Genomic DNA, 42110 nt, shown 5'->3' with positions numbered 1-42110 from the left:
GCCAACAGCGGCGCCACCTGGACCAACGACATCAGCCACGGCGACCTGGTCCGCACCAGCGCCGACCAGACCAAGACCATCGACCCCTGCAACCTCCAGTTGCTCTACCAAGGCCGCGACCCCCGCTCCAACGGTGTGGAGTACGGCCTGCTGCCGTACCGACCGGGCGTGCTGACACTGCAACGCTGACCGGACCCGGAGCCCCCGCACCCAGTGCGGGGGCTCCGGCCGTAACGCCGCCGGAAGCGGCGGGTAAGGAGCTGTCATGTCTGTCCCCGAACGACTCCCGGGGCACCCCACGCGCAGGCGCGGCCGGTGGTCGCGGTTGGCCGCGGTGATGGCCGCGGTCGTGCTCGGCGGCGTGATGGTCGTCTTCGGCTCGGCGACCAGCTCGGCGGCGACCGTCGACACGAACGCGTGGTACGTGCTGGTCAACCGCAACAGCGGCAAGGCACTCGACGTCTACAACCTCGCCACGAACGACGGCGCCCGCATCACGCAGTGGACCCGTGGTGACGGGGCCAACCAGCAGTGGCAGTTCGTCGACTCCGGCGGTGGCTACTACCGGCTCAAGTCCAAGCACTCCGGCAAGGTGCTCGACGTCTCCAACCGCTCCACCGCCGACGGCGCGGCCATCGTGCAGTGGGCCGACAACAACGGCACCAACCAGCAGTTCCGCCTCGCCGACTCCGACGGCGGACACGTCCGCCTGATCAACCGCAACAGCAACAAGGCCGTCGAGGTCCAGAACGCCGCCACCAACGACGGCGCGAACATCGTCCAGTACAACGACTGGGGCGGCGCCAACCAGCAGTGGCAGCTGGTCCGCGTCGACGGCGGCGGCCCCACCACCACGACGACGACGCCGCAGCCGGGCGGGCAGTACACGAACCCCGTGGTGTGGCAGGACTTCGCCGACGTCGAGGTCATCCGGGTCGGGGACGCGTACTACATGACCGCGTCGACCATGCACTACTCGCCCGGTGCGCCGATCCTGCGCTCGTACGACCTGGTCAATTGGGAGTTCGCCGGTCACTCCGTGCCATCCCTGGACTTCGGCACGAAGTACGACCTGACCAACGGGCAGCGCGCCTACGTCAACGGCATCTGGGCGTCGACGCTGCAGTACCGCGCCAGCAACCGGACCTACTACTGGGCCGGGTGCATCGACTTCAACGACACCTACATCTACACCGCCGCCAGTGTCGAAGGGCCGTGGAACCGGCACGCCCAGATCGACAACTGCTACTACGACGCCGGCATGCTCATCGACGACAACGACACCATGTACGTCGCCTACGGCAACGGCACCATCAGCGTCGCCCAGCTGTCCGCCGACGGGCGCAGCCAGGTCCGCGCGCAGCAGGTCTTCCAGACGCCCTCGAACATCGGGACGCTGGAGGGCGCGAGGTTCTACAAGCGCAACGGCAGCTACTACATCTGGCTGACCCGACCCGCCAACGGCCAGTACGTGCTCAAGGCGAGCAACCCGTTCGGCCCGTACACCGTCCGGCAAGTCCTGCTCGACCTGCCGGGCCCGATCCCCGGCGGCGGCGTGCCCCACCAGGGCGGCCTGGTCCAGACCCCGAACGGGTCCTGGTACTACATGTCGTTCGTGGACGCCTACCCCGGCGGTCGCGTGCCCGCCCTCGCCCCGATCACCTGGACCGCGGACGGCTGGCCGACCCTCCAGACGGTCAACGGCCGGTGGGGCGTGAACTACCCGTCACCGCTGCCGACCCGGCCGGTCAAGCCCCTCATCGGGACCGACACCTTCACCGGCACCGCGCTGGGCCCGCAGTGGGAGTGGAACCACGATCCCGACACCACCAAGTACTCGGTGAACAACGGGCTCACGTTGCAGACGGCCACGGTCACCAACGACCTGTACGCCGCCCGCAACACCCTGACCCACCGCATCCAGGGACCGACGTCCACGGCCACGATCGAGCTGGACTACAGCACGATGCGCGACGGTGACAGGTCCGGGTTGGCGATGCTGCGCCAGTCCTCGGCCTGGATCGGCGTCAAGCGCGACAACGGCCAGACCCGCGTGTCCATGACGAACGGCCTGGCCATGGACGGCAGCTGGCGCACCACCAACACGGGCAGCGAAGCCGCGGGCGCCGCGGTCAGCGGCGGCCGGATCTGGCTGCGGATCAACGCCGACATCCAACCCGGGTCCAATCGCGTCGCCAGGTTCTCCTACAGCACCGACGGCGTGAACTTCACCCCGCTGGGGCCGGCGTTCACGCTGAACAACGCCTGGCAGTTCTTCATGGGCTACCGCTTCGGCATCTTCAACCACGCCACCCAGTCCCTCGGCGGCGCGGTGACGGTCCGGAAGTTCGACCTGACCACTCCCTGACCCCGACGAGCGGCACCCGGCCCGGCCTCACCGGCCGAGCCGGGTGGCACACAGCGGCGGCCCGCCCGGAGTACCGGACGGGCCGCCGCTGTCGTTCGCTCAGATGAAGCGCCAGAGGTGGTCGTTGGTGCCGTTGTCGTCCCAGATGACGACCTGGGCGCCGCGTGCGGTGGAGGCGCCGTTGACGCCGAGGACGCGCCCGCCGTTGCCGCACTGGATGCGGAAGTAGCCGCCGGTGCCGTAGCGCAGCCGCCACTTGTGGTCGTTGGTGCCGTTGTCGGCCCATTGGAGCACGCGGGCGCCGTTGGCGTTGGCGGCGTTCTCGACGCCGAGCACCTTGCCGCTGTTGGAGTTGCGCAGCCGGAAGTACCCGTCGGGGTCGACGACGGCGGTCCAGAGGTGGTCGGCGGTGCCGTTGTCGTCCCACTGCACGACCAGGCCGCCGTCGGCGGTCGACATGTCCTGCACGCCCAGCACCAGGCCGCTGGCGAGGTTCTGGACGCGGCGGGCGCCGACGGGCACGAACCGCCAGCGGTTGTCGGCGGTCCCGTTGTCCGGGTCCTGCACGGCCTGGGCGCCCGCCGCGGTGGAGCCGTTGAGGATGCCGAGCAGCTTGCCGCTGTTGCCGTTGCGGATCCGGTGGGTGCCGTCGCCGTTGTCGAGGACGGTCCACTTGTGGTCGGCGGAGCCGGTGTTGCTCCACTGCAGGACGCGGGCGTTGTCCGCGGTGGACATGTTCTCCACGCCGAGGACCTTGCCGCTGTTGCGGTTGCGCACCCGCACGGCGCTGCCGTCGGCGACCAGCTCCCAGTTGTGGTCGGCCGTCCCGGTGTTGTTCCACTGCACGGCGAGGCCGCCGTCGGCGGTCGACATGTCCTGCACGCCCAGCACCAGGCCGCTGGCCGCGTTGACCAGCCGGTAACCGGCGTCCGAGCCGCCACCGCCGCCGCTGGTGCTCCAGTAGACGGTGTAGTTGTGGCCGTGCGCGTCGTAGAACGGCCCGAGGTTGACGGTCGCGCCGTCGGCTCGCGCGGTGAACGCCAAGCCCGACGTGCCGGTGCGGGTGATCGACGTGGTGTCCAGGGCGGGCAGCCTGCTCAGCGCGGTGTTGCCGTAGTTGCCCGACAGCACGACCGGTCCGAAGGTGACCGCGGCGACGGCGGGGTTGTCGCTGGCGGGCTGCACCACGACCCGCATCGGCAGCCGCACGGTCACCACGTCGCCGGAAGCCCACGACCGGGTCAGGGCGGCGTAGGAGCCGGGGGTGGTGGCGATGTCCTGCGCCACGCCGTTGACGCTGACCGTCGCGCCGGTCGTCCAGGCCGGGATGCGCAGGCGCATCGTCCACGACCCGCTCACGCTGCCGGTGACGGTCAGCGTGGTGGTGTCCGACGCCGGGTAGGCCGTGGTCTGCGTGACGGTGATCCCCCGCTGCGCCCAGGTCAGCACCGACGGCGTGTACAGGTTCACCGTCAGCGTGGTGCCGTTGTGGAAGTAGATGGAGCTCGCGAGGGACGTGTTGACCTCCAGCGCGGTCCCCTGGCAGCACCAGAACGTCGTGTAGTCGGTGCTCCAGTTGCCGCCACCCCACGCGGGTCCGGTGTTGCCGCGCCGGTGGCCGGGGTTGAGGCCGGTGAAGTAGCAGATGTGGCCGTGCGGGTCGGCGGTGTTCTGCTGGCCGATGAGGTGGTTGAGCAGGGCGCGTTCGTAGAAGTCGAAGTAGGAGGCGCGGTTCGGGTCGAGCAGCCACAGCTCGCGGGTGAGCTTGAGCATGTTGTAGGTGTTGCACGCCTCGGCCGTGTCGGTGTTGAGGTAGGCGGCGATGGCGTTGGGCGCGCGGAAGTGCTCGGCCTGGCTGTTGCCGCCGATCACGTAGGTGTGCGCGCCAACCGTGATGTTCCACGCGTTGGACGCGATGTCGCGGTAGCGGGTCGTCCCCGTGGCCTTGTACTCACGGGCGGCGCCGATCCACTTCGGCACCTGCGTGTTGGCGTGCAGCCCGCTGAGCCGGTCCTGGTTGGCCGCCAACGGGTCGAACACGGCGGCGTGGTCGAACCGCTGCGCCGCGGTCAGCCACCGGCTGTCCCCCGTCTGCTGGTACAGGTCGGTCAGCACGGCGTTCATGCCGCCGAACTCGGTGCCCAGGACGCGCTGCATCTGGCTGTAGGACAGCCGACCGGTGCGCCAGTCCACCCACCCGGCGAACCGCAGCAGCACGTCGCGCGCCTGGGTGTTGCCGATGTGCCGCCACACGTCCAGCAGACCCGCCAACGTCTTGTGCAGCGAGTAGTACGACACCGACTTGGGCGAGCCCGCCTCCATCGCGTCGAAGTCCGACTCCGGGAACCCGGACAGGTAACCGGTGTTGAACCCGGCCGCCGCGTTGTTGGCCTGGCACTTGGCCAACTCGGCGACCATGTGGTTCGCCCGGTCCCGGCACGTGGTGTCGCCCAGCACCGCCCACGCCTGCGCCCACGCGCTGAGGAAGTGGCCCTGGCTGTGGGTGCGGAACGGGAAGTTCGGCGCCTCCCAGCCGCCCAGGGCCGCCGCGCCGTTGGTCGACAGCCGGTGGTTGGCGCGGAAGTTGTAGAGCAACCGGTCGACGTTAGCGAACTTCAGGTACGTCAGCGTCCGGCTCTGGTTCTCCATCCAGCGGCCGGGGCTCAGGCGCACCTCGCCGAGGTCGAACGGATGGGCGGCCACGCCGAGGTCGGACCGGACCGGCGGCACCGTCGCCGCGACCGCGGACCCCGGGGTCAGGCCGGGCACGGTCGTCGCGACGGCCGCGACGCCGACGGCTTGCAGCAGCGTGCGGCGGCTCATGGGTGACGACATGGGCTCTCCTGTGTTGGTTGGGGAAGGCCGGTGACGTCCCGCGGGGGCCGGCACGCGCGGTGGAGCGGGTGGGCCCGAGTGGCGCCGGGATGTCGCCGCACAGCGGTGCGGCCGGCAGGACCTGTCGGCGAGGGGAGATCGGGACGACGTGGCGGAACCGCGGCGACGGGAGACGACGCGACCGCGGAGGTCAGCGAGTCAGGACGTCCGGCTGCGGCAACGATCGGCGTCGTTCAAGGATGTGCGCGGTGTGCCGTGTTCGTCGCATCGGAATCCTCAACGTCGTCGTTGACGGGCGGTCGTGCCGGCGGATGCGTGACCGACTCGGGCCCGGCGGCCCGGCTGTCAGCACAGTAGCCACCGCCGGAGCCGGGCGTCAACGACGCGGCCCCGCTAAAATGTTCACGCTCACTTTTAGCGGGCCCGCGTCGCGTTCAAGTCCTCGACCCGGCCGAAGTGCTGAGCTACAGAGGTGATCTCCCCGTCTGTCGGGCCCGCTGACCGGCGAGCCGGATCAACCGCGAGCTGCTACGTGTGAGCGTGAACATCACGATCCTGGAGCCGACCGCGACCGGAGCGCCGCTCGTCAGAAGCCCCAGAGCCGCCACGTCTGGTTCAGCGGGCTCGACTGGCCGGCAGGTTTGCAGGTCCACTGGTGGACCGTCGCCCGCACGGCGGCGGAGACCCCGTTGACGTCGACGCACTTGCCGCTGTGCCGCGCCACGAGCTGGTAGTCGTGGGGGTCGTTGCCGGAGTAGGTGACCTTCCGCAGCGCGAACTGCTGGTTCTGCGCCCCCGGTGCGCAGGTCCACTGCTGCACGGCGGCGCCGTCGGCCGAGGACGAGCCGTTCACGGCGAGGCACTTGCCGGTCTGCTGGTTGACGACGGTGTAGGTGTTGGCGACGTCGGCCACCGGCCGGAAGTCCCACGACTGCTGGTCACCGCCCTCGCAGGGGAACTGCTGCTGCCGGTTGCCGTCGGCGGTGCCCAGGTCCGCGTTGTCCAGGCACTGCTGCGAGTGCTGGGCGACGGCCACGGTCGGGACTCCCCTGACCGACGGCGGTAGGAGCGTGATGGTGAAGGTGTCGTCGACAGCGGTGTGCGGCAGGTTCACCGTGGCACCGTTGCCGGACAGCGTCACCACGGAGTTCTGGACGGTGATCGGCCCCTGGACCGCGCCGCCGCCGTTGTGCGGGATGCGCTGGACGACCGCCCGCACCTGGTTGTTCTGCACGATGCCGCTGGTGGTGTCCAGGCGCCGGAGCTGGACCGCGACGTTGCCCGTGGTGCCGCCACCGCCGACCAGGATCTTCGCCACGCCGTCGGTCTTCGTGGCGAACGCGTCGTAGGCCGGGCTGGGCGTGACGGACACGACCTGCCCGGTCTGGGAGCCGTAGAAGCGGTAGACCCACCACTCGCCCTTGGGCAGGTGCTGTCCGGCCGAGTTGCGGACGAGCAGGTTGCCGAGGTCGTTGTGCAGGTTCCCGGCGCTCGCCCAGTTGGCGCGCAGGCCGTCGGCTCCGGCCCGCTCCAGGCGTGCGATGTACCAGGCGCCGTCACCGGGGTTCTGCTCGTTGCTCGCGCCGTACTCGTTGATCTGGTACGGGCGCGGGTGCGGGATGCCGCGCGAGTCCAGCGAGCTGTTCGCCGCCGCCACGTTGGCCACCGGGTCGCTGGGCAGCGAGTGCCAGCTGAAGATGTCGGGGACGACGTTGTTGGCCCGGACGAAGTCGAGGTACTGGGTCCAGTACCCACCCGACGTGGACGGGACGCCCGCGAGGCTGGGGCCGACGATCAGCTGCTCGGGGAACGCGGCGCGGACGCGTTGGTAGGTGCGCCGCCACAGTTCGAAGTACTGGGACTGGGGACGGTTCCAGAACAGGTTGAGGTTGGGCTCGTTCCACAGGTCCCACTGGACCGGCACGCCCGTGGCCCGCACGTCGGCGATCAGGCGGGTGAGGAAGTTGTCGTAGTCGGTCCAGTTGCCGTTGTCGCCCGGGAAGCGCGAGATCGGGTAGCCGTCCGCGCCCCACAGGTCGTGCGGCAGCAGGATGAACTCGCCACCCAGCGACCGGGTGCGCAGCAGCTGGGCACGGGTGGCGTTCCACCGGCGGTCGTACTTGCCCGCCACCCAGCCGCCGGGCCCGTCGAGCTGGGCGCCACCGGCGCGCATGTAGCGGAACTTCACGTCGCGGAAGAAGTGGTCCGCCGGTCCCGACGCGTTCTCGGTCATGCCGTAGATCCACCCGGAGGCCCGGTAGGTCGGCGAACCGCCGGCGACGGAGAAGTCGACGGAGATGGACTCGTCCCCGGCCATGGCCGCCGGACCGGGTGCGACGAGGGATGTGACGACGGAGGCGGCGATCACGAGGACGGCGGTGACGCCGCGACCTCGCCGCCTTGCGAGTGTGGTGGCCACGCTTGACTCCTTTGTCAGGGGATGGACACGGAGAGAAGTCGAACCGGTTCGACTAGTCCTGCACCGTACGCGTCAGCTCTCATGCGCGACAAGGGTCGAACCGGTTCGGTTGAGGCTTCGACTGTGGCCGAAGTCGAGCCGCCAGGAGGGAGGACTACCGCCGCGGTTCGGCCGGTCGGGCTTCGGCGTCCGCGGCGAGCAGCAGGTACGCGCTCGCGGTCCACGTGTAGGCGCGGTCGCGCAGGCCGTGCCCGGTGAGCGCGTCGAAGTTCTCGGCGAAGCCGCTCTTCTCGCACACCGCGCGGAACCGGGCGCTGACCTGGTCGGCGAGTTCCACGGCACCTCCTCGGCGCAGGCCGTCCTCGATGAGGACCGTCGACGGGGCCCACACCGGGCCGCGCCAGTAGCCGTCGGCCTCGTACCAGGGCGAGTCCGGCAGTTCGGTGGCCAGCCCCACCGGGGTCAGGTGCCGCGCCACGCCCTCGGTGAGCTTCGCGTGCACGTCGGGGGGCAAGTCGGCGCCCAGGACGACGGGCATGAGGTCGAGCAGGCTCGCGGTGGTGCGCGACGTGCCGCCGACCGCGCGGCTGGTGAACGCCGTGCCGTCCCACAACCGCGTCAGCATCGCGCTCAGCATCGTGTCCGCTTCCCGCGCCCAGCGCACCGCGGCGGCCGGGTCGCCGACCTCCCCCGCCAGCCTGGCCAGCTCGCGCATCTGCACCACGAGGAACGCCGCCAGGTCGGCGGACTGCACGAGCCGCCGGTCGCCGAAGACGGTGGAGTTGTCCCAGCCGCTGTCGTTGCCGTGCTCGTAGTGCGGGAACGGCTCGCCCGGCGCCCGGCGGTGGTCGAGCCAGAACGTCGTCCACGCCTCCAGCTGCCGGTACAGGCGCGGCAGTTCGGCGGTCGGGATGCCGTCGGGCAGCTTCGACCGCAACCTGCCCACCGCCCACCCGTGGATCGGCGGCTTGACGAAGTTGTGCAGCACCTCGGCGTGCGTCACCGAGTCGGGCAGCGCGCCTTCCTCGGTCTGGTGGTCGAACACCACCTGGAACTGGTCCCACCCCAGGTCGGGAACCCCGGGCGCGAGCGCGAGGGCGTTGAAGCAGTGGTCCCAGCTCCAGACCTTGTCCATCCAGTTCTTCGACATCAGCACCGCCGGCCTGCCGAGGAAGCCGGACGGGCTCACGGTGGCCGACCACAGCACGTAGCACGCCAGTTCGGCGGCGGGGGCGCGGTCGCCGCGCCACGGCGCGACCTGGTCGGCGAACCGCTCGAACGACCGCCGTGAGGCCGCCACCACGTCGGCGAAGGTCGCGTCGGTGGAGAACCGCTCGCGGGCGGTCGTGATCTCCTCCACCACCAGTTCCCACCCGCCGCCGTCCCCGCCGACGACGACCGCCCGCTCCGCCGTGCCGAGCTCCGCGCCGCCGTGCACGTCCTCGTGCCCCGCCAACACGGTCACCCGGTAGCGGTGGCCGGTCTCGTAGGAGGTGAAGACGTACGACGAGGTGACGGGGTCGCGGAAGAAGTAGGTCCCGGTGAAGGGCGTCAAGGTGGCGTCCGCCGCGGCGAGGCGCAGGCCGAGGCCGTTGCCCGACACCCTCATCGCGGACGGCGACTCGAACGCCGCCGCGACCTCGCCGCGACCCGCGGTCCAGGTGAGCACGACCGGGTTCGCCGTGACCTCGGCGGTCACGCGGGCGTCGGCCAGCACGGGTGTCAGGGACAGCACCGCGTGCATCCCGTTGCGGTGGGACACGAGGTGCACGTCCTCGGCGTAGTCGGCGAGCCCCACGACCGCGGACAGGTCGAACCACGCGCCAGGATGGCTGAACGGGATCTCCCGCACCGAGAAGTCGTCCACGAAGGTCCCTTCGGTCAGTCCTTGACCGCGCCCGAGGTGATGCCGGCGGCGACGAAGCGCTGGGCCAGCACGAGCAGCGCGGTGGCGGGCACGGAGGCGACCACGGCGGTCGCCATGATCGCGTTCCACTCCTGGTTGTTGTTGCCGATGTAGCGGTAGATCCCGAGCGTCAGCGGTTGCATCGATCCCCCGCCGTCCAACGTCGCGGCGAACACGAAGTCCGACCACGCCCACAGGAACGCGAACAACGCGGCGGTGACCACCCCGTTGCGACTGGCGGGCAGCACCACGGACCAGAACACGCGCCACGCGCCCGCGCCGTCGATCCGAGCCGCCTGCACCACCTCGTCGGGCACGGAGGCCATGAACGAGGTCAGGATCAGCACGGCGAACGGCACGGCGATGGTGGAGTCGGCGAAGACCAGGCCCCACAGGGTGTTGGTGACGCCTAGCTGCACGTAGATGCCGTAGAGCCCCAACGCCATGATGGTGCCGGGGATCATCTGGGCGACCAGCAGCACGAAGGTGAGCGGTGCCCGCCCGCGCGGGCGCAGCTTCGCCAGCGAGTACGCCGCGGGCGCGGCCAGCGCCAGCGTGAGCGCCGCGGTCCCGAGCGCGACCAGCAGGCTCGTCCCGAAGTAGGGCAGCTGCTCGTCCAGCACCCGGGCGTACCCGTCGAACGTCGGGTTGCCCGGGAAGAGGTCCGGCGGTGACTTGCGCATCTCCCCCGGCGGGGTCAGGGAGACGTTGACCATCCAGTAGACCGGGAAGAGCATCACGGCGGTGAGCAGCAGGCCCACCGCGGTCCGCCACCAGGACCGGGTCATGACGCGTCCTGGTGGCGCTGGACGCGCGCGTACGCCAAGCCCGCGACCACGGCGAGCAGGATCAGCAGGTTGCCCACCGCCGCGCTGGGCCCGAAGCGCGGCAGCATGCTGCCGAACCCGAGCTCGTAGGACCAGGTGGCCAGGGTGGTGGACGACCCGCTCGGGCCGCCGCGCGTCATGATCCAGATGATGTCGAACACCTTCAGCGTGTAGACCAGGCCGAGCAGGAGCGTCACGGCGGAGACCGGCCGCAGCATCGGGAACGTGACGTGCCGGAACGTCTGCCAGGAGCCCGCGCCGTCCAGCGCGGACGCCTCGTGCACCTCGACCGGGATGTTCTGCAACCCGCTGTGGAGCACGACGAGGTTGAACGGGATGCCGATCCAGACGTTGGCGACGATCACCGCCGCCAGCGACCAGTCCGGCGAGGTCAGCCAGTGCACGCCGTCGACGCCGAACCAGGACAGGGCCGCGTTCACCACACCGGCTTCGCTGTCGAACATCCACGCCCACGTCGACGCCGACACGATCAGCGGCAGCAGCCACGGCACCAGGAACAGCGCCCGCAGCGTCGCCGACAGCCGGAAGTGGCGGGTGAAGAACACCGCCAGCGCCAACCCGGCGGCGTACTGGAACACCAGCGACGTCACCGTGAAGAGGACCGTGTTGAGCAGCGCGGTGCGGAAGACCGGATCGGCGAACACGTCCGCGTAGTTGGCCAGACCGATCACCTGCGCGCCGCCGTGCACGAACGTGCGGACGGTGTAGTCGCGGACGCTCAGGTCGAGGGTCGTCAGCAACGGGTAGCCGTAGCACAGCAGCAGGTAGGCTACGAGCGGGACGAGGAACGCCCAGCCGACGAGGTTGCGGCGGACCACGGCGCTACTTCGCCGACGCCGCGGCGCTCTGGGCGTCCTTGAGCGCGTCCGCGGCCGGCTTCGACCCGGTCAGCACCGCCTGCACCGCGGTCCACAGCGGCTGCGAGATCCGCGGGTAGCGGGTGCCGAGGCCGTCTCCGGTGCGCCCCTTCGCGGCCTGCACGGCGTCGACCCACACCTGGAGCTCCGGCCGGGCGGCGACCTGCTGCTCCCGCACCGATCCGATGGCGGAGACGTAGGTCAGCGCGGTGTCGGTGGCCAGCACGGTGGCCGGGCTGACCAGGCAGTCGGCGATCTTCGCCGCGGTCGCCTCGCGGTCCGCGGAGCCCTGCACGGGCACCGTGACGAACTCGCCGCCCGTCGGCGCGGGCGCGACGCCGCCGTCCCGGGACGGGATCGGGATGACGCCGTACTCGAAGCCCAGCTTCGCGGCGTTGCCGAGCTGCCAGGTGCCGTTCTCGGCGAACGCGTACTCACCGGTGGCGAACTCCTGCCAACTCGTGGTCTGCGTGTTGCCGACGACCGAGTTCGGCGCGTACCGCTGGTCCAACCAGGACTTCCACAGCTCCACCGCCGCCACGGCCTGCGTCGAGGACAGGTCCGTCAGCTGCGCGCCCGCGCCCCAGAACCACGGCAGGAACTGGAAGGAGCCCTCCTCGGTGCCGATGGCGGAGAACGTGATGCCCTTCTTGCCCGCACCCACGACCTTGGCCAGCGCCGCGTCCAGCGACGCCCAGTCCGTGAGCGACGCCGGGTCGACGCCGACCTGCGCCAGCACCGCCTTGTTGTAGTACAGCGCCAGGGTGTTCGCCCCGATGGGCACCCCGTAGGTCTTCCCGCCCGCCTCCCCCGCGGCCACCAGGTTGGGCGATGCCTTGGACGCGTCCAGGCCGGTGTCCTGGTTCGCCTTCAGCACGCCGCCCTCGGCGAGCGTGGAGACCACCGGGTTGTCGACGACCAGCACGTTCGGCGCGGTGCCCTGCTGCGCGGCGAGGAGCACCTTGTTGGTCAGGTCGGAGGTGTCGTACGCCTGGCGCTCGACCTCCACGCCGGCCTCCGCGCCGCACTTCTCGATCACCTGCACCCACTCCGAGCTCCCGTCGAACTGCGGGTACGGGTCCCACACCGCGAAGGGGCCGGCGCCGCTGCCGGTGTTCGGGCTGGACGAGCACGCGGTCAGGGCCAGTCCCGCGGCGACCAGGGCGATGGCGGCGCGTCGGCTGGGCGAAGTGCGCTTCATGGGGTCGGTCCCTTCCTGGCGGCAACGCTGACACCTCGTCGAACCGGTTCGACCTTGGGAGGCTGCGCCAACGTATAGGCGGCAAGGAGCGCACGCAAGACCCCCATGGCATATCATCGAACGCCTGTCGAACCGGTTGGACGGAGAGCGCATGAACATCGGTGAGATCGCCAGGCGTGCGGGCGTTTCGCGCAGCACGGTGTCCTACGCGCTCAGCGGGAAGCGGCCTGTGTCGGCGGCGACCGCGCAGCGCATCAACGGCGTGATCGCCGAGCTGGGCTACCGGCCCAACGCCAGCGCGCGGGCGTTGGCCGAAGGTCGGACCCGGACGTTGGGCCTGGTGATACCGCCCGCGAGCAGGCGGCTGACCGACGTGCAGCTGGGGTTCGTCGCGAGCGTCGTCGAGGTGGCGGCCTCGCACGACCTCGACGTGCTGCTGTCGCCCAGCGGCGGCGACCACGACCGGTCGTTCGAGCGCATCGTCACCGGCCGCCGGGTGGACGGCGTGATCCTGATGGAGATCCTCCTCGACGACCCGCGCGTGGCGCGCCTGGAGCAGGAGGCGCTGCCGTTCGTGACCATCGGGCACGTCGAGCACCCGGGCGCGTCGTGGTGGGTCGACGTCGACTACGCGGAGCTGATCAGGCGCTGCGTGCACCACCTCGCCGATCTCGGGCACCGGGACGTCGTGCTGATCAACCGGTCCGACGAGCTGGTGGCCGCCGGCTACGGCCCGGCGCTGCGCTCGTCGGCCGGTTTCCTCGCCGCCGCCGAGGAACGCGGGCTGACCGCGCACACGGTCTGCTGCGCCGACGAGCCGGCCGCGGGCTCGGCGTGCTTCGAGGACATCCGCCGGCGGTGGCCGGAGGTGACGGCGGCGGTGACGATCAACGAGGCGGCGCTCCCCGGTCTCCAACGGGCCCTGCGCCGCGCGGACCTGGACGTGCCGGGCGACTTCTCGATCACCGGCGTCATCGCCGGCCGCCTGGCGGAGGCCTTCCACCCACCGCTGACCGCCGCCGACGTGCCCGCGGGCGACATGGCTCGGCTCGCCGTGGGCCTGCTGGTGGAGCAGATCGCGGACCCCGCCGCGACACCGCGCAACGCGCTGCTCCAACCGGCCATCGCGTTGCGGTCGAGCACGGGCGCACGCCACCGCTGAGCACCCCCGCCGCGCCCGACGACGCGGTCGGCCGGCTCGACCGGACGACGGCGCACCCCGGGGCGGACCGCTTCGGCGGGTCCACCCCGGGTCGGCCGTCACCGCACCCCGTTCACCCGCCGGTGGAGAAGGCGGCGTCGAAGGAGGCCGACGGCGCGTCGAACGCGTTGCGGCGCACGAACTCCAGGGCTTCCGGCGCACCGACCAGGCGATCCATCCCGGCGTCCTCCCACTCGACGCTGATCGGGCCGTCGTAGCCGATGGTGTTGAGCATCCGGAACGACCGCTCCCACGGCACGTCGCCGCGCCCGGTGGAGACGAAGTCCCAGCCGCGCCGCGGGTCGGCCCACGGCAGGTGCGAGCCGAGCCGACCGTTGCGCCCGTCGCCGACCTGACGCCGGGCGTCCTTGCAGTCGACGTGGTAGATCCGGTCGCGGAAGTCCCACAGGAAGCTCACCGGGTCGAGGTCCTGCCACACGAAGTGCGACGGGTCCCAGTTCAGGCCGAACGCGGGCCGGCGCCCGATCGCCTCCAGCGTGCGCACCGTCGTCCAGTAGTCGTAGGCGATCTCGGACGGGTGCACCTCGTGCGCGAACCGGACGCCCACCTCGTCGAACACGTCCAGGATGGGGTTCCAGCGGTCGGCGAAGTCCTGGTAGCCCGCGTCGATCATCGACGGCGGCACGGGCGGGAACATCGCGACGGTCTTCCAGATCGATGAGCCGGTGAAGCCGACGACGGTCGACGCGCCGAGCTTCGCGGCGGCCCTCGCGGTCGCCTTCATCTCCTCGGCCGCGCGTTGCCGCACGCCCTCGGGGTCGCCGTCACCCCAGATGCGGGGCGACAGGATGCCCTTGTGGCGCTCGTCGATCGGGTCGTCGCACACCGCCTGACCGGTGAGGTGGTTGGAGATCGTCCACACCTTGAGGCCGTGCTCGGCCAGGATCGCCAGCCGGTCGGCGACGTAGTCGTCGTCCTCCGCCGCGCGCCACGGGTCGAGGTGGTCGCCCCAGCAGGCGATCTCCAGGCCGTCGTAGCCCCACCCGGCGGCCAGCCGGGCGACCTCCTCGAACGGCAGGTCGGCCCACTGGCCGGTGAACAACGTGATCGGACGCGCCATCTCTCGTTCTCCTCTCACACGTCCCGCCAGGTGCGGGACGCCGCGCTCGCCTCGACGGCGGCCAGGACGCGCTGCAGCTGGAGCCCGTCGGCGAACGACGGGGCGGGATCGGTCCCGGCGGCCACGGCGCGGACGAAGTCGACGGCCTGGTGGGTGAACGCGTGCTCGTAGCCCAAGCCGTGGCCGGCGGGCCACCAAGCGTCGACGTAGGGGTGTTGAGGCTCGGTGACGACGATGCGGCGGAAGCCCGCGGTGGCGGCGTCCTCCGTGCCGTCGAAGAAGTGCAGGACGTTCATGTCCTCGAAGTCGAACGCCAGGCTGCCGGCGGAGCCGTTGATCTCGATGCGGATGGCGTTCTTGCGGCCGTTGGCGAAGCGGGTGGCCTCGAACGAGCCGAGCGCGCCGCCGGTGAACCGGGCCAGGAACAGCGCGGCGTCGTCCACGGTGACCGGCCCGGTCCCGGCCGACGAGGCGGTGCCCGACAGGCCGGAGTGCTCCGCCGCCAAGGGACGTTCGGACACGAACGTCTCCAGCGTCCCGGACACCTCCCGGATGGTGTCGCCGAGGATGAACTGGGTGGCGTCGACGATGTGCGCGCCGATGTCGCCCAGTGCGCCGGAGCCGGCCTTGTCCTTCTGCAGCCGCCACGACAGCGGCGCGGCCGGGTCGACGATCCAGTCCTGGAGGTACTGGGCGCGCACGTGGTGCACACGTCCCAGCCGCCCTTGTGCCACGAGGTCGCGGGCGAGGGAGAGCGCGGGCACGCGCCGGTAGGTGAACCCGACCATGGCGCGCACGCCCGCCTCGGCGGCACGGGCCGCCGCACCCGCCATCGCCTCGGCTTCGGCGACGGTGTTGGCGAGCGGCTTCTCGCACAGCACGTGCTTGCCCGCCTCCAGTGCGGCGACGGCGATCTCGGCGTGCGTGTCGCCGGGCGTGCAGATGTCCACCACCTGCACGTCGTCCCGGTCCAGCACGGCCCGCCAGTCGGTCGCGGCCTCCGCCCAGCCCAACCGGGCGGCGGCGGTCTCGGCGCGGGCCCGGTCCCGGCCGCACACCACGGCCATGACCGGGCGCAGCGGCAGGTCGAAGAAGCGGGGCGCGACGCGCCACGCCTGGGAGTGCGCGGCTCCCATGAAGGCGTGGCCGATCATCGCGATACCCAACGTCGCTGTCGTCACAGCGGTGATCTCCTAGGACTCGAAGGCGGTGGGCAGGTAGCGGTCGACGTTGTCCTTGGTGACGACCGGCGCGAACAGCTCGACCTGGCGCGGCACCTCCACCTCGACCAGGTCGCCGAGGCTCTTGCCCTGCACGGCGAGCCGCGCCAGCCGGATGCCGTCCGCGCCCTGAGTGGAGGGGTATACCACGGTCGCCTTGTGCAGGCCGTTGCCGGCCTTGATCTCACGCATGACGTTGGCCGAGCCCGCGCCGCCGACCATGAAGAACTCGCTGCGGCCGGAGTTCTTGACAGCCGCCGTGACGCCGACGCCCTGGTCGTCGTCGTGGTTCCACAGGGCGTCGATGCGCGGTGCGGCCTGGAGGAGGTTCGCCGCGGCCCGTTCGCCGCTCTCCACGGTGAACTCGGCCGCGACGCGGTTGTCCACCTTCAACCCGCAGTCGCGCAGCGCGTCGGCGAAGCCCTTGCTCCGGTCCTGCGTCAGGGGCAGTGAGTCGATGCCGGCGATCTCGGCCACGACGGCGCCGGACTTGCCCTTCAGCTCCTGGCAGATGTAGGTGCCCGCGGACACGCCCATGCCGTAGTTGTCGCCGAGCACGGTCGAGCGCGCCGCGAACGGGCTGCCGAACTCGCGGTCGACGTTGATCACGGTGATGCCGGCCTTCATCGCCTTGAGCGCCACCGGCGTCAGCGCCGCGCCGTCGAACGGCAGCAGCACGATCGCGTCCACCTTGTCGTTGATGAACGTCTCGACCTGGCTGATCTGGAGGTTGACGTCGTTGGTGCCCTCCACCACCTTCAGCTCGACGTCGGAGTACTTCTCCGCCTCCGCCTTGGCGGCGTTGGTGATCGCGGCCATCCAGCCGTGGTCGGCGGCGGGCGCGGAGAAGCCGATGACGACCTTCTCGCCGGGCTCGTCGTTGGCGACCCGGGGGCCGCCCTGGTTGCCGCTGCCGGTGGCGGGCTCGGGCGTGTTGCCCGTGCAGGCGGTGAGGGCGAGGCCGACCGAGAGCGCGGCGATGAGACGGGTTGTTGCCTTGCGTGACATGGGATTGCTCCTCGAGGTGGCGGCGGGTGTCGGGGTCAGGTGCCGCTGCGGCGGGCCAACCGCTGCTGGAGCAGGACGGCGACCACGATGATCGCGCCCTTGGCGACGGCCTGGGCGGAGATGGAGAGGTTGTTGAGGGTGAACACGTTCGACAGCGTCGTGAAGATCAGGACGCCGAACACGGTGCCCGCGATCGTGCCGCGACCGCCGGACAACAGGGTGCCGCCGATCACCACCGCCGCGATGGCGTCGAGCTCGTACAGCCCGCCGTGGGTGGAGCTGCCGGTGGTGGTGCGGGCGACGAGCATGACCGCGGCGATCCCGCAGCACACGCCGAGCAGCGTGTACAGCAGCACGGTGTGCCGCCGCACGTCGATGCCGGCCAGCCGGGCGGCCTCGGGGTTGCCGCCGACGGCGAAGGTCCGCCGCCCGAACGTGGTGCGGTTGAGCACCACCCACCCCACGACCGCCACCAGCGCGAAGATCACCACCAGCACCGGCACGCCGAGCACCGACGCGTCGAAGAACGCGGAGAAGCCCGGCACGTCCACGATCTGGGTCTTGCGGTTGGAGATGATCTCGGCGAGACCGCGGGCGGCGGCGAACATCGCCAGCGTCGCGATGAACGCCACGATCCGCCCGTAGGCGATGAGCAGGCCGTTGACCACGCCACAACCGGCGCCCACGGCGAGCGCGGCGAACACGACGACCAGCCAGTGGGTGTCGTTGGCCATGGCCTGCGTGGCCAGCGTCGTGGCCCAGACCGAGGACAGCGCGACGATCGCGCCGACGGACAGGTCGATGCCGCCGCCGGTGATCACGAACGTCATGCCGACGCTGACCACCCCGATCACCGACGCCAGGCGCAGGATGGTGAGCACGTTGTCGACGTCGGCGAACCGGTCGCCCGCGGTGGCCACGCCGACCACGCACAGCAGCACCAGGGCGACGACGAGTCCGGTGTTGCGGCCGGCGGCGGACCCGAGCAGCGCGGTGACGCCGCCCTTCGTGCGTTCCGCGGCCGGCGGCCTGACCGCGGTGGTGTTCCCGTTCATGCGCACACCTCGCCGGCGCTCGGCGTGGCTGGGGCGCAAAGCTCTGTGTCGAACGATTCGCTGGCGAGCTCGCTCATGCGGCGGTTCCTTCCATGACCAGGTCGAGGACCCGGGATTCGTCGATCTCGGCGGCCGGCCCCTCGTGGACCACCCGGCCTTCGCGCACGACCAGCACCCGGTCGGCGAGGCCGAGGACCTCCTCCACCTCGCTGGACACGACGACCACCGCCACGCCGCGGCCGGCCAGGTCGCGGATCAGCTCGTAGATCTCGCTGCGCGCCCCGACGTCCACGCCCCGGGTCGGCTCGTCGAGCAGCAGCACGCGGCACTCGCGCAGCAGCCACCGCGCCAGCACGACCTTCTGCTGGTTGCCGCCCGACAGGGTGCGCACCGCCCGGTCCACGCCCGGCGGGCGGACGTCCAGCGCCGTGGTCAACTCCTGCGAGCGCGCACGCTCCGCGCCGTTGTCGAGGAAGCCGAAACGGGCGAACGCCGACAACGTGGACACCGTGATGTTGCGGTACACCGCTTGGTCGAGCAGCAGCCCCTGGCTCTTGCGCTCCTCCGGGCACAGCCCGACACCCGCGCGCACGGCCGCGCCGACGCTCCCCGGCCGCAGCCGCCGGCCGTCCACCTCGACGGTGCCCGCCGTCGGTTTGCGCGCGCCGTAGACGGCTTCCAGGACCTCCGACCGACCCGACCCGACGAGACCGGCGAGCCCGACCACCTCGCCCGCGCGGACGGTGAGATCCACACCGGCGAACCGCTCCCCCGCGGCCAGTCCACGCACCACGAGCACCTCCGGCGCGGCCGGGTCGACCGGTTCGCGCGGCGGGAAGGCGTACTCCACGTCACGTCCGGTCATGAGCCTGATCAGGTCGGCCGTGCGGGTCTCCCGGGCGGGCAGGCCGGTGGCGACGGTGCGGCCGTCCTTGAGCACGGTGACCCGGTCGCCGATCTCGCGGATCTCCTCCATCCGGTGCGAGATGTAGACGATCGCCACACCTTGCGCGGTCAGCTCCCGGATGACCCCGAACAGCGTCCGCACCTCGTCCTGGTCGAGCACCGCCGACGGCTCGTCCATGATGAGCAACTGCCCGTCGCGGGACAGGGCGCGCGCCATGCTCACGATCTGCTGGTTCGCCGCGGACAGCCGGCCGACGTCGCGGTCCGGTGGGATGTCCGGGTGGCCGAGCCGCTCCAGCAGGGCGCGGGTGCGGCGGCGGGCCTCGGCGCGGCGGGTGAAGCCGGCCGTCGACAGCTCGTGGCCGAGGAAGACGTTGTCGGCCACGGACAGCCCGGCCACCAGGTCCAGTTCCTGGTAGATGGCGGCCACGCCGCTGCGCATCGCGGCGGTCGGGTTGTCGAACGACACGACCTCGTCCCGCCACCGGATCTCGCCCTCGTCCGGGCGGTGCGCGCCGGCCAGCACCTTGATCAGCGTCGACTTGCCGGCGCCGTTCTGGCCGAGCAGGCAGTGCACCTCGCCGGCGCGCACGTCGAAGTCGACCCCGCCCAGGGCCGTCACGCCGGGGAAGCGCTTCACCACACCCCGGACGGACAGCAGCGGGGGCGTCGTGGTCGTCATACGGTTTCCTCCTGTGCCAAGGGCTTGTCGACCGGCTCGACGAGCACGGGGTCCCGGAAGACGCGGTCGAGGACCTGCGACGCACCGCCGCGCACCGAGCCGGAGAAGCCCAGCGGCGAGAACGCCACCCGCGTGCCGCCGACGTCCCGGGCGAAGACGTGGCCGCGCAGCTCTTCGCGCAGGGAACCGGCTATCCACGGCCGCAGGGCGGCGAAGTAGCCGCCGAGGACCAGCACGTGCGGGTTGAAGACGTTGACCAGGATGCTCGCGCCGATGGTGAGCCACCGGTCGATGTCGGCGATCGCGGCGAGCACCCGCGGGTCGCCCGCCGCGGCCCGGTCGCCGATCTCGGCGAGCCTGCGTTCCAGGTCCGGCAGCGGGTCGTGCTCCGGCTCGTGGCCGGGTTCGTGGCCCGGTTCGCGCTCCGGAACGGCGGCGAGCAGGGCGTTGAGGCCGACGGCGGCTTCCCAGCAGCCCCTTCGGCCGCACGCGCACGGCGGCCCGTCCGCGCGGACCCTCATGTGCCCGACCTCGCCCGCGAACCCGTGCGCGCCGCGCAGCAGTCGCCCGCCCACCACGACGCCGCCTCCGACGCCGGCCGCGCCGGTGACCAGGATGAGGTCGCCGTCGCGGTCGAGGCCCTGCGCCTCCACCTCGGCCAGCGCCGCGAGGTTGGCCTCGTTGTCCAGCAGCACGGGGTACGGCGGCTCGCCGAGCAACCTGCTGATCTCGGCGACCACCGGCACGTTGGTCCACCCGAGGTTGGGCGCGGCGCGAACGACCCCGGTGTCGGCCTCGACCAGGCCGGGCACGGCGATGGCGACGCCGACCGGGCGAACCGCGACGCCGACCAGCGCGGCGGCCAGCAGCCGCCCCAGCCGGGCCAGCACCAGCGCCGGTTCCATCGCGGCGGTGTCCAGCGCGATCCGCTGCCGCGCCACGACCTGACCGCGCAGGTTGAGCACCAGCACCGACAGGTAGCCGACGTTGACCTCGGCCCCGACTGCGACGACGTGCTCACCGTCGAGCCGGATGATCTGGCCGGGCCGCCCGACGGTGGCCCGCTCGGTCTCCCCCTCGCCCACCAGGCCGCGTTCGACGAGCTCGGCGACCAGGCTGGACACGGTGGCCTTGTTCAGCCCCGTCTCCCCGGCGAGCCGGGCCCGCGACCGCGGCCCGTGGTCGCGCAGGTGCGACAGCACGACGGAGAGGTTGTGCCGGCGGACCGTGACCTGGTCCGCGGTCGATCCGCCCGCGCGCAGGCGGGTCGGCCTGTCCTTCATGGCGCTCCTCGGAGTCGACCGGGTGGGAGTGGGCGGGGAGAAGTCGGTCGGGCCGGCTCGCCGGCGGGGTCGTCGGGCAGCCCCACCGGCGAGCCGTCGATCGGTCGGGCAGCTCCACCGGCGAGATCAGTCGGCAGACCCCTCAGCGGCGTTGGTCGGCGGGCCCGCCGGTGGGTCCGTCGAGCGGACCCCACCGGCGGGATCGGTCGGGCGGGGCCCTGCCGGTGGTCCCCGCCCGGCCCGCTAGATGGGCAGCCGACCGTCGTCGCCGCGACCCGGTCGGGGCGTGTACCGGCCGGTGGCCTCGACGTTGCCCGCCACGTCGATCGACCGGTACTCCAGGTACTCCTTCCCGCCCGGCCTGATCTTGATCTCGCCGCCCTGGTGGACCTGCCACGCGCCGCCGGAGATCCGGTACTCGGTGCGGGCCACGCCGGAGGTGGCGTCGGAGGCGGTGAGCCGGACCCTGGACGCGGACGAGCCGCGCTTGGCCTTCGTCACCGGCGGCGCGGTGTCCACCTTCACGTCGAGCGCCCGCTCGGCGGAGGTGTTGCCCGCCGCGTCGGTCGCCCGCACCGCGATCCGGTGCTTGCCGTCGCCCACGGGCACGGCGCCGGTGTAGGGCCGCCACGGGCCCCCGTCGAGCCGGTGCTCCAGCACGGCGCCGCCGGACGTGTCGTCGGTGGCGGTCGCCGACACCAACGCCCGCTGCGTCCACCAGCCCTCGGGCCCGGGCGCGTTGTCCGCCTGCACGGTGACCCGCGGCGCGGTGCGGTCGATCCTGACGGTCGCGGACTCCTCCTCCGAGACGTTGCCCGCGGCGTCGGACGCGCGGAACGCGACCACCCGCTCACCGTCGTCCGCGAACGACAGGGCTGCCGTGTACTCAGCCCAGTCACCCTCGCCCACCCGGTACTCCACGCGCACCGGCCCGTTGCCGTCGTCGGTCGCGGAGGCGGTGACGGTCACCGGACCCGTCCACCACCCGCCCGTGCCCGGCGACGCCGGGTCGGTGACGACCGACAGCACCGGAGCCGTCCGGTCGGTGATCACCCGGAAGTGGCCGAACCTGGCCGGCTTCGACGCGGTCTGACCGCCGCCGAGGGCGAACAGGCCGATCCGCGCCCCGGCCAGGTTCTCGTTGACCACCGGTTCCAGCGACGTCCACTCCTGCCCGTCCGCGCTGTAGGAACCGGTGTAGGTGGACCCGGACTTGGCCAGCCGCAGGCGCCACACACCCCCGGTGAGCCCGCCGACGCCGGGCTGCGGTTGCCCCACCACGTCGCCGCTCTCGGTCCGCAGCTCCACGCCGCGCTGGACGGGCGTGCCCGCCTCGTTGGTGGCGATGTGGTCGAACTTCACGTAGTTCGCGTCGTCGGCGTAGGCGATCAGCCCGGCCTGCTGGTAGCGCTCGTCGAACGCCGACGCGTCCACCTCCGTCTCGATCACCCAGTCGCCCTCCGGCGCGTGCTGGAGGATGAAGTTGGCCGGGTCGTCGGCCGAGCCGCCGTAGATGTCGCCGTCGCTCGTGTCGATGCGCAGGCTGCCGTCGGACACGCCGTAGCGCGTCGGGTCGGGTCGGACCACGGCGTTCCAGCGGCACCCGTCGAGCGCCGAGCCCGCGAAGTCGTCGTCCGGCGCCACCGACGCGGTCTCGTCGGGGGTGAGGGTGAACCAGTCGAACTCGGCGTCCACCACCGGGCGGTCACCGCCGCCACCGACGAGCGAGAGCAGGCCGACCTTCGGGTTCACGATCCCCGCCAGCGCCTTGGTCTGCGGCATGTCGGTGAACGCCTGCCCGTCCGCGCTGTAGGACGCGGTCAGGTTCTGCCCGTCGCTGGTGAACCGCACCCACACCGTGTCGGGGAACGCGGCACCCAGCGCCGCGGTGTTCGACTCGCCGACCTCGTTGGGCTGCCCGGCCTCCTCGCGGATGAACTGGAAGATCCGGCTCGCCGCGTCGTCGGTGTCCGACCGGGCCTGGAGCACCATCTTGGCGTAGTTGTCGTCGTCGCCGTAGATCACCAGGCCGGCCTGCTGGTAGGCGCGCCGCACGGGCACGCGCACCTTGGCCGTGGTCTGGAACGGTCCCGACGGCAGGTCCTGGAGCACGATGTTGGGCGTGGTGTTGGTGGTGCCGTAGATGTCGGAGTTGGCGGTCGGGACGACCAGGTGGCCGTCGCGCACCGCGAGGTCCTGGTTCTCCCGCACCACGGTGGTCCACCGGCTCCGGTCGAGCCCGGCGCCGGTGAAGTCGTCGGAACGGCCGGAGAAGCAGGTGACGTCGGGCGCGCGGACGGTGATCGGGATGGTCTTCGTCCCGCTCGCGCCCCGCGCGTCGGTCGCGGTGACCTTGGCGTTGAACCTGCCCGCGGCGGTGTAGGTGTGGCTGACCGACGCGCCCGTGGCGGTGCCGCCGTCGCCGAACACCCAGGTGTAGGTGATCGGGGTGTCGCCGTCCGGGTCGGTGGCCGACGCGGTGAAGTCGACCTCCAGGGGCGCGGTGCCCGACGTCGTGGTGGCCGTGGCCTCGACCGCGGGCCGCTGGTTGTGCGTCACGCCGCGACCGGCGAACTCCAGCCAGTTCACGTTGGCCAGGTAGCTGGTCGTCGTGCTGCCCTGCGGCCTGCGGGTGACGAAGTACAGCTCGGACCCGGCAGGCACGTCGTCCGCGAGGTCAGCGGTGACGGTGGTCCAGTTCTGCCAGCCGCCCGTGGCGGCGAAGGTCGCCGTGCCCGCGAGCGGGCCGTCCGGCGCGCCGACGCGGACCTCCATCCGGCCGCCCTCGGAACCCGACGCCACGCGGAACCGCACCTGGTCGATGCCCTCCAACGTGGCCGGGCGCAGCGAGAACCAGTCGCCATCGGTGATGAAACCGATGTTCTGGCCGCCGCCGGTGTCGGTGGTGGTCTCCCTCTCCACGCCCGCCGCGTCGTCGCCGACGCCGTCCGCCGTGCGGCCGGTGGCGGTGTGGAACTCGGCTTCCTTGTGCTTGGGCTGGAGCACCAGGATCGACTCGCCGGTCAGCGGGGACGCGCCGTCGCCGCCCTTGTCGGTGTACTTCGCGGTGAGGACGCCGAAGATGTCCGCGCCCACGTGGCCCTCGTCGCCGGACATCAGCGCCAGGCCCTCGCAGCCGCGGTACTGCTCGTAGCCGTGGGAGTGCTCGTCGTGGCCCAGGGCGGGCTGCACGATGACGTTCTGGCAGTCGACCTCGCCGTCCTCGGCGTCGGTGACCGTGACGCGGTAGGAGACCTGGTCGCCGAAGTCGATGAAGCCGCCGTCGGCCGGCGCGGTCAACGTGACCACGGGAGGCGTGTTGCCGACGACGATCCGCACGTTGGCGACCGCGGACCTGCCGCCCTGGTCGGTGACGGTGAGCCGAGCGGTGTAGTCGCCGTTCGCGGTGTAGGTGTGGCCCGGCGCGGCGTCGGTGCTGTCGGTGTCGCCGTCGCCGTCGAAGTCCCACGCGAACGTCAGCGGGTCGCCGTCGGGGTCGCGCGACCCGGCCGAGTCGAACCGCACGGTCAGCGGCGCGTGCCCGGAGGTCTTGTCGGCCTTCGCGACCGCGACCGGAGCCCGGTCGCCGCGCACGTAGTCGATGCGGTAGACGCCGCTGTCGGCGTTGTTGCCGCCGAACCCGGAGCCCCACTCGATCACGTACAGCGCGCCGTCCGGGCCGAACTGCATGGCGTGCACCCGGTTGAACGCCATGCCGGGCAACATCCTGCTGATGTCGAACACGCCGGTGCCGTCGGCGGTCAGCTGGAGCGAGAACAGCCTGCCGTCGTTCCAGTCACCCCACATCGCCTTGCCGTCCCAGTAAGCGGGCCACTTGCGCTCGGAGGCGAGTTCCGCGTCGTACCGGTAGGTGCCGCCCGCCATGGGCGCGCCGCTGCCGCCGATCTCGGGGTTGCCGGTGCTGGTCTTGCCCTGCCAGATCTTCGTGCCGATCGCGGCGGGCAGCTGGGTGATCCCGGTGTTGTTGGGCGAGTTGTTCACCGGTGCGGCGCAGTCGAACTGCTCGCCGGACGCGCCGGTGGCGAAGTCGTAGTCGACGTACGGGGTGTTGTCCCCGACGCAGTACGGCCAGCCGTAGAACCCGGGCCGGTCCACGACGTTCCACTCGACGCGGCCGTCCGGGCCCCGCCGGGGGTCGCTCTGGCCGCCGTCGGGACCGTAGTCGGCGACCTGGAGCTTGTTGGTCAGCGGGTCCAGGCCGATGCGGAACGGGTTGCGGAAGCCCATGGCGTAGATCTCGGGCCGGGTCTTGGCCGTGCCGGCCGGGAACATGTTGCCCGCCGGCACGGTGTAGGTGCCGTCGGCCTGCGGGGTGATGCGCAGGATCTTGCCGTTGAGGTTGCCGCTGTTGGCCGAGGAGCGCTGGGAGTCCCAGGCCGAGCGGCCGGCTCGCTCGTCGAGCGGCGCGAAGCCGTCGGAGGCGAACGGGTTGGTGTTGTCGCCCGTGGTGATGAAGAGGTTGCCGTCGTTGTCGAACTCCAGCGCTCCGCCCGCGTGGCAGCACTGCTCGCGCTGGGTCGTGACGGTCAGCAGGACCTTCTCGCTGCCGGGTGCGATCGCGTCGCCTTCCAGCGTGAACCGGGAGACCCGGTCGACGGCCTCGGCGCCGGCGGGCGAGTAGTACAGGTAGAGGTGGCCGTTGGTGGCGAAGTCGGGGTCCAGGGCGATGCCGAGGAGGCCGAACTCCTGTCCGGTGTAGACGTTCAGCGTGCCCGCGGTGACGACCGCGCCGTCACGCCGGACGACGCGCACCGCGCCGTTGCGGTCGATGTAGAACACGCGGCCGTCGTCGGCGATCGCGAGTTCCATCGGGTTGGCGGTGGTGTCGTCGAGGGTGACCTTCTCGAAGGCGTTGGTCCGGGTGGCCGAGCAGTCGGCCTCCACCACGCCCGCCGCGGTTTGGATGCCCTTGAGCAGGTGGTCCAGGAACGCCGGTTCGGCGTAGGACTCGTCACCGTGGCCCAGGCCCGTGTACCAGGAGCGCCCGCCGTCGTAGTCCTGGCACCAGGCGATCGGGTGGCTGGACCCCATCGTGCCGCCGCTGTAGGTGGTCTCGTCCAGCTCGGCCAGCACGTGCACGTCGGCGGACGGGTCGGCGCGGAAGTTGTACCACTCGTCGAAGCGCCGCCAGGACTGCGGCAGGCCGGCCGTGGACGGGTGCGCCGGGTCGGTGACCTTGACGGTCGCCTCCTGCGGCGCGGGGTGGCCGGAGAAGTAGGCGCCCACGAGGTCGCCGTACCAGGCCCAGTCGTACTCGGTGTCGGAAGCGGCGTGCACGCCCGCGTACCCGCCGCCGGCCTGGATGTAGCGCTCGAAGGCGGCCTGCTGGGTGGCGTCGAGGACGTCGCCGGTGGTGGAGAGGAAGACCACGACCTCGTACTCGGCGAGGTTGGCGTCGGTGAACGCGGCGGCGTCGACGGTGGCGTCCACGGTGAAGCCGTGCTCGACGCCGAGTCGGCGGATCGCGGCGACGCCCGCTTCGATCGACGGGTGGTGGAAACCGGCGGTCTTGGCGAAGACGAGGGCCTTGAACGTCTCGTCGCCGTGGCCCGGGTGCGCCTGGGCCGGTGAGGCCAAGGAGACCAGCGACCCGAGCAACGCCGCCACGACCGCGACCGTCGACCACCGTCTCCTGCCGCGTCTGGACGAGCTCACCATTGAGGCCTCCAACCCGATCGACACGCCGAACGGCGGATCACAGGATTTGTCTGTCGGGTAAACAAACTAATGACGTTTTCCGGGGGGTCAAGGTCACCGACGTGTCCACAACTCGCCAATCCCCCGACCTGCCCGGAAACCGCGACTAGCGCATTCGGCGGCTTTACTCCGCCACCTCGCCGCTGGACACTGCGCGCGGCGCACGCGCCCGCAGCCCGCGCGGAATCCCGTGCGGAGGAAGGGATTGAGCCGAAAGAGGGAGCGCCGTCGTGCGACGCGGCCGACCGGCAACGTCCTGAGTGGACGGCTGAGCACCTTCGACCGCCACGGTCGCGGCGGGGCGACCGGCGGGCTCCACCGGCGTCGACCCCGGAGTCCCGACCCGCCGGACGGATGAGTATGACTCATCGGGGATGGCGGAGCAACCTCGGCCGGGTGGTCGCCGGTTCCGCGCCACGTCGACCGAGCCCGCCGGACCCGGACGAGTTTCAAGTCGCGCGACTCTTCGCCTTGACTAGAAGGCATGTGACCGCTGTCATGTGTACTGGAGGCCGTCGCGTGGCCGACCGACTCCAGGCGCAGGACGGGTGCGGGCCGTCCGCTCGCCGAAGCCAAGAGTACGACCCATGTCGACCAGATCCGCCTCGGACGTCACCGGCGGGTGCCACGACGCAGTGGAGCAGTCCATGACAGCCGATCACCCCGACCACCGTGTGAGGTGCATCCGACATGTGCCGATCGACGACCTCGTCCGCCCGGGAATCCGACGCTCACGGGTCCACTCGCCATGACCACGTTTGAGCCGGTGGAACTGACCGTGTCGGCGGACGTGGACGAGGTGGACCTCGAACCCACGGCGGGCACGCGACAACTGCTGATGCTCATGCGCACCGGGGCCATCGACGAGGCCATCGCGCGGGAGCTGGGGGTCAGCCCCCGCACCGTGCACCGCCGGATCACGCGCCTGCAGAACCTGCTGGGCGTGCGTTCGCGCTTCCAGCTGGGCGTGATCGCGTGCGAACGCGGTTGGGTGTGACGTCGGCCTGACCGTCCACTGGGGACTGATCTGGGAAACCGCCGCGGCCCGGCGATCCGGTCGGACACCTGTCCGGGCGATTGTGCCGGCCACCACCGGCGGCGTACGGTCCGATTCGTTGATCGAACCGGTTCGGTATCTAGTCCGCTCGAGCGTTCCGATGCCGTCCGCGAGCCTCGGAGGACACGGCGGCGCGTCGGGCGGGGACGAGGAGCGAGCATGGCTCGGGTGCTGATCCTGACGGCGGACGCCGCCGAGGAACTCGACTCGATGTACCCGGTCTTCCGCCTGCGCGAGGGTGGGCACGAGGCGGTCGTGGCCGCCCCCACCACGCGCGCGGTGAAACTGGTGGTCCACGACTTCGAGCCCGGATGGGACGCCTACACCGAGAAGCCCGGCCACCTGCTGCCGGTGGACCTGGCGTTCGGCGACGTCGACCCCGAGGAGTACGACGGGTTGGTGATCCCGGGCGGGCGGGCGCCGGAGTACATCCGGACGAGCCCCGACGTGGCCCGCGTCGTCCGCCACTTCTTCGACCGCGGGCTTCCCGTCGGCACGATCTGCCACGGTCCGCAGGTGCCCGCCGCGCTGGGTCTCCTGCGCGGTCGCACCACCGCCGCCTTCCCACCCCTGAGGGCGGACATGGAGCAGGCCGGCGCGACGTTCGTGGACGAGCCCGACGTCGTCGACGGAGCGATGGTGTCCTGCCGCGGCTGGCCGGACCTCCCCCTCTGGTCACGCGCTTTCATGAGCGTGCTGGAGAAGTCGCAGGTTCCCGCCTGACCGCACACCGCGGCCCCTGGCCGGTCCTCCGTCCGTCGCCGGATGGAGGACCGGCCAGGGGCCGTTCTCGTGATCGGCCGACGTGCCCGGACGGGCCGGGCAGCCGGGGCCGGGTCAGGCGCGCAGGCTCCACTGCTGGTTGGCGCCACTGCCGCAGGACCAGAGAATGATCTTGGTGCCGTTCGCGGTGGCGGCGCCGTTGGCGTCCAGGCACAGCCCGGACTGCACCCCGGTGATGGTGCCGTTGGCGTTGACGTTCCACTGCTGGTTGGTCTGCCCGTTGCAGTCCCAGATCACCACGGTGGTGCCGTTGGCGGTGCCCTGGTTGTTGGCGTCCAGGCACTTCGTCCCGGACACCTGCAGCTGCTTGCCCGCGGTGTGGGTGAAGCGCTGGTTGGCGCCGCCGTGGCAGTCCCACAGCTGGGCCTGGGTGCCGTTGGTCGTGGTCGTGCCGGGGATGTCGAGGCACCGACCGGACTGGGCGCCGACGATCGTCACGCCCTGCTGACCGCCGCCCTGCCGTCGGGCGAGCGACTTCGACTCCGCCGACCGGGTGCCCTGCGCGTCCACGACGTAGAGCCGGTAGTCACCGGACGTGGCCGGCACGTCGATGGTCGTCGCGGTGCCGCTCGCCCTGGTCATCGTCGGGCCGACGGCGAAGGTGGTCGTGCCCGGCGGCGCCAGCCAGACGGTCTTCGCCTGGTCGCCGGCGCTGCGGATCGGGATCGAGGCCGTGCCGGCGCCCACGTACGTGCTGTCCGGCAGGACGTAATCCGGCAGGGAGAGGAGGCTCGGCGGGATGATGTCCCGGTACGCGTCCTCCAGGCCGGAGCTCACGGCGATGCTGTGCGCCGGCGCGGGCCACACGTAGTCCGACGACACGATGATGTCCTGGATGGTGCTGTTCGGCAGGTTCTTGTTGGAGACCTTGTTGATCGGCCCGTAGGTCTGGGTGATGCTCAGGTCGTGCTTGCGGCCGAAGTCGTCGGAGTTGACCATCCACGTGACGTTCTTGTCCACGCTCAGGACGTTGTCGCGGAAGGTGATGTAGGCCGAACCCTCGTCCGGGTGAAGCCCGTACTTGTGCCCGGAGGGGACGCCCTGGAGGTAGTTGTTGGTGATCGTGGTGTTCGGCTGGCTGCCCAGCGTGTAGATGGGAGCCGTGTCGTTGAGGCGCTGGACCGTGTCGATGATGTGGTTGTGGCTGATGGTGTTGTTCCGCGCGGTGGTCGTGGGGCGGTTGGGTGCGATGGAGCCCGATGAGCCGTCGAAGTTCCACCAGCCCCAGCCCATCGTGATGCCGTTCCACGGTGCCTTTTCGATCCGGTTGCGCTGCACGGTCAGGGTGTCGACGAAGAACGCCGAGATCGGGCTGTGCCCGTTGAACAGCACCGCGCTGTCGTACAGGTAGTTGTTCTTGATCTCGATGTTCTTCGGGAGTCCTTCGACCTGCGGGGTGTACTTCTCGCGGTTGGACGACGTGTGGTCGCCGATGTAGACGTGCTGCGGGTGGCCCACGTTGATGGCGGACCCACCGACGTCGTTGGTGAAGTTCCCGATCAACTGCGTGTTCTGCACGTCGTTGACGAGGGTGATGGCATCGACACCGGTGTGCTGCACCCGGTTGCGGAGCAACTGGATGCCGTCGGCGTTCTCCAGCTGGATGGCGCCCGGCGCGGTGTCGACGTTGCGGTAGTAGTAGACGTGGAAGTTGCCCTTGACGTACGCGGTGTTGCCCAGGTTGCCCTGCTGGGACTGCTTGAACGCCGAACCGGCCACGGTGAACAGGTTCCAGTCGGAGTGCTGCACGGTGATGCCGGAGAAGGTGATGTTGCGGGCGTGGTTGGTCGTCGACGTGCCGGCGACCCGGAGCAGGGTGGCCACGTTGTTCGGCGCGTAGACCGTCGCCGTCGCCATGTTGTCGGCGGCGGCCTTGTAGTAGTAGACGGTCTGGGCGGCCCGGTCGAAGTAGAACTCGCCCGGCGTGTCCAGGAACTCGTAGGCGTTCATGAGCTTGTGGCTGCCGCCGACCTGGAAGTTGCCGTTGAACGCCCCCTGGGCGATGGCCCCGCCCGGTTGCTGGAACAGCGCGACCCGGCCGGAGCCGTCGCTGCTCGTGGTGACCTGGCGGACGCCCACGATGGCGGTCTGCCAGGTGGTCGCCGTCTCGATCTCGAGGTCGTCGGGGTTGCGGGAGATGGCGGGCAGGTCGGCCATGCCGTACTTGGCGCCGTCGCACTGCGAGCCCGATTCCCACGCCCACGGGGCCTGCCCGGCGGTGACGTTGTAGGTGCCGTAGCACCCCTGGGAGTTGATCGTCTTGGTGGCCATCACGGCGCGCTTGTCGTTGACGTAGAGCGACCGCAGCTTGTTGGCGCGGTTGAGCGGGGCCTTCCAGATGTTGCCGCCGTGCTGCGTCCACCCGGTCACCTGGACGCCACCGCTGAGCACGGGCTTCTCGTTCTGGTACGCGGCGTACACGACCCGGTACCCGTTCGTGCCCGAGTCGGCCGGCGTGAACTCGATGGTGTTGCTCACCTGGTAGTTGCCACCGCGGAGGTACACGTAGATGTCGCCGGACATGTTCGCGCTCATCGTGCGGACGACGTCCCGCGCGCGCTGCACCGTCTTGAACGGCGCCGTGATCGTCCCGGCGTTGGCGTCGTTGCCGTCAGGCGCGACGTAGTACGTCGCCTGGGTGGCGGCCGAGGCCTCGAAGTGATCCGCGAAGGTCGGGAACAGCGCCGCGGACACGAACACCGCGATCGCTACCAACGATCTCGCGGCGGTCTTGGCTGATGTCACCTTCTTGCCCTTTCGCTTGGTCCGATCAGACCTGTCGGCCGCGCACGCGCACGATGCGCACTGCCGATCCCGGCCCGACCGGCCGACGACTGGTGTCCACTGTGGACTGAGGGATCCACCCGAGCCCGCAAACCCGCGACGACCACGTGCGCTGAGGATCAGGGCAACGGCAGGCTAGCAAGACATCCCATCCCTTCGGAAGGGCTTCGCCACGCGGAGCTTCGCGGCCGGATGCCGGATCAGCGGCTTGACCAGGCAGACCCCGGACCCCTTGCGCCGTTCGGTCGCACGTTCTGGACAGGCACCCTCCTCCGGTTCTATAAATCCATCCCATGTCGGTCCGCCGCTCGAGAAGGCGGACATGCCGCCGACACGCCACGAGGGGTGGCGCGCCCGTCCGTCCGACGGCCGGGCGCCCGCCCTGCCCGTCACCGGACGAAGGAGCGTGCGTGATGGACGGCCCAGTGGACCGGAGGGCCTTCCTCGCCCTCACCACGTTGGCGACCGGAGCTGTCGTCCTCCCGGGCGGCCTGTCAGGCGCACCGGCGGACGCCGCCGTGCCCCCTCAGGTCACGTTGCCCGAGCGCGGCATCTACGACACCCGGCACGCGACGTCCTGGACCGACGGCTTCGTCACCGGGAACGGCGAGTACGGCGCGCTGCTCCACGGCGCGCCCGCCGCCGAGAAGGTGATCTTCAACTACCACCGGCTCGTGCTGCCGAACGGCACCCGCTCCCTCACCCCGCCGGTGACCGCCGGACGGCTGGAAGCCGCGCGCGACAAGGCCCTCGCCGGCGACTACGCCGGCGCGAACCGGGACTTCGCGGCCGGGTGGTCGCTGCGGTGGACGCAGACCTACCACCCGGCCTACGAACTGCGGATCTCCACCCCCGGCGCGACGACGGTCGCCGACTACGCCCGCGTCACCGACTTCCGCACCGGGGAGGTCACCTCCACCTGGACCGACGGCCACGGCACCTGGACCCGCCGCCTGTTCGCCTCCCGGGCCGACCGCGTGATCGTCCACGAACTGCTGCCCGCGACCGGTCGGACGGTGGACACCACGCTCACCGTCCACACCGCGCTGGACGGGCTGCCCACCAGCCTCCGCTACACCACCCTGGCCACGGTCAGCGGCGGCTCGGGCTACCTGAACCTGCGCGGCACGTACCCGGCCGGGCAGGGCGCGTTCGGCTACGAGGGCGTCACCCGGGTCATCCCGGCCGGCGGCGCCGTCAGCGCGAGCGGGTCGGCCATCGTGGTGGCCGGCGCGACCCGACTGCTGCTGCTCACCAAGCTGGACCGGTACGAGTCCTCGACCGCGTGGGACTCCCGCCCGCTGCACGCCCAACTGGCGGCGCTCGGCCCCGACTACGCGGCGCTGCGCTCCCGGCACACGGCCATCCACACCGCGATGTACGACCGCTCGCGACTGGACCTGACCGTGGCCGACGCCGACCGGCGGCTGTCCACGACGGAGCTGATCGCCCGCCAGAACGCCAACAGGAGCGTCATCGACCTCGCGTTGCTGGAACGGCTCTACGACTCGGGCCGGTACTTCTTCATCAGCTCCAGCGGCATCCTGCCGCCGCGGCTGACCGGCATCTGGACCGGCACGTGGTCCGGCGCCTGGGCCGACGACTTCACCACCGACGCCAACGTCAACCTCCAGGTCGCCGGCGGCAACATCCTCGACACCACCGAGGCCATGCGGGGGTACTTCGACCTGGTCCTCGGCCAACTCGGCCACTGGCGCACCAACGCGCGCAACCTCTACGGAGCCCGCGGCTTCCTCGCACCGTCCCGCACCGACGGCGAGTACGGGCACATGCTGCACTTCGACCCGGGCTTCCCCGGCCAGACCTGGACCGGCGGCGCCGACTGGCTGCTCTACCCGCTGATCGAGTACTACGAGGTCACCGGTGACCACGCGTTCCTGCGCGACGAGCTCGGTCCCGCGCTGATGGAGCTGGCGCTGTTCTACGAGGATTTCCTGACCCGGGCGGACTCGAACGGCAAGGTCGTGTTCGTGCCGTCGTTCTCGATGGAGAACAGCCCCGGCAACACCGGCGTCCTGCTGTCGGTCAACGCGACCGGCGACGTCATGGCGGGCAGGCACGCCCTGCAGGCCGCGATCGCCGCGGCCGACGCGCTCGGTGTCGAGCAGGGCCCCGGCCAGGGCGTCGCGCGCTGGACGGCGCTGCTGGCCAGGATCCCCGCCTACCGGGTCAACGGCGACGGCGCGCTCGCCGAGTGGTCGTGGCCGACCCTGACCGACCGGTACGACCACCGGCACGTCCACCACCTCTACGGCGCGTGGCCGCTGCACGAGATCAACCCCGAGGAGAAGCCCGAGCTGATCCGCCCGGCGCTGCGCGCGTTGGAACTGCGCGGCGACCAGAACATCTCCGCCCACGGCAGCCTGCACCGGGCCCTGGCGGGCGCGCGGCTCAAGGACGGCGGCAAGGTCTACGACAACCTGCGCAAGATCCTCGGCAACAACATGGTCTTCACGTCGCTGATGACCTCGCACAACCCCGACCTGGACATCTACAACGCGGACGCCGCCAACGCGATCCCCGGCGTGCTGGCCGAAGCGCTGGTCTACTCCCGCCCCGGGGTGCTCGAGATCCTCCCCGCGCTGCCCGCGCAACTGGCCAAGGGCACGATCACCGGCGTGCGGGCCCGCGGCCGGATCCACGTCCACACCTTCGGCTGGGACCTCGCCGCCCGCACGGCCACGTTGTCGATCACCTCGGCCGTCGACCAGGACGTGACGCTGATCAGCCGGCCGGGGATGGCGTCGGTGACCACTTCGGCGCCGGTGGCCGCGTCGCCGCTGGGCGGCCACGCCCGCGAGGTCACGTTGACCTCCGGGCAGCGCACGGACATCACCGTGTCCCTGCCGGGCACGTCCCTGCCGAGCGGGTGGCGGCGGTTGGTCAACCGGGTCAGCGGCAAGGCCTTGGACGTCACCGGGGCGAGCACCGCCGACGGCGCCAAGGTCATCCAGTGGAGCTCGACCGGCAGCGCCAACCAGCAGTGGCAGTTCCTCCCGAACCCCGACGGCTCGTTCCGGCTCGCGGCCCGGCACAGCGGTCGGCTGCTCGACAGCCCGGGTGGGTCGGGACAGGGCGCGCAGCTCGACCAGTGGCGGGACACCGGCAGCGACAACCAGTGGTGGCGGCTCGTCGACGCGGGTGGCGGCCACTTCCGCGTCGTCAACGTCCGCACCGGGCTGTGCGTGGACGTGGAGGGCGGTTCGACGGCCGACGGAGCCCGCGTCATCCAGTGGTCCGCCACCGGCGGCGCCAACCAGGAGTGGCGGATCGTCACCTGACGCCGCGGGTGATCCGGGCCGGGCTCACCCCCCGGTTCGACGCCCGGTGACCGGCGCGCTCCTGCCGTGCCCCTCCGCTCCGGCCCGCACCGCACGCGGCGAGGCCCCGAGCTCACGGCGGCACGCCTTGTTGAACGCCTGGAGGTCGTCGAACCCCACCGCCGCCGCGACCGCCGGGATGGGCAACGTCGACTCACGCAGGAGGTGACGCGCCCGCTCCAGCCTGCGCCGCCGGATGTAGGCCACCACCGTGTGCCCGGTCTCGGCGTGGAACAGCCTGGTCAGGTGGTTGTGCGAGACGCCGGCGGCAGCGGCGACGTCGGGCACGGTGAGCGGTCCGGCCAGGTTCGCCTCGACGTGCGAGACCGCCGCGGCCACCGCGCCGTGCGGCTTCCCGGCCGCCACCAGGTCGGCCACCCGCCACAACACCGTCCAGACCTCCGCCTCCGCCATGGCCGGCGCCGTCGGCGCGACCGCGATGGCGTGCCGCAACAGCCCGGTGAGCAGCGGTGTGTCCACGCCCGCGTGCTGCATCACCGGCACGGACAGCGCCGAACCCCTGCCGGGCAGGCGCAGGTGCGCGTAGAGGTGCTCGGACCGACCTCGGTAGCGGTACGACACCCGCGCACCGGGCGGGACCAGGCTCACGTGCCCCGGTCGGATGGGGTGCGTCGTGCCGTCGACGGTCAGCTCGGCGGTGTAGCCGTAGAGGTGCAGCTGCCACAGCTCGGGCAGCAGGAACTCGTCACGACGGCTCGCCACGCCGTGCACACCCACGCCCAGGTTGACCACGACCGGCGGCGCGTCCAGCCGGACCGTCACGTGATCCATGGTGAAAAATTACCACTAATGGTGAGCACGACCCACTACACGGCAACGTCTTGTACCTAGTGTCTGATGCATGGAAACCACCAACCACCTGCTGTCCTCGGTGAGGATGGCGCGCTTCGCGGCACAGGGGTTCCTCCGACTCGACTCGGTCGTGCCGGACGACCTCAACGCCGTGGCGGTCGAGGCCATGGAGCGCGGCGTCCCGGGCGTGCCGTACGGGATCCCCCTGGACGTGGCGTTCCCGGACGGCTCGTTCACCCGCCGCCTCGTCGACCTGCCGCTCGTCGCCGGGGCGTTGCGCAGCCTGGTCGGACCCGACCCCGCCGTCGACCACCTCGCCGTGCACGTGCGCGAGCCGAACGAGGGCAGCGCCCAACCCCTGCACGGCGACGCGATCATCGACACCCGGCGCGACGCGTTCGACGTGCAGCTCATGTACTACCCGCACGACGTCACACCGGACATGGGCGGCACGCTCCTGGTGCCGGGCAGCCACCTGCGCCTCACCAACGAGTCCGACACCGGGCGCTACCAGAACCTGCTCGGCCAGGTCCGCCTGACGTGCCCGGCGGGCACGGTGCTGCTGCTGCACCACGGCATCTGGCACGGCGGCAGGCGCAACGACTCCGCACAGCGCCGGTACATGTTCAAGATCAGGTTCAACCCGACGGTCCCCCAGGTCCGGCTCTGGGACACCGCAGACCTGGACGACCCCGCCGTCGCGGCCGAGCTGTCGACCACCTTCCCCTGGTACGAGCACGCGACCGGGCGACTGGAGATCTACAACAGGATCGCGCTGTGGCGGACCCTGACCGGCGACGACACCTTCGACATCGAGCACTGGGCCACCAGGGTCCACAACCGTCCGGGGAGGACCGCGTGAAGCAACGAGTTCTGGTGCTCTACCTGGCCACGTCGTCGCTCGACGACCGGGTCGTCGGCTGGGCGTCCTACGACGGCACCGGCCGCACCACGCCCACCACCGGGGACGGCGACCACCCGCCGTACGAGACCGGGACCGACGCCCTGCGCGACGGCTGGCGGCTCTTCCAGGCCTCCCAGCTCATCCCGCCCTACCCGGGGCACGAGTACGACACGTCGTTCCTCAAGCACGAGTTCTTCTTCGAGAAGTTGGAGTGACCCTCCCCTGTCGACACCCGTCGTCGCGCGGTTCGAGAGTGGTGGTGCTCAGTGCGCGGCGAACTGCAGGGGCGTGGCCTGCACGACGTCGGGCTTGATCGGCAGGGGATCCACGACCAGGCGCTCGCCGTGGATGTCGGTGACCGCGACGGCGCCGCCGCACCCCGCGCCGTCCTCTGAGAGGAAGTAGTTGTAGTCGGTGCGGGCCAACTGCTTCCACTGGCCGCCTGCCTGGACCTCCAGCCGGGCCACCGGGTTCCGGTGGTCGACGACCTGGATGCCGCACCAGTGCGGGCTCGACCCGGTCTTGTAGCGCAGGGAGATCCTCTTCGACAGCTCGGGGCTCACCAGGGTCCAGGTGATGGGGATCTCGCCCAGGTCGGGCGCCGCCAGCCGGGCGAACGCCTCCGCGCTCAGGTCCAGCTGCCCGACCCGGCACGGCTGCGGGCACAGGTTGGTGATCCGCACCGTCAGGCTCGCGCCGTTGGACGCCCGGACCAGGACGTGGGCTCCGCAGGCCTTGGAGTCCTCGTAGTCGGCCCAGTTCATCGCGGCGGTCAGCGGATCGGGGCCGGGGTCGTACGAGCAGGCGCCACCGCCGTCGGAGTCGTAGAACGTCGCCACGCCCGGGTTGGCGATCCCCGGTTTGATCCTCCCGGCCAGCGGCGCGTCACCCGCGGCGGCGACCGGTGTCGTGGCAGCCGCCGAGGGCGACGGCACGGTGTCGGCCTCGCCGATCGCCGCGCTCGGCGAGGTGGTCACCGGCTCGCTCACCCCCGGCGCGGTCGAGGACGCACCGGCGCCGGGCCGGCCGTCCACTCCGACGGCGGCGACCGGGTCACCCGCGACGGCCCGATCCTGGAGCACGACGACGACCACACCCGCGGCCACCAACGACACGGCCACCACCGAGACCACCAACCACCGCCTTGGCACCGCACCTCCTACGCGACGAAGCAACGGCCGACGCCGAGCACGGCGGCCGTGATGGCGCCGAACGTGGACCAGGCAGGCAAGCCAGTGATCGTTGAGATTTCAATCACCTGGGCAAGTATTGGTAAGGCTTACCTTATACGGTGTCGTGGCTCTCACCGCGTTCGGTGAGTCAGGACGTACCCCGCTCCGCACGACAGGACTCCCCCATGCGCTCAACCCCACTCGGCGTCGTCGCCGCGCTCGCCCTCATCCCGCTGCTGGGTGGCTGTTTCGTGTCCGGCGCCGGTGATCCGGGCGCGCAAGCCGGGTCGACCGGCCGGGTGCGAGTCGCCCTCGCGGTGCCCCCGGTGCAGGCCCTGTCCCCGTACAGCAACGACGCGACCGCCCTGAGCAAGCTCGCCGTCGCCGAGGGGCTCACGGCGCTGGGCGCGGACGGCGCCGCCGCGCCCGCGCTCGCCAAGTCCTGGACCCGGAAGGACACCACGACCTGGGTCTTCGAACTGCGCAAGGCCAAGTTCCACGACGGCACCGAGGTCACCGCCGAGTCCGTGGTCACCGCGCTCGACCACGCCGGCGCCGCGAAGACCAAGCCCCGCGTGCTCAGCGACGTGACGCTGACCGTGCGGGCCGAGGACGCCGACACCGTGACGATCGGCACGAAGACTCCCGACCCGGTGCTCCCGCTCCGGCTCGCCAGCCCCGCACTGGGCATCTTCGCGGCGAAGGCCTACGCGGCGGACGGCACCGTCAGCCCCATCGGCGCCGGCACCGGCCCCTTCCGGATCACCGACCTCACCGGGAAGACCAAGGCCACTTTGGACCGCTTCGACGACTACTGGGGCGGCCGGGCCAAGGCGCCCGGGATCGACGTGACCTGGATCGCCGACGGCACCGCACGCGCCAACGGCCTGCGCGCGGGCGAAGTCGACATCGCCGAGTGGATCCCCACCTCCCAGGCGGAGCTGCTGGACGCCGACACCCGGCACGAAGTGCCCTCCGTGCGGACCGACAGCCTGGTGCTCAACACCGCGGGCGGTGTCTTCGCCGACGCGTCGCTGCGTGCGGCCGCCCGCGCGGCCGTGGACGGTTCCGCGCTCGTCGACTCGGTCTTCGGCGGGTACGCCGACGTCGCGCGTGGCCTGTTCGGGCCCGCTGTGCCCTGGGCGGCCGACAACCGGGTCGAGGTGACCGGCCGCGTGCCCGCCGCGACCACCGACCAGGTCAAGTCGAAGACGCAGGGCGCGCCGCTGCGCCTGGCCACCTACACCAACCGCGCCGAACTGCCCGAGATCGCGACCGTCCTGCAGCAGCAGTTGGAGCAGGCCGGGTTCGCGGTGCGGCAGGACGTGCGCGAGTACACGCAGATGGAGGCCGACCTGCTCGCCGGCAGGTACGACGCGCTGGTCTTCTCCCGGGTGACGCTCCTCGACACCGGGGACGCCGTCGCGTACCTCGCGAGCGACTTCGCCGGCAACGGCGTCTACAACATCGCCCAGGTCGAGGACTCCGCGATCGACCAGGCCATCGCGTCCGCCGCGGCGGAGGACGACACGACGCGGAGGCAGCAGAAGATCATGCTCGCGGAAGCGGAGGTCCTGCGCGCCGACGCCGTCGTGCCGCTGGTCCACGAGAAGGTCGTGCAGGGCATCGGCAACCACGTCGAAGGCGTGCGCCTCGACCCCCGCGAGCGCTCCCTGATCGACCTCGACACCCGGCTGAAGTAGCGGCGGATGACCAGCACCACGTCCGCCGGCGTCGACGCCCGCCCGTCCCGGTGGGCGGCGGGCGCGAGTCGCGTCGCCGCCGGGACCACCCTGCTGACAGCCGTCACGCTGCTGCCCTGGCTGTCCGGGACGGACCCCGCGCTGACGGTCCTGCGGGCCCGCTCCGCCGACCAGGACCCCACCCCCGCGCAACTGGCCGCGGTGCGGGAGCAACTGGGCCTGGACGAGGGTCCGTTCGCGCACCTCGCGCACTGGTTGGGCGGACTGCCGCGCGGCGACGCGGGCACCTCCTGGGTGTCGGGTGAACCGGTCCTCCCGCAGGTGACGAGCGCCTTCGCGGTCTCGACCACGCTGATGCTCGGCGCGCTCGTGGTCACGCTGGCGGTGGCCGCGCTGGTCAGCGCGCGCACCCTGCTCCTCGGGGCACGGCAGGAGCCGCCACCGGCACGACCGGGCACCGGGGCCGCCTTCCTCGCCGCGCTGCCCAAGTTCCTGCTCGCCGCGCTGCTCGCCACCGTGTTCGGGGTGTGGCTGGGCTGGTTCCCGTCCAGCGGCTGGGCGGGACCGGCGTCGATGGTGCTGCCCGCCCTCGCCCTCGGCGTGCCCTCCGGGGCGGTGATCGGCGGGCTGGTCGACCAGTCCCTGCCCGCCACCTTCACCGAACCGTGGGTGCGGACCTGGCACGCCTGCGGGTTCCCGCCCGGCCGCATCGCCCTGCGGGCGCTGCGCGGCACGATCGCCGGGGTGCTGCCCCAACTCCTGCCGACCGTCGTCGCCCTCGTCGGGGGCGCGGTCGCGGTGGAGAAGATCTTCAACATCCCGGGGCTCGGCCGACTCGCCCTGGACGCCGCCATCGCCCAGGACCTGCCGCCGCTGCAGACCGCGACCTTGGCCCTCGCCCTGCTCGGCGTCACCGCCGGCCTGCTCGTCCAGGCCCTGCGCCACGCCCTGCTCGGCCCCGCCCTGCGAGACGGCGGGCCGGCCGCCCCGCGACGACCGGTCGACCGGCCGGCGCGATCCACCCGCCGGCTGGCCGGTCTCTGCGCGCTCGCCCTGCTCACGCTCGTCGTCGCCGGGTTGCTGCGCGATCCGCTGCACGTCGACACGGCGGCCCGGCTGCGGCCACCCTCGGCCGCGTACCCTCTGGGCACGGACGCGCTCGGCCGCGACCTGCTGGCCCGGCTCGGGCACGGCGCGCTGCGGACCGCCGGCCTGGCGCTCGCGGTGACGGCGGTCTGCGTGGTCACCGGACTGCTGGTCGGCGTGGCGGGACGGGTGACCGCCGGCCTGACCGAGGTCGTGTCGACGCTGCCCGCCGTCCTGATCGGACTCCTGACCACCGCGGTGGCCGGACCGTCGGTGTGGGGCGCCGCGGCCGCGGTGTGCCTGGTCGGCTGGACCCCCTACGCCGCCCAGGCCGCCGCGTTGTTCGAACAGGAACGGGCGAGCGGCCACATCCTGGCGTCGACCTCGTGCGGGGCGGGCCCCACGCACCTGCTGCGCCGCCACCTGCTGCCCGCCGTGCTGCCCGCCGTGCTGCGCAACGCCCTCCTGAGGCTGCCCACCACGGTCCTCGTGCTGGCCTCGCTCGGGTTCCTCGGCCTGGGCGAGCAACCGCCCACACCCGAATGGGGCCGACTCCTGGCGGAGAACCAGCCGTACCTGGAACTGGCGCCCTGGACGGTACTCGGCTCGGCCGGGGCGCTCGTGCTGCTCTCCGTGCTCGCCATGTCCGGCGCCGCGCTGGGACGACGTGGAGCCCGAGCTCCCACGACGGGTTGACGGAGAACGCCACACCCACACCCGCACGATCACCCCGCAATCGCCGCCGGACTGGGCATCGTCCACCGGCGTTCGACGACGACGTCACGGCGCCCGCCGGCTCGGAGGCGGGCACCACCGCCCGCCTGCGCGACGAGATCGGCCGCGTCGAGCAGGACCTGATCGTCGTGACGCCCGCGCCGGGAACGGTGGACCGGCGCACCGCCCGTGCCGTCCGAGCTGCCGCCCAGCCTCCCGGTGGGCGCTACTGCGCAACGCCACCTCCTTCGCGGCGTTCGGCAGCATGTGCTTCACCATCACCTCGATGAGCGTTCGAGCCCGACCAGCCGACGACGTCGGGCGGCGAACGACCGCCGTCGGAGGAGTCCGGGCTTTAGCACTTTTAGCCCGAAGCGCGTCGTCAGTGGACACAGCGGGACCGGCACAACCCTTGTGAGCTCCCATGGTCGGTGGAACACTCAAGGCACCCAGGCCCATTCAGGGACAGCCCGTCGAAACTCCCGCCTAGAGTTTCGGAGTACGCCGAACCCCGTTCACCGCGGTTCGCCGATTGCGGATCCGCCGCTGTCCAACGCGAACACCGCGCGGACGGCCTGGACATGCCAGTCCACCACTACCCGGGGGCACCCGGCGGCTGTCCCCAGAAGGTGTCGCACATGAAGCTGACAGCGACGTCGGTGTCACGAGCCTCCCTCATCATGGCCTTGGTGGCCGCCACCGGTGGCGCGGTGGTCCTCAGCGCCCCAACGGCGTCGGCCGCGACCACACTCGGCGCGTCGGCCGCCCAGACCGGCCGGTACTTCGGCACTGCGGTGGCCGCGGGCAGGCTCGGCGACTCGACCTACTCCGGGCTCCTGCAGCGCGAGTTCGACATGGTCACCGCCGAGAACGAGATGAAGATCGACGCGACCGAACCCAACCAGAACCAGTTCACCTACGGCAACGCCGACCGCATCGTCAACCTCGCCCGCTCCCAGGGCAAGCGGGTCCGCGGCCACACCCTCGCCTGGCACTCCCAACAGCCGGGGTGGATGCAGAACATGTCCGGCAGCGCCCTGCGATCCGCGATGCTCAACCACGTCACCAAAGTCGCCTCCTACTACCGGGGCAAGATCTACGCCTGGGACGTGGTGAACGAGGCCTTCCAGGACGGCAGCTCCGGCGCACGCCGCGACTCCAACCT

27 protein-coding genes are annotated in these 42110 nt (G+C 71.5%); 11 read left to right on the top strand and 16 right to left on the bottom strand.

The window, feature by feature from the left end:
• Together AB0H12_RS42710 and AB0H12_RS42705 are read left to right on the top strand one after the other, a co-directional pair.
• Positions 1–189 (top strand): non-reducing end alpha-L-arabinofuranosidase family hydrolase (locus tag AB0H12_RS42710; protein ID WP_499631704.1); only part of this gene is annotated, 189 nt, incomplete at its 5' end.
• A gap of 76 nt (positions 190–265) precedes the next feature.
• Positions 266–2368 carry a family 43 glycosylhydrolase gene (locus AB0H12_RS42705; protein WP_499631702.1) on the top strand — a complete coding sequence of 701 codons (2103 nt, stop codon included), beginning with the start codon at positions 266–268 and terminating at the stop codon, positions 2366–2368.
• 99 nt (positions 2369–2467) lie between these two features.
• On the opposite strand, the gene AB0H12_RS42700 is transcribed toward AB0H12_RS42705, so the two are convergent.
• From AB0H12_RS42700 to AB0H12_RS42675, 6 genes are all read right to left on the bottom strand, one after another.
• Positions 2468–5203, bottom strand: coding sequence for a beta-L-arabinofuranosidase domain-containing protein (locus AB0H12_RS42700; RefSeq protein WP_499631700.1), 2736 nt, complete (start codon positions 5201–5203; stop codon positions 2468–2470).
• Between the two features lie 586 nt (positions 5204–5789).
• Complete coding sequence (locus AB0H12_RS42695) at positions 5790–7622, bottom strand: RICIN domain-containing protein (RefSeq protein ID WP_499631697.1); 1833 nt, start codon at positions 7620–7622, stop codon at positions 5790–5792.
• Between the two features lie 154 nt (positions 7623–7776).
• A complete protein-coding gene (locus tag AB0H12_RS42690) occupies positions 7777–9489 on the bottom strand; it encodes an amylo-alpha-1,6-glucosidase (protein ID WP_499631695.1) in 1713 nt (570 codons plus the stop codon).
• A gap of 14 nt (positions 9490–9503) precedes the next feature.
• On the bottom strand, positions 9504–10316 hold the full coding sequence (locus tag AB0H12_RS42685; RefSeq protein ID WP_499631692.1) for a carbohydrate ABC transporter permease: 813 nt from the start codon (positions 10314–10316) through the stop codon (positions 9504–9506).
• Positions 10313–11194: a carbohydrate ABC transporter permease gene (locus AB0H12_RS42680; RefSeq protein ID WP_499631689.1), complete on the bottom strand. Its 882-nt coding sequence runs from the start codon at positions 11192–11194 to the stop codon at positions 10313–10315. Before AB0H12_RS42680 ends, AB0H12_RS42685 begins: the two co-directional genes overlap by 4 nt.
• A 4-nt stretch (positions 11195–11198) precedes the next feature.
• On the bottom strand, positions 11199–12434 hold the full coding sequence (locus tag AB0H12_RS42675) for a sugar ABC transporter substrate-binding protein (RefSeq protein WP_499631686.1): 1236 nt from the start codon (positions 12432–12434) through the stop codon (positions 11199–11201).
• Positions 12435–12585: 151 nt separating this feature from the next.
• On the opposite strand from AB0H12_RS42675, the gene AB0H12_RS42670 reads away from it, so the two are divergent.
• Entirely contained in the window at positions 12586–13596 is a 1011-nt protein-coding gene (locus AB0H12_RS42670) for a LacI family DNA-binding transcriptional regulator (protein ID WP_499631683.1), read from the top strand.
• 112 nt (positions 13597–13708) lie between these two features.
• On the opposite strand, the gene AB0H12_RS42665 is transcribed toward AB0H12_RS42670, so the two are convergent.
• The 7 genes from AB0H12_RS42665 to AB0H12_RS42635 form a co-directional block, all read right to left on the bottom strand.
• Positions 13709–14716: a sugar phosphate isomerase/epimerase family protein gene (locus AB0H12_RS42665; RefSeq protein ID WP_499631680.1), complete on the bottom strand. Its 1008-nt coding sequence runs from the start codon at positions 14714–14716 to the stop codon at positions 13709–13711.
• Between the two features lie 14 nt (positions 14717–14730).
• The gene (locus AB0H12_RS42660; protein ID WP_499631707.1) at positions 14731–15870 is read right to left on the bottom strand and encodes a Gfo/Idh/MocA family protein; all 1140 of its coding nucleotides are present in this window, start codon (positions 15868–15870) and stop codon (positions 14731–14733) included.
• A gap of 39 nt (positions 15871–15909) precedes the next feature.
• On the bottom strand, positions 15910–16944 hold the full coding sequence (locus tag AB0H12_RS42655; RefSeq protein WP_499631677.1) for a substrate-binding domain-containing protein: 1035 nt from the start codon (positions 16942–16944) through the stop codon (positions 15910–15912).
• A 35-nt stretch (positions 16945–16979) separates the two neighbouring features.
• Positions 16980–17999, bottom strand: coding sequence for an ABC transporter permease (locus AB0H12_RS42650; protein ID WP_499631674.1), 1020 nt, complete (start codon positions 17997–17999; stop codon positions 16980–16982).
• 73 nt (positions 18000–18072) lie between these two features.
• Positions 18073–19587, bottom strand: a complete 1515-nt coding sequence (locus tag AB0H12_RS42645) for a sugar ABC transporter ATP-binding protein (RefSeq protein WP_499631672.1) — start codon at positions 19585–19587, stop codon at positions 18073–18075.
• Positions 19584–20870 (bottom strand): ROK family transcriptional regulator, encoded by a 1287-nt coding sequence (locus AB0H12_RS42640; protein ID WP_499631669.1) that lies wholly within the window; start codon positions 20868–20870, stop codon positions 19584–19586. The genes AB0H12_RS42645 and AB0H12_RS42640 overlap by 4 nt, the downstream gene beginning before the upstream one ends.
• 243 nt (positions 20871–21113) lie before the next feature.
• Positions 21114–26498 (bottom strand): ThuA domain-containing protein, encoded by a 5385-nt coding sequence (locus AB0H12_RS42635; protein WP_499631667.1) that lies wholly within the window; start codon positions 26496–26498, stop codon positions 21114–21116.
• An 838-nt stretch (positions 26499–27336) separates the two neighbouring features.
• Here AB0H12_RS42635 and AB0H12_RS42630 point away from each other — a divergent pair.
• A complete protein-coding gene (locus tag AB0H12_RS42630; protein WP_499631664.1) occupies positions 27337–27585 on the top strand; it encodes a LuxR C-terminal-related transcriptional regulator in 249 nt (82 codons plus the stop codon).
• Positions 27586–27804: 219 nt separating this feature from the next.
• On the top strand, positions 27805–28368 hold the full coding sequence (locus AB0H12_RS42625) for a DJ-1/PfpI family protein (RefSeq protein WP_499631662.1): 564 nt from the start codon (positions 27805–27807) through the stop codon (positions 28366–28368).
• Between the two features lie 114 nt (positions 28369–28482).
• On the opposite strand, the gene AB0H12_RS42620 is transcribed toward AB0H12_RS42625, so the two are convergent.
• Positions 28483–31173 carry an RICIN domain-containing protein gene (locus tag AB0H12_RS42620; RefSeq protein ID WP_499631659.1) on the bottom strand — a complete coding sequence of 897 codons (2691 nt, stop codon included), beginning with the start codon at positions 31171–31173 and terminating at the stop codon, positions 28483–28485.
• Positions 31174–31625: 452 nt separating this feature from the next.
• Here AB0H12_RS42620 and AB0H12_RS42615 point away from each other — a divergent pair, with 452 nt between their 5' ends.
• Positions 31626–34514, top strand: a complete 2889-nt coding sequence (locus AB0H12_RS42615; RefSeq protein WP_499631655.1) for a glycosyl hydrolase family 95 catalytic domain-containing protein — start codon at positions 31626–31628, stop codon at positions 34512–34514.
• Positions 34515–34538: 24 nt separating this feature from the next.
• Here the strand turns inward: AB0H12_RS42615 and AB0H12_RS42610 are convergent, their stop codons facing one another.
• Positions 34539–35345 (bottom strand): helix-turn-helix domain-containing protein, encoded by an 807-nt coding sequence (locus AB0H12_RS42610; RefSeq protein ID WP_499631652.1) that lies wholly within the window; start codon positions 35343–35345, stop codon positions 34539–34541.
• 70 nt (positions 35346–35415) lie between these two features.
• Between AB0H12_RS42610 and AB0H12_RS42605 the strand changes: the two genes are divergently transcribed.
• Both AB0H12_RS42605 and AB0H12_RS42600 read left to right on the top strand, forming a co-directional pair.
• The gene (locus tag AB0H12_RS42605; RefSeq protein WP_499631649.1) at positions 35416–36228 is read left to right on the top strand and encodes a phytanoyl-CoA dioxygenase family protein; all 813 of its coding nucleotides are present in this window, start codon (positions 35416–35418) and stop codon (positions 36226–36228) included.
• On the top strand, positions 36225–36485 hold the full coding sequence (locus AB0H12_RS42600; RefSeq protein ID WP_499631646.1) for a hypothetical protein: 261 nt from the start codon (positions 36225–36227) through the stop codon (positions 36483–36485). The genes AB0H12_RS42605 and AB0H12_RS42600 overlap by 4 nt, the downstream gene beginning before the upstream one ends.
• A gap of 48 nt (positions 36486–36533) precedes the next feature.
• On the opposite strand, the gene AB0H12_RS42595 is transcribed toward AB0H12_RS42600, so the two are convergent.
• Positions 36534–37421 (bottom strand): expansin EXLX1 family cellulose-binding protein, encoded by an 888-nt coding sequence (locus tag AB0H12_RS42595; protein WP_499631643.1) that lies wholly within the window; start codon positions 37419–37421, stop codon positions 36534–36536.
• A gap of 206 nt (positions 37422–37627) precedes the next feature.
• Here AB0H12_RS42595 and AB0H12_RS42590 point away from each other — a divergent pair, with 206 nt between their 5' ends.
• The 3 genes from AB0H12_RS42590 to AB0H12_RS42580 all read left to right on the top strand — a co-directional run.
• Positions 37628–39145 (top strand): ABC transporter substrate-binding protein, encoded by a 1518-nt coding sequence (locus tag AB0H12_RS42590; RefSeq protein ID WP_499631640.1) that lies wholly within the window; start codon positions 37628–37630, stop codon positions 39143–39145.
• Between the two features lie 6 nt (positions 39146–39151).
• Entirely contained in the window at positions 39152–40927 is a 1776-nt protein-coding gene (locus AB0H12_RS42585; protein WP_499631637.1) for an ABC transporter permease subunit, read from the top strand.
• 656 nt (positions 40928–41583) lie between these two features.
• Positions 41584–42110, top strand: a 527-nt coding sequence (locus AB0H12_RS42580; protein WP_499631634.1) for an endo-1,4-beta-xylanase, incomplete at its 3' end; no start/stop codon positions are given.

Origin of the sequence: Actinosynnema sp. NPDC023794 (assembly GCF_040639675.1) — a bacterium.
In the GTDB taxonomy this organism is placed as follows: domain Bacteria; phylum Actinomycetota; class Actinomycetes; order Mycobacteriales; family Pseudonocardiaceae; genus Actinosynnema; species Actinosynnema luteola.
Note: the sequence above shows the minus strand (reverse complement) of the source record. Positions and strands in the feature narration are given on the sequence as shown.

Excerpts from the sequence above, each read along its gene's own strand:
- AB0H12_RS42625 (WP_499631662.1), top strand. The coding sequence starts at position 27,805 with ATGGCTCGGGTGCTGATCCTGACGGCGGACGCCGCCGAGGAACTCGAC.
- AB0H12_RS42645 (WP_499631672.1), bottom strand. The coding sequence starts at position 19,587 with ATGACGACCACGACGCCCCCGCTGCTGTCCGTCCGGGGTGTGGTGAAG.
- AB0H12_RS42670 (WP_499631683.1), top strand. The coding sequence starts at position 12,586 with ATGAACATCGGTGAGATCGCCAGGCGTGCGGGCGTTTCGCGCAGCACG.
- AB0H12_RS42700 (WP_499631700.1), bottom strand. The coding sequence starts at position 5,203 with ATGTCGTCACCCATGAGCCGCCGCACGCTGCTGCAAGCCGTCGGCGTC.
- AB0H12_RS42590 (WP_499631640.1), top strand. The coding sequence starts at position 37,628 with ATGCGCTCAACCCCACTCGGCGTCGTCGCCGCGCTCGCCCTCATCCCG.
- AB0H12_RS42605 (WP_499631649.1), top strand. The coding sequence starts at position 35,416 with ATGGAAACCACCAACCACCTGCTGTCCTCGGTGAGGATGGCGCGCTTC.
- AB0H12_RS42640 (WP_499631669.1), bottom strand. The coding sequence starts at position 20,870 with ATGAAGGACAGGCCGACCCGCCTGCGCGCGGGCGGATCGACCGCGGAC.
- AB0H12_RS42685 (WP_499631692.1), bottom strand. The coding sequence starts at position 10,316 with ATGACCCGGTCCTGGTGGCGGACCGCGGTGGGCCTGCTGCTCACCGCC.
- AB0H12_RS42610 (WP_499631652.1), bottom strand. The coding sequence starts at position 35,345 with ATGGATCACGTGACGGTCCGGCTGGACGCGCCGCCGGTCGTGGTCAAC.
- AB0H12_RS42665 (WP_499631680.1), bottom strand. The coding sequence starts at position 14,716 with ATGGCGCGTCCGATCACGTTGTTCACCGGCCAGTGGGCCGACCTGCCG.
- AB0H12_RS42615 (WP_499631655.1), top strand. The coding sequence starts at position 31,626 with ATGGACGGCCCAGTGGACCGGAGGGCCTTCCTCGCCCTCACCACGTTG.
- AB0H12_RS42630 (WP_499631664.1), top strand. The coding sequence starts at position 27,337 with ATGACCACGTTTGAGCCGGTGGAACTGACCGTGTCGGCGGACGTGGAC.
- AB0H12_RS42655 (WP_499631677.1), bottom strand. The coding sequence starts at position 16,944 with ATGTCACGCAAGGCAACAACCCGTCTCATCGCCGCGCTCTCGGTCGGC.
- AB0H12_RS42585 (WP_499631637.1), top strand. The coding sequence starts at position 39,152 with ATGACCAGCACCACGTCCGCCGGCGTCGACGCCCGCCCGTCCCGGTGG.
- AB0H12_RS42660 (WP_499631707.1), bottom strand. The coding sequence starts at position 15,870 with ATGATCGGCCACGCCTTCATGGGAGCCGCGCACTCCCAGGCGTGGCGC.
- AB0H12_RS42675 (WP_499631686.1), bottom strand. The coding sequence starts at position 12,434 with ATGAAGCGCACTTCGCCCAGCCGACGCGCCGCCATCGCCCTGGTCGCC.
- AB0H12_RS42705 (WP_499631702.1), top strand. The coding sequence starts at position 266 with ATGTCTGTCCCCGAACGACTCCCGGGGCACCCCACGCGCAGGCGCGGC.
- AB0H12_RS42650 (WP_499631674.1), bottom strand. The coding sequence starts at position 17,999 with ATGAACGGGAACACCACCGCGGTCAGGCCGCCGGCCGCGGAACGCACG.